The organism is Saccharopolyspora sp. NPDC045839 (assembly GCF_056431645.1).
The window spans coordinates 1-42,291 of sequence record NZ_JBWKKH010000056.1 but is presented as its reverse complement, the minus strand read 5'-3'; the positions used below and the strand labels follow the sequence as shown (position 1 = coordinate 42,291).

The following is a 42,291-nucleotide window of genomic DNA, read 5'->3' as shown; positions in this document are numbered from 1 at the left end:
CCACAGGCCCGCGCAACGCCACAACGTCGGCAAGAGCACCAAAAGAGCACTCAGTCTCACCGCAAGCCGAAAACCGACAGGTTAAACAACAAGCTCAGGCAAGCACCTGCTTGTCCAGCCAGGCGTACCAAGCATCGAGGCCTTCCCCCGTCGAGACCGACAGGGGCTGCACCCGGGCGCCGGGATTGGCGGTGGACGCGGCGTCGGTGAAGCGGTCCACGTCGAAATCGACGTGGGGCAGCAGGTCTATCTTGTTGAGCAGCACCAGGTCCGCCGAGCGGAACATGTGCGGGTACTTCAGGGGCTTGTCCGCCCCCTCGGTCACCGAGGCGAGGACCACCCTGGCGCGCTCACCGAGGTCGAACAGCGCCGGGCACACCAGGTTCCCGACGTTCTCGACGAACACCACCGAACGGTCCGGCGGTTGCAGGGCGCGCAGGGCGTCGGACAGCATGGCCGCGTCCAGGTGGCATCCCGTGCCGGTGTTGATCTGCACCACCGGGCATCCGCTCTCCCGCAATCGTGCCGCGTCCAGGCCCGTTTCCTGATCGCCTTCGACGACCGATAGCGGGGCGCCGTCGAATTCCCGCACGGTGCGGGCCAGCAGGCTGGTCTTGCCGGAACCGGGCGAGCTCATCAGGTTGATCAAGGCGATCCCCCTGGACTGCGCGCGGTCCCGGTTCTCGGCGGCGAGCCCGTCGTTCTTGGCCAACACCTGCTGCTCCAGGACCACCGTCCGCGGCGATTCCTCGTCACAGCCGCACGTGCCGCACATCTACCCCACCTCCACGGCCTTGATCCGAAGTTCTTGTCCGGCGAGGATCGCGATGTCGACGCCGCCGCACGGGCAGCGCGCGAACAGCTCGTCCATCGCGATCTCCTGTCCGCACGAGCGGCATTCACCGCGCCCGGCCGGTTCTGCGATGTCCAGGTCGGCCGCCGACAGCCGGGTGCCGTCCGCGACGAGCTCGAAGCAGAACCGGATCGCATCCGGCACCACGCCGGAAAGCCGCCCGATCTCCAGGTGCACGCGCTCGATGACCGGCTCGTCCACCGCCTCCAGGACGGCGTCCACGATGCTCTGGGTGATGCCTAGCTCGTGCAAGGCTCAGCAGATCCGCGGTAGTGGATCGCCGACCAGCAGATCGACGATCCGGGTGCCGCCGAAGGTCGTGTTCAACAGCACCAGCCCGGGTGGATCGTCAGCGATGCGCCCGATCAAGGCGGCCTGCTCCCCCAGCGGATGCGCGCGCATCGCCTCCAGCGCCGTCTCGGCCTGCCCGCCCGGGACGACCGCGACGATGCGTCCCTCGCAGGCCACGTAGAGCGGGTCGATGCCCAGCAGTTCCGAGGCGCCCCGGACCTCGGTGCGCACCGGTATCGCCGCCTCGTCGACGACGACGGCCACCTGAGCGGCCTGGGCGATCTCGTTGAGGATCGTCGCGACGCCGCCGCGCGTGGCGTCACGCAGCGCTCGGACCTCCGGCACCGCGGCGAGCAGGTCCGCGACGAGCCCGTGCACCGGCGCGGTGTCGGAGACCACGTCGGAGTCGATGTCCAGCTCGCCCCGGGCGAGCATCACCGTCACGCCGTGATCACCGATCGGTCCCGAGACCAGCACGGCATCGCCGGGACGCGCGGTGCGGACACCGAGCCGGTGATCGGTGTGCAGAACGCCGACCCCCGAAGTGTTGATGTAGCAGCCGTCGGCCTTGCCCTTCTCCACGACCTTGGTGTCGCCGGTGACCACCTCGACGCCGGCCGCCCGCGCCGCGGTCGCCATCGACTCGACGATGCGGAGCAGGTCGGCGACCGGAAACCCCTCCTCGATCAGGAAGCCCGCCGAGAGGTACCGCGGCGTCGCACCGGAGACCGCGAGGTCGTTGACCGTGCCGTTGACCGCCAGGTCGCCGATGTTGCCACCGGGGAAGAACAGCGGTGACACCACGAACGAGTCGGTGGTGAACGCCAGCCGCCCCCCGTCGACCGCGAGTTCCGCGCCGTCTTCCAGCTGCTCCAGCACTTCGTTGCGGAACGCCTCCAGGAACACGGCCTCGACGAGCGTCTGAGTCGCCTTCCCGCCGGATCCGTGCGCGAGCGTGATCCGCTCCTCCTTCACCTTCGGCTTGCGGCGGCGGGCCTTCTCGATCCGGTCGAGCACCTGCTGCTCGCCGTCGCCCCGGCTCCCAGTGCTCACGTCCGGCTCGCCTCCTTGACCCGGTCCCGGCTGAACCGCCCGAAGTTGTAGTACGCGGCGCACGCGCCCTCCGGCGAGACCATGCAGGTGCCGATCGGTGTTTCCGGCGTGCAAGCGGTGCCGAACACCTTGCACTCCCACGGCTTGAGGACGCCCTTGAGCACCTCGCCGCACTGGCATGCCTTGGGGTCGGCCACCCGCACGCCCGGCAGCTCGAAGCGCCGTTCGGCGTCGAACCGCGCATAGGCGTCGCGGAGCCGCAGCGCCGAGTGCGAGATGAAGCCGAGGCCGCGCCACTCGAAGTACGGGCGCAGCTCCATCGTCTTGGCGATCGCTTCCAGGGCGGTCGTGTTGCCGTCCCACGGCACCACGCGCTTGTACTGGTTCTCCACCTCGCAACGGCCCTCGGCCAGTTGCTTGAGCAGCAGGTAGATCGACTGCATGATGTCCAGCGGCTCGAAGCCGGAGACCACCAGCGGCTTGCCGTAGTCCCGGGCGATGAACTCGTACGGCCGGCAGCCGATCACCGTCGACACGTGCCCCGGGCCGAGGAATCCGTCCAGCCGCAGGTCCGGGGAGTCCAGGATCGCCTTGATCGCCGGGATGATCGTCACGTGGTTGCCGAAGACGGAGAAGTTCTCCAGCCCTTCCTGCTCGGCCCGCAGCAGGGTCATCGCCGTCGACGGGGCGGTTGTCTCGAACCCGATGGCCATGAACACCACGTGCCGGTCGGGGTCCTGCCGGGCGAGCTTCAACGAATCCAGCGGCGAGTACACCATCCGGATGTTGGTGTCCTCGGCGTTGGAGTCGAAGAAGTTCCCGTTGCCGCCGGGCACGCGCATCATGTCGCCGAAGGAGGTCATGAGCACCCCGGGCCGGCGCGCGATGTGGATGGCGTCGTCGACCCGGCCCATCGGGATCACGCACACCGGACACCCGGGTCCGTGCACCAGCTGCACGTTCTCCGGCAGGTAGTCCTCGATGCCGTGCTTGTAGATGGTGTGGGTGTGCCCGCCGCAGACCTCCATGAACTTGTACTGCCGTCCCGGCTCGCACAGCGCGGCGATCTCGGCGGCCAGCGCTCTCGCCTTGTCCGCGTCCCGGTACTCGTCGACGAATCGCATCGGTCCCCCCACTCACTCGATGCGCGAATCCTGCAGCGCGTCGATCTCGTCGGTGTAGGTCTGCCCCAGGCCCTCCAAGAACTCCAGCACCGCGCGGGCCTCCGCCTCGTCTATTGTGGACAGCGCGAAGCCGACGTGGATCAGGATCCACTGCCCCGGTTCCGGTGGTTCCCCGAGGAGCCCGATGTTGATGTTGCGGCGGACTCCGCTCACCTCGACCTTGGCGAGGTCCGGCCGGTCCGGGAGGATCGCCAGGACCTCACCGGGGATCGCCAGGCACATCGGCTGCTCCTCCCGCTTCGTCCAACGCCAGCACGGTCATCTCCCAAAGCGCGTGGTAGAGCGTGGTCTGCGCCTCCTGGATGCGGTGCACCGAGGCGGACGGCACCACGAAGAGGTGGTCGATGTGCTCGGATTCGGCCATCCGGCCGCCCTTGTCGCCCGCGATGCCCACGGTGAGCAGCCCGCGCCGCGCGGCTTCCTCGAAGGCCCGCAGCAGGTTCTCGGAGTTCCCGCTGGTGGACAGGCCTACCGCGATGTCCTGGCGGCGGCCGAAGGCACCGATCTGGCGGGCGAACACCACGTCGAACCCGATGTCGTTGGACAGCGCCGTGACCACCGCGATGTCGCTGGTCAACCCGATCGCCGGGAGGGCGCGCCCCGCTCCGCCCGGGCTCAGGAACAGGCTGGCGAGGTCTTGGGCGTCGGTGGAGCTGCCGCCGTTGCCGAAGGTGAGCAACCGGCCGCCGCGCGCGAAGCGGTCCGCCATCGCCGTTGCGCACGCGATGATCTCGCCGCGGTACCGGTCCAGGACCTCGCCGCGCAGATGCACGATCTCCCGCGCCTTGTCCTGTGTGGACACCCGGACTTCGTCGAGCACCGCATCGACATCGCCCGCCGCCCTCGACAAGAACGGGTACAGCGAGTCCACGGCATCAGTACCGGTATCCACGAGCGGTCACCCCTTCACGATCCCGATCGACTCACCCGCGTGGACCAGCACCGTGTCCCCGGGACGAGCCGGCACCAGCGCGACGCTGACGACTTCCTCACCCGCTTCGGTGGCCACGGCCGCGAGCCCGTCGTCCAGCAGCCGCAGGACCTCGACCGCGACGACCTCGTCCGAGCAGGTCACGCACGAATCCCCGCGGCAGGTCTCCGCGGGTTCCCCGGCCGTCATGCGATCGCCTCCCGCCGCAACGCGCCCGGGTGTTCGAAGAACACGTGAACCAGTTCCCAGAGGATGTGGTAGGTCGTCACGTGCACTTCCTTGACCACCCGCGGGTCCTGCGCGGCGGCGATCAGCACGTGGTCGAGCCCGGCGCGGGCGATGCGTCCGCCGTCGCCACCCAGCAGGCCGACGGTCAGCAGGCCTTGCCCGCGCGCTTCGGCCAGGCCGCGCAGCACGTTCCCGCAGCCGCCGTCGGTGGAGATGCCCAGCGCGATGTCGCCGGGGTCGGCGAGGTGGCGGATCTGGTGGGCGAAGATCTCATCCAGGCCCGCTCCGGTGGCGACGCCGGTCACCGTTGCCACGTCCGCGGTCAACGAGATCGCCGGCAGCGCCCGCTTGCCCACGATCACGGGGTGCACGAACTCGACGGCCACGTGCTGGGCGTCCGTGCTCGGCCCGCCGTTCCCGAACACGATGAGCTTGCCGCCCTCGTGGAACCGGGTGGCCATCGCATGGCACGCGCGTGCGACCTGCTCGGCGTCCCCCACCAACGCCTGCAGCGGTGCCACCCGTCGTTCGAAGATCTCGTCGACGGCTCGCCCGGCGGCCTCCTCGGACCACGGCATCAGGTCACATCCTCACTCGCGATCATGCGGCGCCCCCCGTAACGACTTGCGCGGCGGAGCGAGTTCAACTCCCGCGCCGCGCCTGAGACGCTAAAGGCGGTGCTCCGCCGGGACAACTCGATCTGCTTTGCCCTCAACGACGTTCGAGTCGCTTTCACATGTCGTGCGGGCCGCCCGCGGCCGAACCACGAGACCCGCTCCCGCGGCGGGCATCGCCGGACCGCGTGACACGCGGCTCCCATCCTTCTCCCGCGCCTGACCCCCGGATCGGGCGACCGGCCAGCACATCGTCCACAACGGACAGGACCACACCGGCGATGCGCGCTCCACCGTCCGGTTCACCGCGTTCCGCGTCGCCGCAGCCGACCACGATGACCTGCCCGCACCGGTGAGCCGGGGGCAACGGCAGATCCGCGGGCCCGGTGGTGCGGACTTCCCCGATCGGCCCGGCGCGCAGCACGACAGCGGCATCGAACTCCTCGAGCGCCCGCGCCAGGTCCTGTCCTCGAACACCGAAATCAGCGACGCGCACCCCGGGCGGGAAGTCGCACCCACGCAGGTGCTCGACAACCCTGCGCACCGCGCGTTCGCCCGGCTTGCCGGCGTCGTCGCCGAGGCCTGCGACGAGGACCCGGTGCTCACCCGCGTCGGAAACCGGTTCGAGCTCGTCCGGGTCGAAGAAGAACCGGTGGCCCAGTTGACTCATGCGACCGAGGTCCGCCGCGGTGTCGCCGACCAACGACACGAGCACGTAGACCCGGCCGTCCGCCCCGCGTTCGACGCCGTCCACTTCGGCGAGCCTCCCCGCCAGCGCGATGTCCACGATGTCGGCGCGCCGGGAAGGCCGCAGCCGGACCCGCATCCCGACGGCCGGAAGTGGTCCGGCGCCGGAGGTCACGGCGTCCCCCGCGCGGTGTCCAGATCGGCGACGAGCTCGCGAACGACGGCCGCGGCCGCATCGACCGACTCCGCCACCGGCTCGGTGAGCCCCCACCGGTAGGAGCAGTCCGCGGGTTCGCAGCCGACTACCAGGGCCCTGCGCAGCGGCACGCCGAAACCCGCGCAGCAGCCGAGCACCGAGTCCGGGTTCATGCCGTGGCCGTCCACGCCGGCGGCAGGTTCGATCGTCGCCAGGTCGGGTTCGAGCACCGAGACGGTTCCCGGCACCTCCCCACGCGCCACCGCGTCGACCAGGACGAGCACGTCGTAGCCGTTCATCAGCTCGCACGCCAGGTGCATGCCCCGGATGCCGAAGTCCGCGACCGTCGCGCTCGCCGGCGGATCTTCCGCCAACCGGGCGGCGACCGCGACACCGAACCCGTCGTCACCCAGGAAGACATTTCCCACGCCTGCGACCAGGATCCGCGACCCCGCCAGTCCGGGAGAACGTCCTTCGCGCAGCACGGCATCCGGCACCACACGCGCCTTCCCCATGGCCATGAATCATCCCGTCCGTCGAGGACATCGCATCGGAGTGTCCGCGAACCACCTTCGGTCTCGGGTTCCTTCTACCGGACCGATTGCCGCTAAGCCGCGCTCTTCCGACGCGCATCTCCACGGACGCTGATGGCCATCCGCCACATCCTGATTTCTCGCACCAAACCGGGCAGTTCTCTCAGCAACAGGGCCGTCAATCCGGCGCCGATCAAGACTGCCTGCAATATGAGGACTTTCCTCGCCATTCGAGCCTCCCTCCCGATCAACCCGGCGAGACGTTCGGCATGATCTCGAGAATCGCGTTGTGGTGCTTCGACTGGATCCCGGTCGAACGGCGGGCGTCGGCCGTGCCATCGGCGTGGTGCCCCGCCTGCCGCCGGGACGGGCCCCGGTTCCCCTGATGCAGCCCCGGGACGTGACTGGGCGTATCCACCTTCACGTCCTGCTTGCCTACCTTGATCTCACCCATCGCAACTCCTCCGGTCTTCGGCCAGCGCCGCGAAGAACCGCTCGATCGCCGGCCACACGGTCGAACCGCCGGACAGCCCGCTCCACTCCTGGCGCACCACGGCGACCAGCCGGAAGCAGTCCTCGATGGGAACGATCCAGTGCTCCCGCTGCCCGCGTGCGGTGTTCACCAGCAGCGCCTCGACCTCCCGGGCCATCGTCCCGAGCCGAGCGTGCCGGTCCACGACCTCCAGCCAGACTTGCGGATCGACCTCCCACTCCGTGGCTCCCACCGGGCTGGGGTAATGGGCGACCACCGTGCCGTCCGACTGAATCGTGAAGAAGGCCAAGCCGACCGGGACGCCCAGGTCCGCCGTGGGAACGGGCCCCAGTCGCTGCCGCCGCTGCGGCACGAGCCGGTAGTGATCGCCGCCGGCGGCATCCCGGTCGAACAGCACTGAACATGCCCGGCAGGCGCACATGAGCTCACGCCGCCCCAGGTCCAGCACGTGGCGGTGCTCGTCGGGCACCGGAGCACCGCAGACATCGCAAGGCTGCCCTTCCGCACGCCGGCGGGCTTGCCGAGCCAAGCGCTCCAATGCCGCGGACCTCACGTCTGCCTCCGCGCGCTGCCCCGGGCACGGCTCAGCACGGCATCCACCGGGATCATCGATGGCGAGGCCGGCTGCGCCACGTCGACCTCGGCCACCTCGGGCACCAGGGCCAACACCGTTTCGGTGATCGCTTGCGCCACGTCGGCGGGCGTCGACGAACAACTCCCGTGCACTCCGGTCAGCCGCACCCGTGCGACGTTCCCCGCCACCTCGGTCAGCTCCACCTGTCCGCCGCGCGACTCAACGTGCGGGCGGACATCGTCGATGGCCTGCCGCACGCGCTCGGCCACCGGATCCGGATGGATCTCGTGCAGGACCATCAGGTGCTTCAGCAACTCGTCCCTGGCGAGCGTTCGGGCGAGCGGCCCGCCGAGGTCCACGACCCTGCCCAACGCCTCGCCGTAGACCTCGATCAGGATCTGCACCGATTCCATCGCCGCGTCGGCGGTCGGCCCCGGCGCCTGCTCGACGGTCGCGAGCAGGTCATCGACCCGGGCGAGCCGCTCCTGGACCGCCGCGTCGTCGAGCCTGCTCCGGTCAGGCATGTGCTCCTCCGAAGGTGGGCGAATGCACTTTCCGGAGCTCTCGGCCGCCTCCCAGGTACATGTGCACGCCGCACGGCAAGCACGGGTCGAAGCTGCGCACCGTGCGCATGATGTCGATGCCCTTGAAGTCGTCGGCTCCGTTCTCCTCGAAGATCGGTGTTCCGCCCACCGCGTCCTCGTACGGGCCGGGCACGCCGAAGCTGTCCCGCGGACTGGCGTTCCACGGGGTCGGCGGGTACGGGTGGTAGTTCGCGATCTTCTTGTCCTTGATCACCAGGTGGTGCGAGAGCACTCCGCGGACCGCCTCGTGGAACCCGCATCCGATGGCCTCGTCGGGCACCTCGAAATCCGTGAAGATCCGGCTGTCGCCGGCTCGCACCTGCTCCAATGCCTGCTCGGTGAAGTGCAGCGCCATGGCCGCGGCATAGGCCACGAAGTACACCCGGGCCCGGTCCCGCTCGATCGCGTTCGACAGCGGCTTTCCCGCCTTGTCGTGCGGAATGCTCCATTCGAGCGTCGTCTCGGGCAGCTTGTCGCTGCGCGGGAGGGAGATCTGCACGCTCGACCCGGTCGCCCGGACGTAGGGCGTGTCGACGAGACCGTTCAGCGCGGTGGACCACAGCCGCGCCAGCGGCCCGCCGCCGGTGTCCAGCGCCAGGTGGTTCTGCCCGTCGAACCACCGCGGGCTCATCACCCAGCTGTAGTTCCCGTCGAAGTCGCGCTTCTGCGGAACGGGCACGGTCGTCTGGTTCCACGGGTGGCGCATGTCCACCGGGTTCCCTAGGGGATCGCGGGTCACGAACGGTTCCTCGTTCGCCCAGTCCTCGTAGAACGAGCTCCCGAGCAGGATGCGGATGCCCAGGTTGATGTCGACGAGGTCGTTCGTGACGAGTTCCCCGTCCACGATGACGCCGGGCGTCACGAACATCGCCTTGCCCCACTCGCTCATCGTCTCGTACCGGTAGTCGCAGACGTCGGTGTTCTGCCACGCCCCCCAGCACCCGAGCAGCACCCGGCGCCTGCCGACCTCCTCGTACCCCGGCAGCGCCTCGTAGAAGAAGTCGAAGACGTCGTCGTTGAGCGCGACGGACTTCTTCACGAAGTCCAGGACCCGCACCAACCGGGACAGGTAGTCGGTGAAGGTCGTCGGCTCGGGCATCGTCCCCACCCCGCCCGGGTACATCGTGGACGGGTGCACGTGCCTGCCTTCCATCAGGCAGAACATCTCCCGGGTCACCCGGCTGATCTGCAGGGCCTCCTTGTAGATCTCGCCCTCGAAGGGGTTGAACCCCCGCATGATGTCGGCGATCGTGCGGTAGCCGTGCACATCCCGGTGCCTGGCCTCGGCGGACTCCGCGCGCCGCAGCAGCGCCGGGTTGGTCTCCTTGACGATCGCCTCGCAGAAGTCCACGAAGACCATGTTGTCCTGGAAGATCGTGTGGTCGAACATATACTCGGCCGCTTCGCCGAGGTTGACGATCGTCTCCGCCAGCGGCGGCGGTTTGATCCCGTAGGCCATCTGCTGGGCGTAGTTGGAGCACGCCGTGTGGTTGTCCCCGCAGATGCCGCAGATCCGGCTGGTGATGAACCCCGCGTCGCGCGGGTCCTTGCCCTTCATGAACACCGAGTAGCCGCGGAACAACGATGACGTGCTGTGGCATTCGGCGACCTCGCCGTTGGCGAAGTCGATCTTGGTGTACACGCCGAGGTTGCCGATGATCCGGGTGATCGGATCCCAGTTCATCTCGACGAGCTTGCCCTGCTTCGGTTCAGCGCTGGTTCCGCGATCGGCCATGGTCCGGTTCTCCTGCTCTCGTCGTCAGCCACTGCCTACGGACGCCAACGGGGGTCGTACCCACTCGTCAGCACCGGCTGCTTGTGATGCCACTTCGGTTCCTTGTTCGCGACCCTGTTGGTGATGCCGCGCATCCGCCGGATGAACGATCCGTAGGGCTTGGCGAGGATGCTGGACAGGCTCGCCCCCGTCGGTTCGTCCATGAACGGCATGAACATGTCCGGGAATCCCGGCATGGTGCAGCCGATGCAGATGCCGCCCACGTTCGGACAACCGCCGACCCCGGAAATCCAGCCGCGCTTGGGCACGTTGCAGTTGACCACCGGACCCCAGCAGCCGACCTTCACCTGGCACTTCGGCGAGTTGTAGTCCTTGGCGAAGTCGGCTTGCTCGTAGTAGCCCGCCCGATCGCAGCCCTCGTGCACCGTCTTGCCGAACAGCCACTGCGGCCGCAGCTTCTCGTCCAGCGGCGGCGCCGGCGCGGCTCCCGCGGCGTGGTACAGCAACCACGTCAAGGTCTCCATGAAGTTCTCCGGTTGCACCGGGCACCCCGGGATGTTGATGATCGGGAGGCCGCCGCGGGACTTGAACTCCCAGCCCAGGTAGTCGGCGAGCCCCATGCACCCGGTGGGATTGCCTGCCATCGCGTGGATCCCGCCGTAGGTCGCGCAGGTGCCGGCCGCGACCACTGCCCACGCCTTCGGCGCGAGGCGGTCGAGCCACCAGTTCAGCGGCAGCGGCTCACCGGTCTCCGGATCGTTACCGAACGACGTCCAGTACCCGTCGCCTTCGATGATGTTCTGGTTCGGGATGGAGCCCTCGATCACCAGGACGAACGGCTTCAGCTCCCCGCGCGCCGCGGCGCGGAACGGCTGGAGGAAGTCCTCCCCACCGGGCGTGGGCGAGAGGACCTTGTTGTGCAGATTGACCTTCGGCAGCCCCGGAATGAGGCCGAGCACCACGTCCTCGATCGCGGGTTGTCCCGACGCCGTCACCGACACGGTGTCGCCGTCGCAGCTCATCCCCTCGGAGATCCACAGGATGTCGATCTCCTCGAACCCACTTCGTCGCGCGGCGCGGCTCATCTCCTGCTTCCGCGTCTCCAGCTCGTCGTCGGCAGTCATGTCGCGGGCCTCCCCTGCAACCGATCCCGTATCCGGTCGTACCCGAGCAGTTCCTTCTGGCGGAGTTCGTCCAGCAACGTGCCGGCCCGCTCGTCCCCTTCGCACAACCTGTCGAGCGAGTCGTGGTCCCCGCACAGCTGCTCGACCATGCGGTGGTCGTGTGCGATCAGGCCCTGCTGCTGCATCAGGCGCCGTCCCCTCGTTCCCCGGTGGCGTCGTGCAGCGAGCGCATCGTGCCGTGCAGCCGCGCCAGGACCTCCGGCGGCATGCCGTCCACACGGTCGAGGATCTCGGCGGCACGAGGATCGGTGGCGCGCGCTTCGCGCTTCTCCGCATCGGTCAGCGCGAGTGTCAGCAGGGACAACATCTCGTCGATCTCGGTCGCGTCGTGCAGATCACCCGGGCTTTCCGGGGCGACCTCGGGGTGATCGGGCAGCAGGATGGGCGAGGACAGCACCAGGTCGGCGTCATCGCCGATGAGGACCGGGAACGCGTGGATGTTGCGACTGGCGGCCACTGCTGCCGAGAGCTCGCCGGACGGTTCCATCATGGAGCAGAACTCCAGTCCGCGTCCGCTGATCAGCAAGTGGGTGGCCACCAACGAACGCCGCAGCGCCGCCGGACGGGACGCATCGGCATCCACATCGCGATCGCGATTCTCGACTCGCACGCGCAGGCGGTAGGCCCCGTCTCCTACCCTCTCGGCGACGGCTGACAGCGACGCGGTGAGGCCCTCCGAGCGCCGCACAATCCGCTCGCTGTCGCCGAGCGGCTCGGCCTCCATGGCATCGGGAAGTTCGATTTCGCGGGTAAGTCCACCATCGAGGAGCTCTGGCAGCTTCGCGTGCAGATCGAACTGCTGGGGCGCGGCTTCCTCCGTCGACAGGTGCCGCGTGCCGTCGACGTCCAACGAATCCACCGGGACGAATTCGCCGTCGACAGCGCGTTCGGCGGTTCGCGCCACGACCCGCAGGAAGCGGAGCCGGATGCCGGCCTCGGCCTCTTCGAGCTCGCCTCGAACCTGGAACAGGCATTCCGTCTGCTGCTGCCACGATTCCACCGAACCCGCCACCACCGGCGGCACCGGGCCATCCGCCTCTACCCACCGGCGCGGCGCGAGGATGCCGAACTGCCATCGCACGCGGTTCTTCCCCGACGAACGCCGATACGGGTAGAGCAGGTAGCCCTCGTAGAGCACCGCGTCGGCAACCGCTTGAGCCCGCGCGAACCCCGTGCCGGGTTCAACGGGCCCGGGTCGGCTGTCCTTCGGTACGAAGCGCATCGGTTTCTGCCCCCAGCTTGGCTGCTGCCGTGCAGAAGCAGGATCGTGCGCTTCCCGCTGATCAACGGTTGCCCCACGGCAGTCCTGATATTGATCCGGTTGTCACCGTCGTCCCCACAGACCCGATGACCGGACCGGAGCCGCAACGACGCGGAGGTGCTGCGCGATCCGTCCAAGCTACGGCGGCGGCCGCAACGCCCACAAGTCGATCTGCCCGCACTCGAACAGGCCTCGCAACCGCGACGACGACGGCGCGGCCGGAGATGTTCCGCGCGGCCGGAGTTCGGGTACCCACGCGCGGAGCCCGGTGTTCACCGGCGCGACGCGCCGACCGTCGGCCCGAGAAGCGCCCATGTCCGAGAGATCCACTGAGGACGGGGAAGATCTGCCTTCTTCCACAGCGCTCTCCGCATCTCATTGCGCACGAGCACGCGGCATCGGCTGATATGCGCGGAGACCGACACGGAATGCTTGCCTGCAAGACGCGTGCGGCGATTCGGGCAGGTCTACAGACCTGGATGCGGGACCGACCCGGCCCGAAAAGCCAGGCCAGTCCCGCTCAACACCAACGCGAAACCAGCCGTCCGAACGGATGGCGGCCGCTTCTGCCTACCCCGCAACGAGCGCGAAACCCATCCGCCACCGCAGTCCACGTCCGGTCTCACTCTCCAGGACTAGGAACACCGTTGAGCGGCAGCGGGCACAACAGCGAAGCGCGGCGCGGTGTTTCTCCGCGCCGCGCTTCGTTGTCGGGTCAGGTCAGCTACTGAAGTCCCACTTGTGGCCCCAGTAGCTGTCGGCCGTGATCTCCTCCGCCGAGTAGGCGGATTCATCGACCAGCATGCCAGCGCAACCGACTTCGAGGTCCCAGCCGCCCGGGGTCCGGACGTAGAACGACACCATCTTGTCGTTCGTGTGACGCCCCAGCGTGGACGACACGTGGTAGCCGCCCTCCATGACCCGGTCCAGTGCCCGGCCGACCTCGTCGAGGGTCTCGCACTCGACCATGATGTGGACCAGGGCCGGGGACTTGAGATCCGGCGACGGCAGCAGCGCGAGGCTGTGGTGCCGCGCGTTCACACCCATGAACCGGAGCCGGACCGGGCCGTACTCCGGGGGTGCCGGCAGCCGGAACGCCCCTCGCGGCAGGAAACCGAGCGTCTCGGCGTAGAAGCGGTACGCCTCGTCCAGGTCGCTCACCGGCACCACGACGTGCCCCAGCCCCAGCGCCCCGGTGACGAAGCGGTTGCCGAACCGCGTCGCGACCGGGCTGTGGTCCAGCGCCGGGCCGTGGAAGATCTCCAGCGGGGTGCCGCCCGGTGCTTCGAAGGTGATTCCCGCCTCCACCCGGCGGGTATCGGCCTCCTCCAGGGTCAGCGGTTTCGGGGCGAGCCCGGCCGCCTCGACCGCGGCCTGGACCCGCTGGAGGCCCAGGTGGTCGCGGACCTCCCAGCCCACGGCCTCCACCCGGTCCACGTCGCCGGGCAGGACGACGATCCGGCCGATCCGCTCGTCCACGCGCAGGTACAGCGCGTCCTCTTCCGGCCCGCTGCCCTCGGCGAAACCGATGGTCTCGAAGGCGAACTTCCGCCAGGCGTCCATATCCGTGGCGCGGATCCGGACGTAGCCCAGTGAGCTGATGTCGGTCATGCCCTTCCTCTCTCCGTGCAATAGGCGCCGGACGTGGTCGGCGCGGCCAGGTTCAGATCAGCGCCCGCAGCGGCCCGTCCGGTTCGATGCCCAACGACGTCAAGGCGTTCGAGTGGTAGATCGAACCGGGGATGTGGATGGCGTGCTGCAGGCCGACGTGCGCGTCGCGCCAGAAGCGCTGCATCGCGTTGTTGCGGCGCACCGCATTCCCGCCGGACCGGGCGAAGATCTCGTCGACCGCGGACACCGCGCGCCACGCGCAGCGCACCTGGTTCCGGCGCACCACCGACCGGTCCTCGAAGCTGATCGGCCGGCCCGCGTCGGCCATGTCGTAGAGCCGGCTGACGCCGTCGAGCAGCTGCGTGCGCGATCCGGCGATCTCCGCGGCCGCTTCCGAGATCGCGTACATGGTGTGCGGGTCGTCGCGGACCCGGGTCCCGGCCGCCATGACCCGGTCCCGCTGGTAGTCGAGGTGGCAGGCGAGCGCGCCTTCCGCGATGCCGATGACCGCCGCCGTGATGCCCAGCGGGAACATCGTCCAGAACGGCAGCCGGTACACCGTGTCGGTCCGGCCGGCGCGCTCGGCGGCCAGCTCGCCCTGGGCGACCTCATCGGCGTCGATGGTCCGGTACGCCGGGATGAACGCGCCGTCGACGACGACGTCCTTGCTCCCCGTGCCGCACAACCCGATGACGTCCCAGGAGTCCTCGATGATCGTGTAGTCCTTCCTCGGCAGGACCACGTGCATCGTCTTCACCGGCTGGGCCGGCTTGCCGTCGGCGTCGCCGAGCAGTGCACCGAGGAAGATCCAGTCGCAGTGGTCGGTTCCGGAGGAGAACTGCCACCGGCCCCGGAGGACGTAGCCGCCGTCGGTCGGGGTGGCCACGCCGCTGGGCATGTACGGGGAGGCGATCCAGGTGTCCTGGTTCTCTCCCCAGACCTCCTCCTGGAGCCGCCGGTCCATGAACGCCATCTCCCACGGGTGGACGCCGCCAACCCCGCACACCCATCCCGTCGATCCGCACGCCTTCGCCACCGCCATCACGGCTTCCGCGAAATCGCGCGGGTGGGCTGCGTGCCCGCCGAAGTCGGTCGGCTGCAGCAGCCGCATGACCCCGGCTTCGCGCACCAGCTTGACGCTCTCATCCGCCAGCTTGCCGAGGCGCTCGGTCTCTTCCGCGGTCGCTGCGAGCCGGGCAGCGACCTCCTCCACTCTGCGAACCACATCGTGCGCCATGCAGGCACCTCCGGAAATGGACAAGACGGCCGCACCCGCCACCGATGTGCCAGGGCGTGCTAGACGCTAGGTTCGGCTTCCGGGCCGCTCCCACCGCTGCTCCCGCTGACCGAGACCGACCTGTGCGCCCGGACTTCCGCGGCTGTGATGCGGGTCCGCGGCCGCACAGCTTCCCAAGCAAACGCTTGGCCAGATATGCTCTCGGCGCCGAGATGGAGCTGGCCGGTGCCGCGGGCACGGCGGGAGGGCAGGACAAGGTGGCCGAGGAATCCGGGGGCATGGCCCCGTTCACCGTCGACGGGCTCGACGAACTCCGCGCGTCCGTCGGCACGACCCTGGGCCCCACCGCGTGGCTCCCGATCGACCAGGCGCGGATCGACGGCTTCGCCGACGTCACCGGCGATCACCAGTGGATCCACGTCGACCCGGTGCGGGCGCGCGAGTCCGCGTTCGGGTCGACGATCGCGCACGGCTACCTCACGCTGTCGCTGTGCAACTACTTCCTGCCCCAGCTGCTGTCGGTGCGCGGCGTCAGCATGGGGGTCAACTACGGCGCCGACCGCGTCCGCTTCCCGGCGCCGGTGCCTGCCGGATCCCGCATCCGCGGCCGCGGCGAGGTCCTCGCCTGCGTCGACGTGCCCGGCGGGGTCCAGGCGACGATCCGGATCACCGCGGAGGTCGAGGGCCAGGCCAAGCCGGCGTGCGTCGTCGAGACGCTCAACCGCTGGCTCGCCTGACCCGGAAACCCGGTCGTGAGTGCAAAACCCGGCTCTAACACGATTTTGCACTCACGACGGACAGTCCGCGCGTGCCGTCACGAGGCGGACCACACGTCCTCGGGGCTCCAGAACGCCCGCATGCTCGTGATCCGCCCGGCCTCGTCGAAGGTCATGACGTCGATCGGCTCGATCTCGACCGCCCCGTCCGGCGTCTCGGTGCGCACGCGGAAGTGGAACGCGGCGTTGTCGCCGGCCACCCGCACCGCGATCAGCTCGCTCTCCCGGCGCAGGTTCTCGATGGCCGAGTAGAACTCGGCGATCGCTCCCCGGCCGCGCAACGGCTCACTGCCCACCGGATCTTCGAGCGTGGCGTCCTCCGCGTACAGCGCCGCGATCTCCGCCGCTCCCCCGGTCCCGATGGCCTTCACATAGCGCGCGACGACGTCGCGGATGACGGATGGCTCCGGCATGTCCGATGTCCTCTCCTCGTGGTCGGCCCGCGCGGCTGCGGGCCGGTGGCGGTGATCCGGATCGGCCGACTCCTCGCACCGGCTGCGAGGAGTCGGCCTTCCCGGGATCACGGCTGCGGAACGCGGATCCGTCCATCGCGCACCGCTGTTTCGATGCTGTCGCGCAACTTCAGGCAGGTCAGCACCGTTGCGCGGTCGGCGGTCGGGCTCTGCGCGAGCTCGACGCACTGCTCGGTGTCGGACGTCCACTGCACGAGCGTGTGGGCCAGGCTGTTCTTCTTGACCAGCACGCACGTCCCGCAGCTGTGGCAGGACACGGGCTGGAGCGGAATCTCCTCGTCGGTCATGGATCGCGCCGATCAGGCGGTGGGGGCGCTGTCGTCGACGATGATCCGGCCGTTGGCCAGGTTGTCATCGACCTCGGCCTGCCAGAACTGGATCGCCCGCTCGGTGTCGATCTCGAACTCGAACCGCTGGGTCATCTCCGGCTGGACGTCCTCGACATCGACGTAGAACTGCTCGTACCAGCGCCGGAGCTGGTAGACCGGCCCGTCCTCCTCGCACAGCAGCGGGTTGTCGATCTTCGCCTTGTTCTGCCAGATCTCGACGTCCTGCAGGAAGCCCTTCTCCACTCCCACGGCGAACGCCTGGGCCATCTGCTCGGCCTCCTCGTCGGACATGCCGTCCGGCTTCTTGACCATCGCGCCCCACTGCAGCACGAAACTCGTGGGCGACACCGGGTAGTGGCAGTTGATCAGCACGGTCTCGATCGTCTGGTCCCCCACGTCGCTCCACAGGTAGTCGATCATGTAGGAGGGTCCGTAGTAGGAGGCGCTCGAACGGAGGCTGCTGTCGTCGGAGTAGTTCGTGCCGATCTTCACGTCCGGCCGGGCCTTGCTGTGCATCGTCTGGGTGGCGACGTGGCCCTCGAACACGTTCTTGAAGTACGTCGGGAACGAGTAGTGGATGTAGAAGAAGTGCGCCATGTCCACGACGTTGTCGACGATCTCCCGGCAGTTCGATCCGTCGATCCGCAGCGAGTTCCACGTCCACGACGTCCACTCGTCCGAATCCGTGCCGGGGATCTCCGGGATCGTCACGTCCGGCGGAGGCTGCTGCCCCTGCGGGTCGTTCCACACGAACAGCTGCCCGTTGCGCTCCAGCACGGTCCACGCCTTCGTGCGGGCCCGCGGCGGCACCCGTCGCGCGTACGGGATGCTCGCGCAGCGCCCGCTGCCCGACCAGCGCCAGTCGTGGAACGGGCAGGCGACCTCGTCGCCCTTCACCTCGCCCTGGCTCAGGTCGCCGCCCATGTGCGGGCAGTACGAGTTGAGCACGTTCAACTTCCCGCTGCTGTCGGCGAACACGACCAGCTTGGTGCCGAACGCCTCGATCGCGTGCGGTTTTCCGTCCCGGTAGTGGTCGGCAAGGCCGAGGCAGTGCCAGCCGCGTGCGTAGCGAACCGGCGGCGCCGCCGCCTCGATCACCCGCACCTCGTTCTCGCCCGCCGCCTGCAGTGACGTCATGAGGACTCCTTTGCCTCCGTCTTGCCAAAGCTCATCAATGGTGGGAAGTCCGGGCGGGGCGAAAACAGTCGACCTCCCGCTCACCGAGACCGATCTCGGCCGGCGCGGGCCCGCCCGCGGGTTCCGGTGGTCGCCATGGACCGCAACCGAAGATGAACCGGCACTCGGCCGGTCATCGCAGCGTCAGCTCTCGTCCGACGGGCCACCCCGCTGATAACGTAGCAAGCGCTTGGTCGTTACAGCGCGCGCCGGGCGGCTGGGCCACCGTGCCGCCGATGACGGAACCGTTCAGGAGGAAACCCATGAGACTGTCCGGGAAAGTCGCTTTCATCACCGGCGCCGCGCAGAGCCAGGGCCGCAGCCATGCCGTGCGGCTGGCCGAGGAGGGCGCGGACATCATCGCCGTGGACCTCTGCCGGCAACTCGACATCGTCAAGTACCCGATGGGCACCGAGGAAGGGCTGACCGAGACCGTCCGCCTGGTCGAGAAGCTCGGCCGGCGCATCCACTCGGCAGTCGCGGACGTGCGGGATGAGGGCGAACTCGCGGCCGTCGTCGACGCGGGCGTTGCCGAGCTGGGCCGCCTCGACATCGTGGCGGCGAACGCGTCGATCTGCACCACGCAGCCGTCCGAGGACCTGACCCCCGAGATCTGGCAGACCACGCTGGACATCAACCTCACCGGGGTGTGGAACACCTGCGCGGCCGCCATCCCGCACCTGCTCGCCTCGGGCGGCGGCAGCATCGTGATCACCGGCTCCACCGCGTCCCTCAAGGGACTTCCCTTCTTCCTGCCCTACGTGGCGGCGAAGCACGCGGTGGTCGGCATCGCGCGATCGCTCGCGCTGGAGTTCGCCGACCGGGGCATCAGGGTGAACACGATCCACCCCACCGGCGTCGACACGCCGCAGGGGCACTCGCCCGTCCTGCCGACGCTCCTGGAGAAGCGGCCGGATCTGGGGCCGCTGTTCATGAACACCCTTCCGGTGGAGCGCGTTCAGTCGATCGACATCAGCAACGCGCTGGTGTACCTGGCCTCCGACGAAGCCCGGTACGTGACCGGCGCGAACTTCCCGGTGGACGCGGGCAACACGATCCGCTGAGCGATCGGGCCGCCTTGCGGCTCGTTCCCGAATCGCGCGCGGGACGTGCCCGCCGGCGACCCAGAACGCCGTTTTCGCGCGAAACCGGCGTTCCGCGTGAGGGCGGGGCGCCGGTTTCGCGCGAAAACGCCACCGGCGTCAGGCACCGGGCGCTTCCGGATGAGACGGGGCGGGGCCAGTCTGAAACGACCTGTCGAGACGCGGTGAGGACGCCGGGATCGACGCGATCCCGGCGTCCTCACCGGCTCCCGGGAACTGGACGGTCCGCTGCACGATGCTGCGAACGCCGCGGCGATCGCGGCCCGAACAGCGTGCTGGCCGCCCGTTGTCCCAGCCTGATCAGCAGGGACTACGGGCGGCCATCGGCTCAGCCCTTTCGGCGTCAGTCGGCGAGTGAGCCGAGGCGGTCGCTCGCCGTGACGCCGCCGTCGACGAACATCGTGCTGCCGGTGACGAAGCTGGCTTCGTCGCTGAGCAGGAAGCGGACGACGGACGCGACCTCTTCCGGTTGCCCGACGCGCCCGAGCATCGCATCGCCGCGCATCCGGGCCGTGCGCCGGGTGTCGGCGAGGCTGCGCTCCAGCATCGGCGTTTCGATGTACCCGGGGCAGACCGCGTTGACCCGGACCCCGGCCGGGCCGAACTGCGCGGCCAGTGACCGGGTCAGCCCGAGGACTCCCGCTTTGGAAGCGCTGTAGGACGGGATGTTCGCCTGCCCGAGGGTCGCGTTGATGGACGAGATCGCGACGATGGCCGAGCCCGGCTGCGCCTCGAGGTCCTCGGCGAGCGCCGCGGCCGCGTAGGCGTACGCCGTGAGGTTGACGTCGAGGACGCGCTGCCACGCCTCGCGCGACAACTTCGTCACCGGCGTCGAGTCGACAACACCTGCGGCGTGGACGAAACCGCCGATCCTGCCGACGACCCGTCGGGCTTCGCCGAGGACGTCGTCGTACCGGGCCACGTCGGCGACATCGATCCCGGCCACGGCGACCGGCGTCTCGTGGTCGTGCTCGATCTGCTTCGCGACGGCGGTCGCGCCCTGCTCGTCGCGATCCCACAGCACCACCGGTCGACCGGCGGCCGCCAGGGTGCGGGCGCAGGCCGCGCCGATCCCGGATGCCGCGCCGGTGACCAGCACCGGCGTCTTCGGAGATGTCCTGGCACTCATCGCGTTTCCTCCATGGTCGCACCGGAATCCGATCGGCCCGCGACGGCCGGGCCGTCGTCGGTGAGGTCGCGGCCCCTGGTCTCGGCGATGAGCCAGATCGACACGATCGTGATCGCCGCCGACAGGGCCGCGATGGCGGTCAGCGGCAGGCTCGAACCCCCGGTGGCGGCGACGAGGCTGGTGGCGATCAGCGGGGTGAAGCCGGCGCCGAGCAGGCTGGCGAGCTGGTAGCCGAGCGAGACACCCGTGTACCGGACGCGGGTGCCGAACATCTCCGAGAGCATCGGTGCCAGCGGCGAGTACATCAGGTTCTGCAGCACCTGGGCGATCATCAGCCCGACCGTCATGACCACCACGGACCCGCTGTCGACCATGACGTAGAGCGGCAACGCGAAGAGCACCGTGCCGACCGCGCCCACCATGACCACGCGGCGCCGCCCGAACCGGTCGGACAAGGCGGAGAACAAGGGGATGCAGACGATCGAGACGGACACCGTGAACAGCAGCGCCCGCATGACATCGGACATCTGGTACCCGAGCCCCGTGGCGTAGGCGATGATGTGCGAGCTGGTCAGGGCCGTGAGCGCGAAGGGCCCGATACCGGCCGCGCACGCCAGGACGAGCGCGCGCGGCTGCCGCAGCAGCTGCAGCGCGGGCACCTTGGGCTGCGCCTGGGATTCCGCGGCGGCAGCGGCCTCGCGGAACACCGGGCTTTCGACGACGCTCAGCCGGACGTACAGCCCGATCATCAGCAGCACCGCGCTCAGCAGGAAGGGCACCCGCCAGCCCCAGGAGAGGAAGGCCTCGCTCGGCAGGAGGGTCACCACCGTGACCGCGGCGGTGGAGAGCAGGAAGCCGAACGGCGAGCCCAGCTGCATGATCCCGACCCACGCCCCTCGGCGCCGGGAGTCGGCGTGCTCGATGACCATCAGCGCCGCCCCGCCGTACTCCCCGCCGACCGCCACGCCCTGCACGATGCGCAGCAGGACGAGCAACACCGGGGCGGCGAAGCCGATCTTGTCGTAGGTGGGCAGGACGCCGATGAGGAAGCTGGCGCCGCCCATCAGCATCATGGTCACCACGAGCATCGACTTGCGCCCGAGCCGGTCGCCGAAATGCCCGAACAGGAGCCCGCCCAGGGGGCGTGCCACGTAGCCGGCCGCCAGCGTCCCGAAGGCGGCGACGGTCGAGACGCCCGGGGTGAGCGCCGGGAAGTAGAGCTTCCCGAACACCAAGGCCGCCATCGTGCTGTAGAGCAGGAAGTCGTAGTACTCGATGACGGTGCCCAGCAGGCTGGAAAGCGCCACCTTGCGCAATTGTGCTGACCCGACGGAAGACGGGCCGGCACCCGTCGGGGTTGGTTCCTGCGAGTTCATCGGGGGCCTCCAGCCGATACCCGACCAATGGGGAATTTCCTATGTGGACCGTTCACCGGTCGCACCGCGCGGCGATCGAGGAGGAACGCCGCGTGTCGTACGGCAGAGCGCCCGCTACAGCCGGCCGCGGAGGTACCCGAAGAACCCGGGCGTCTTGGTGACGCGGAGGCGGGTGAGCTTGCGGTAGCTGATCCGCCACCGGCCCTCCACCTTCCGGTATTCCTCGTGGTAGTGGCCGTAGCCGTGCATGTGCTCGGTGACATCACCGTGCTGCCACCAGAGCTCGTCCTCCATCGCCCAGATCCCGCGCGCGGTGGTCGGGGAGGTGAGCTCGATCTCTGGCATGTGCCCGTGGTGCACCGTGGTGACCTTCGTGTCGCCGTCGAGGAGCCCGGAGATCGCCTTGGTCAGCGCCTCGGCGCCGACCACCTTGTTCCCCTGGCCGTCCGCCTGCGGCCGGTTCTCGTCCGGAACGTCGGCGTAGGACTCGCTGACCACGTCGTCGGTGTGGCACTCCGCGTAGCGGTCCCACTGCTTGGTGTCCATCACGCGAAGGCGCCTGGCGAACAGGGACTGGATCTCCGAGATCGCCAGCAGCTCCTCGGCCGCCGACGGCGTCGCATCCACGGGAACGCTCGACATGCCTTTCCTCCTGCGTCGTCATTGACGGTGACCGGCAGTCGCGGTGGCGACGACCTCCGCCCGAAGTGCACCGGGCGGCGCGCGGACCCGGCGGGCGTTCAGCGTTCAGCCCGCTTCGTTTTTCCGCGAATTGCCCAAGCGCTTGCTTGATGGCGGGAAGGTTAACCACGCGCCGGGGAGGCGTCAAGGCGCAGGCCGCGTTTCCGTCGAGCGAGGTCGCGGCGGGCGCCGCGAGGAGGGGCCGGAACCGGTTCTCCGGAAACCGGCCCGCAGCTCGCGGCGATCATCGAATTCGAAACCTTCGAGCGGGGTTCTCCCCGGCGCTCCATGCGTCGGGGCGGCCCCGTTCGCGCAACGCGGCGGTCAGCACGACCCGCCGGGCGCCGTGGTCATCGGGCGAACATGTCCAGCGCGGCGAGGTGGCTGAACACCATGCACGATCCGATCGGATTGCCCCCACCCGGATACGCGGTCCCGCTGACCGCCGCCATCGAATTGCCCGCGGCGTAGAGGCCCGGAATCGTGCTTCCCGACGTGTCGAGCACCCGGGCCCGCGCGTCGGTGCGCAGGCCGCCCTTGGTGCCGAGATCGGAGATCCCGAACGCCGCGGCGTGGAACGGCCCCTTCTCGATGGGGACCAGCGGCGAGCCGTCCCCGGCGAACGCCCGGTCGTACGGCTCGGCACCGCGGTGGAAGTCGTCATCGGTTCCGGCGGCCGCGAACGCGTTGAACCGCGCCACCGTCCGCACCAGGTTCCCGGCCGGGACACCGATCTGCTCGGCGAGCTCGCCCAGGGTGTCGGCGCTGAACCACAGGCCGGCGTCGACGTAGTCCTCGGTCTCCCCCATCGGGACGCTGGTCGAGCGCACCGGCGGCCGCGCACCCTCGCGGTCGTCGTAGATCATCCAGAACGGCAGCGTCACGCTGCCGTCGCCGATGCGGTCGATGACGACGCGGCCGATCCGGTCGTACGGCCAGGACTCGTTGACGAAGCGCTCCGCGTTGTCGTCGACGAAGATCCCGCCGGTGAACCACAGCGAGAACGTCGACGTCCTATCGGGGTGGGTGATGCCGGGCGACCACCACGCCTCCGACATCAGGTCGGTGTCCGCGCCGGCGTCGATGCCGGCCTGGATCGCCTGGCCCAGGTTGCCCGACGGCCCCATGGCATCGCGCGCCGCCCCCGGAACCTGGTGCTCGGTCCGCATCTGCTGGTTCCGCTCGAACCCGCCGGAGGCGATCAGCACGCCCCTGCGGGCGCGGATCCGGTGCCGCCGGCCACCCTCGTCGACCACGGCACCGACCACGACGTCGCCCTCGCGCACCAGCTCGTCGCACACGGCGCCGCGGCGCATCCGAACGCCGTCCTGCTTGGACAGCGCGAGGAGCAGCCTGCCGATCAACGCCTGCCCACCGATGAGCAGGTCGGCCAGTGGATTGCCCGCCCGGTCGACGTCCAGCGGCGGCCGGAGGGAGTTCCGCAACGCGCCGAGCCGCTCGGACTCCAGCGGCGTCGGCATGATGTGCCGGCCGGTCGCGCTCGCCTTCGGGGCGGACCCGAAGTAGTCCGGCCACGGGTAGACCAGGAACTCGAAGTCGTCGTCGGCTTCCAGGTAGTCGACCAGCCGTCCGCCGTTGTCCAGGAACGCGTCCTGCAGCTCCCGGGGCGTGCGATCCCCCACCACGGCGCGGAAGTAGGTCTTGGCGTCCGCCAGGGTGTCCTGGTCACCGGCCCGCCGGAGCACCGCGTTGCCCGGGAACCACAGGCCGCCGCCGGAATACGCCGTGGTGCCGCCGAACTTGTCGGTCGCCTCGGCCACGATCACCGAGAGCCCCTCCCGGGCCGCGGTGTAGGCCCCGGTCAGCGCTCCGCCGCCGGAACCGATCACCAGCACGTCGCACTCGTCGTCCCAGCGGTTCGAAGTCTCGTCCGTCGCCATGGGGTCACGATGCTCCCGGGCGGCTCCGCCGTGCCGATTCGATCCCACTGACCAAGACGGACATTTCCCGCTCGCGAAGCTGAGCAAGCGCTCGGGTGGGAGCGTCCGGGGCCCGCTGCGGGCCCGGTGCGGTGCGGATTCCCGATGAGCGGGAGGCCTGCGGGCGTTCGGCGGGCAAGGCTGGAAGCCTGGTGCTTTCGGGTGGCGCGGGCGCCGGCGATCCCGCCCAATTCGGGCCATTCCGCCAGTGAGCGTTGTCCATCCTGGTCGGCCCGCAGCCGCGGGTCGCGAAGCCGCACGTCGATGGGGGTGTCGCAGGCGCCGCAGGCATTGGCCGTACCCCGAGTCCAGGCGGGCGCTGCAACTCCCGCAGGGGCCGCTACCCGCACCGCCACGCAAAACGAGGTTGGAAGACCTCATTGAGAGGGAAGCCGATGGGACGACTCGATGGCAAGGTGGCCATCATCACCGGCGCCGCGCAGGGCTTGGGCGCCGCCACCGCGCGGCTGTTCGCCGCCGAAGGTGCGGCCGTGGTGCTCGGTGACGTGCTCGTCGACGCGGGGAAGCAGGTCGCGGACGAGATCGGTTCGCGCGCGATGTTCCAGCAGATCGATGTCCGGGACGAGGCGGACTGGCGCGCGTTGATCGCCGCGTCCGCCGACCGGTTCGGCGGCATCGACATCCTCGTCAACAACGCGGGAATCCTGCATTGGGCGGAGATCGAAGAACTTTCGGTCGCGGACGCCCAGCAGGTGCTCGACATCAACGTGCTCGGCGTCCTGCTCGGCGTCAAGGCCGTGGTGCCGACGATGAAGGCGGCGGGGCGCGGCGTGATCGTCAACACCTCGTCGGTGGACGGGCTCCGCGGCGTCAGCGGCCTGGCCGCGTACTCGGCCAGCAAGTGGGCGGTGCGCGGGTTGTCCCGCTCGCTGGCGTACGAGCTGGGGCCGTCCGGAATCCGCGTGTGCACCATCCATCCCGGCGGGATGAACACCGCGATGGGAAATCCAAATCCCGCCGGTGAGTCCGGCGAGGCGCTGCAGCAGCACTACGTCGACGTGCCGTCGCAGCGCATCGGCGAGCCGGACGAGATCGCCCAGGTGACGCTGTTCGCGGCCAGCGACGCGGCGAGCTACCTGTCCGGGGCGGAGATCGCGGTCGATGACGGCTGGTCGGCCGGAACGTACTACCCGACGCTGCCCGGCGCGCCGGACGGATCGCGAGCGGGACGGCGAGCGGGACCCCGTTTCGCGCAGCGGTGCATCCTCGCTAGCCGGTGAGCAGTGAACGGCCTGTTCACCTCGATAGGCGAAGTGAACGGTCCGTTCGCTCCATCCGCCCAGCATCGGCGGGCACCGCTGGAAGTGGAGTGAACGGACCGTTCGTCCCGATAGACGAGGCGAACAGGCCGTTCACTCCACCGCTTTCGGAGGAGTCCGCCGCTCTCCCGGGCGGCGGATGCTTCGCCGAGCACGGAAGAACCCCGCCGCGCGAAGTCGGCATCGTCGTCAGCTCGAGGAAGCAGGTGCAACCGGAGCTTCCTTGCCGGCGGCGTGGCGCGCGACCACGGTGCCGTAGACGAGCCCCTGACCGATGGTCGCCCCGGCTCCCGGATACGTGGTGCCGAACGCGTTCGCCGCGGTGTTGCCGATCGCGTAGAGCCCGTCGATCGGGGAACGGTCCGACCGCAGCACCCGCCCGTGTCCGTCCGCTCGCAGCCCGCCGCAGGTGCCGAGGTCGCCGAGGACGATCCGCACCGCGTACAGCTGTCCCTGCAGGGGGCGCAGATTCGGGTTCGGCGCGACGGTCGGATCGCCGTAGTAGCGGTCGTAGGCGCTGGCGCCGCGGCCGAAGTCCTCGTCCACGCCGGCGGCCGCGAGTTCGTTGAACCGGCGCAGGGATGCGACGAGGCCCTCGACCGGCAGCCCGGTCCGGCGGGCCAGATCGGCGGGGTCGTCCGCCCGGTGCGCGATGCCGGCGGCGTACCAGCTCTCCGGCAGCGGCATCCGCGGGAACAGCCCGGCCGCGTACACGTAGCTGTTGCGGTAGCGCTGGTCGAACACCATCCACATCGATCCGACGGCGTCGCCGGCCCGCTCCCGCGCCAGGACCTGCTGGCCGAAGCTCATGTAGTCGGTCGCCTCGTTGACGAACCGGCGGCCGTGCCGGTCGACGATGAGCGACCCCGGCAGCGACCGCTCGGCGAGCAGGACCAGGGGCGCCGCCCCGGGCAACGGCGCGACGGCGGGGAACCACCACGCCTGGTCCATCAGGTCGATGTCGGCCCCCGCCTCCCGCCCGATCCGGATGGCATCTCCGGTGTTCCCCTCGTTCCCCAGGCTCCAGCCGGGTTCGAGCGCCGCCGACTGGAACTCGTGGCGCAGCGCGATGTTATGGTCGAAACCGCCGGCCGCGAGCACGACACCGCGCCGTGCCCGCACCGTCACCTCGCGCCCGTCCTGCTCCAGCACCACGCCGGTCACCCGGTCGCCCTCCGTGGTCAACCGCTGCACCGAGGTCCGGGTCCACACCGGAATCCCGGCCCGCAGGACGCCCGCGTACAAGCCGGCCGCGAGCGCCTGACCGCCCGCGACGTACTCCCGGCCGAGCAGCTTTCCGCCGATGCCCTGGGAAACCCGCCGCACCACGCGCGGAACCGCGCGTCGCGGAACCCGGGTCATGAGGTTCATCCACTTGTAGTCGAAACCGGTGATCGGCATCGGCACCGGGGACTTCAGGCCCGTGGGGCGCAGCCTGGCCCGCTCGGCGCCCAGGACCGCGAGGTCGAACGGCTTGCACTCGCAGCTGCGGCCGGCCGCGGTGCCACCGGGCAGTTCCGGGTGGTAGTCGGAGTAGCCCTTGCTCCACATGAAGCGCATCGGCGTGGTCCGCTGCAGCATCCGGACGGTCTCCTCGCCGTGGCGCAGGAAGCTCTCCCACCGCTGGTCCGGCGAGCTGCCGTCGACGACGGAGCGCAGGTAGCGCTCGGCGCGCTCGGGCGAGTCGACCGCCCCCTCCGCCGCCAGCAGGGAGCTCGCCGGGATCCAGAACGCACCGCCGGAAAGGGCCGTCGACCCGCCGACGTAGTCCGTCTTCTCGACGATGAGCACGTCGAGCCCCAGTTCTCGCGCCGCGAGCGCCGCGGCCATCCCGGTGCCGGAGCCGGCCACGACGAGGTCGACGATCGTGTCGTGGGCGGCCGCGGGAGCGGGCGGTGTGCTCGTGGGCATCGGAGTCTCCTCGTCCTGGTGCGGTACTGCGATGTCGCAGCCCACCACCGCTGCGCACCGGCGGTGAAGAGCTGCTCCCGCTCAACGGGATGCGCTCGATCCGCCGATCAATCGCGCCGGCCGAACCGGCTCCGGTGGGGCTCAGGGGCGCGACGGTGCGTGAGCCGGTCGGCACGCGCCGCCATGGCCGCGTGCACGGTCTCGGGGTGGGTGACGATGTAGAACTCGCCTTGCGCCGCCTGCTCCATGATCGTCGCCGCCGCTTCGTCGGCGCTGATGGCCTGCTCGAGCATGGCCATCATGGCCTGCCGGTGTTCCTCCGCGGCCGCGACGTCACCGGATTCGACGCCGCGCGCGGCGCTGAAGATGTTGGACGCCACCGGCCCCGGCAGCACGGCCGCGACGGAGACATCGGCGCCGACCTGGGCGATCTCCTGGTGCAGGCACTCGACCATGCCCAGCACGGCGTGCTTGCTCATGACGTACGGGGCCTGCAGGGGCAACGTCGTGACGGCACCGACCGACGCGATCGTGAGCACGTGGCTGCGCCACTCGTCTTCGATCATGGCGGGCAGGAATGCCCGGATCCCGTGGAAGACCCCGCTGATGTTGATGTCCACGACGCGCCGCCAGCTCTCCGGCGGGACGTCCCACAGGTAGCCGACCTGCTCGACCCCGGCGTTGTTGATCAGCAGCCGGACCGGGCCGAACTCGTCGCGCACCTGGCGGGCCAGCCGCAGCATCGCGTCGGGATCCCGGACGTCGACGACGTGCGCGACCACGCGGCCGCCACTGCCGTGCTCCTCGTCGGCGATCCCGCGCACGGCCGGCTCGTCGACGTCCGCCGCGATCACCGTCATGCCGAGGTTCCCGGCGAGGTGCCGGGCCAATCCGGCACCGAGCCCGGAACCGGCACCGGTCACCACGGCGAGACCCCCGCCGAACACCTCCTGCTGAGTGGGCACGGAACTCCCTCCAACGGCATCGTTCGGGTCGTCGCGCCCGCCGGGCGCGCCCCGGAAGTACACGGCACCACTGGATGTGGTCGCCGCTGGAACAGCACCGGCCGCGATTTCGTCCACGATGGACGCGGGCCGCCGCGGCAGCGATCACGGTCGGAGCCAGGACGCCCGGTTCCTCCGCGGAAATCGCCACCGCCCCTTCGCGACGGTAGACAACCGGGCGGTTCCACACCAGTATGTGGTCCTGTTGAGCGGGACATCCCAATCAAGCGCTTGGTGGAATCCCTGAGCTCCGCCCGCCGCGGCCGAGGAGTTCGAGGCGATCCCGGGCGGTCGCCACGGCCACAACGCCGAGCGGCGCCGACGGGGTCGCGGCCGATGTCCGGCGATCCGCGCGTCCCCAGGCCCACCGCCGCCCATCACGACAACCGGAGGTTTCCATGGTCACACGTGTCACCTACGCGCGGAGCGTGCACGACGAGGCGGAGATCAACGCCGTGCTGGAGGTGCTGCACGGTGGCCCGCTCGCGCTGAAGATCGGCAAGAACGTCGCCGAGATGGAGCGCCGGGTCGCCGAGCTGTACGGCAAGCGGCTCGGGCTGATGTGCAACTCGGGCTCCTCGGCGATCTACCTCGCCGTCGAGCTCCTCGGCCTGCCCGCCGGAGCGGAGGTGATCACCTCGCCGCTCACCTTCTCCACCGACGTCTCGCCCCTCGTGCGCGCCGGCCTCGTGCCGGTCTTCGTCGACGTCGAACCGGACACCTACAACGTCGACGTGAGCAAGATCGAGGAGATGATCAGCGAGAAGACCAGGGCGCTGCTGATCCCGAACCTCGCGGGCAACGCCCCGGACTGGGATGCCATCCGCGACATCGCCGACCGGCACGACCTCAAGGTGATCGAGGATTCCTGCGACGCCATCGGCACCACGCTGCGCGGCACGCCCACCGGCCTGCGCAGCGACATCACGGTCACCAGCTTCGCCATGGCGCACATCATCACCTGCGCGGGCAACGGCGGGATGGTCACGCTCGACGACGAACGGCTGCGCGACCGGGGGCTCATGCTGCGGCGCTGGGGCCGTCGTTCCGAGCCGCACCTGTTCGGTTCGGCGGGCAGCGGGCGGGTGTTCCGCGAAGACCTCGACGGCGTCGCCTACGACAACGACTTCATCTTCGACGTCCTGCCGTGGAACTTCGAGCCCTCCGAACTGGGCGCGGCCTTCGGCCTGCAGCAGCTGGCGAAGCTGGACCGCAACTTCGCCCGCCGCGCCGAGATCTTCGAGGCCTTCAGCGCCGCCTTCGGCAGCTACCCGACCCTGTTCTCCCTCCCCCGCCAGCTGGCGGACTTCCACACCGCGTGGCTGTGCTACCCGGTGCTCGTCAAGCCCGACGCCGGGTTCACCCGCAGCGACCTGCAGGAGTCCCTGGAGGCCGCGGGCATCGACACCCGAACGGTCTGGAGCGGCAACGTCACCCGGCATCCGATGATGCGGGGAGTCGAGTTCCGGCAGCCGCGCGACGGGCTGCCGGTCGCCGACGAGGTCTTCGAACGGGGCATGTCCCTGGGCATGAGCCACGGCACGACCCAGGAGGAGCTGGACCACGTCGTCGCCAGCATCCACGCATTCGCATCGCGACACGCTCCGGCCGAGACCCGAGCCGCGGGCTGACAGCGGGCGGCCATCCAGCCCGGACAACGGGAGCATTCGGGCGGGATGGCCGCCGCAGTCATCGTTCAGGCACTTTTCGCCGGCCCGAGTCGCTGCTAGCTTGTTTTAGAATCAATTCCATTTTGCCGGTCGCGGGAGGTGTGGCATGACCTCAACGTTGAGGATGAATGCCGAGTCGGCAGTCGAGGAGCCGGTACCGCCGTCCATGGTGGAGCGGATGACGCTGATCCTGGACCTGTTCGAACACCCGCACACCCGTCGGAACCTGGAGGAGGTGACCCGGCGGACCCGTCTGCCCCGCTCGACGGCCCACCGCATCCTCGACCAGCTGGTCCGGTTGCGCTGGCTCGACCACACGACGTCCGGATACCGGCTCGGCAAACGAGCGCTCGGGCTCGGTGGCCGCGAGATCGGGCAGAACGCCCTGCGCAGCGCGGCGGCACCGGTGCTCCACGACCTGGCGATCCGCACCAAGCTGGTCGTGCACCTGGCGGTCCTCTCCGGCACCGAGGTGTACTACCTCGACAAGGTGGGCGGGCGGTCCGCGGTCGACGTGCCCTCGCGCGTCGGCGGCCGGGCCCCGGCGCACTGCACGGCGCTGGGCAAGGCGATGCTCGCCTGGCTGCCCCCGGAACGGATCGACACCGAATACGCCGACGCGGTCCGCCGGACCCCGCGCAGCATCGGCGATCTGGGCATCCTGCACCAGGAGCTGGATCGCATCCGGCGCCGTCGCGGGCTGGCCTTCGAACGCGGCGAGTGCTTCGCCCACGTCAGCTGCGTCGGCATCGCGCTGCGCGGCCAGGAGGGTCCCGCGGCGGCGATCTCCGTGGTGGGCGACGTGCAAACGCCCATGGAACGGGTCGCGCCCCTCCTCGTGCAGGCGGCGCACGCCGTGTCGAACGAGTTCTTCGCCGTCCCCGCCCTGCCGCGGCCCGACCTGGCGGCTCCCCAGCAGACGTGGTCGAGCGAGGCGATGACCCGCTTCCTCACCGTCGGAGACGGCGGCGACTGGCTCTAGCGACGTCCGGCGCGCGGACCACGCGCCTCTATCCTGAAACCGGAGCATCCGGACGTGCGGCCAGAACAGGGGGAACAGTGGCCAGAATCGCCGATGTGCGGCCTCCCGCATCGCCGGTGTCGAAGGGCCAGGTCGCGCGCCGCGATCGCATCCTCGACGCCGCCGCGGAACTCGGCGCCACGGCGGACTTCGACCGCGTGCAGATGCACGAGGTCGCCAAGGACGCCGGTGTCGCGATCGGGACGGTCTACCGCTACTTCCCGTCCAAGACGCACTTGTTCACCGCGGTGTTCGAGGCGCAGCTCGGCAAGTTCGTCGAACAACTCTGGCCGATCGGTGGCGAAGACGTCGTCACCGACATCGGCGAGGTCCTGGTGGCGCTGAGCCGCGAGCTGCTCCGCCGGCCCCTGCTGTGCGCGGCGATGGTCCAGAGCACCGCCGCCAGCTACACCACGGACCCGAGCGGGTACCCGGACAACGACTCGGCGCTCTCCCACGCCATCCTCCGCACCCTCGGGAAGTCCTACCCCAGCGAGGAAGACCGCAGCACCGTCCGCCTGCTCGTGTTCAGCTGGTGGGGGGTGCTCATCTCCAGCCTCAGCCGCAAGACGACGATCAAGCAGGCGGAGGCCGACATGCGGCTGGCGGCCCGGCTGCTCCTCGCGCGCTACCTGGCGTAGCCGACGCTTGGACGTTTCCCCGGGACAAGGGAAATCCGGCGGATCACCGACGGCCACCAAGAGTCCGCCTGCACAAGCGGAAGCACAACAAGCCCCTACGAGCGCCGCCATGTCCGCCTGGCCTCACGCGCCTTGAGCGTGGTTTGCGGAATGGCTCCGCACGGCTCGTCCCGAAGGCGCCCGGCGCCTGACACCGGCGGCGATTTCGCGCGAAATCGCCATCCTGCCCTCACCTGAAGCGCCGATTTCGCGCGAAATCAGCGCCCGCCGTTCCAGACGGCCACGCCTCGAAACGGCGTCTCATTTCGCGGAGAACGTCGTGGTGACCTCGCCGAGCGGGTCGATGACGGCGCGGAACCGCATGCCCGGTGCGACCGGGACCAGCGGGCCCAGCGCTCCCGAGAGCACGATCTGCCCGGCGCGCAGCGGATCGCCGAAGGACAACGCCGTCCGGGCCAGCCAGGCGAGCGCGGCGAGCGGATCACCGAGGCACGCGGCCCCGTCGCCCTCCGAGACCAGCTCGTCGTCGGCGTACATCCGCATGGCCGCCTCCCGCGGCTCGAACTCGTCGAGCGCGAGCCGGTGGTCGGCCAGCACGAACAGCCCGCTGGAGGCGTTGTCCGCGATCGTGTCGGTGATCGCGATGTCCCATCCGGCGATCCGGCTGTCGACGATCTCCAGCGCCGGCACGGCGTAGTCGACCGCGGCGCGGACCTGCGCCTCGTCGAGCTCGCCGCCGGCCAGGTCCGCCTTCAGCACGAAGGCGATCTCCGCCTCGACCCTCGGCTGCAGCAGCCGGTGGAACGGGATCACGGCCCGGCCCGAGACGTCCATGTCGGCGAAGAGCACTCCGAAGTCGGGCTGTTCGACGCCCATCTGCCGCTGGACGGCGGGCGAGGTCAGCCCGATCTTCCTGCCCACCGCCACCGCTCCCCTGGCTTCACGCCGCCGCGCGAGCTCCTGCTGCACGGCGTAGGCGAGCGCGATGTCCGTGTCGCCGAGAACGTCCCGCACGGGCTCGGCGGGGATTCCCGTCCGCTCGGCCCTGCTGAGGCGGTCGACCGCATCGGCGATCGAAAGATCGTTGGAATTCCCGGAATTGGCCATCGATGCAAGCACACCGCTACGTTTGCGCGATTCGCCGCGCAGGCCCAGCACCGGTCCCGCTGTCCGGGATCCCGTTCACAGACGTGCGGCCAGCTGCCGCCGCAGCGCCGGGCCGGACCCGGCGAGCAGTTGATTCGCCTTGCCCCGCTTGAAGTACAGGTGCAGATCGTGCTCGAAGGTGAACCCGACGCCGCCGTGCAGTTGCAGGCAATCCGCGGCCACCCGCATCAGGGTGTCCGCGCCGACCACCTTCGCCACCGCGGCGACGGTCGCCAGATCGTCGCCCAGCTCGTCGGTCGCCTCGCCGGTGGCGGCGAACCGCACCGCGTACTGCGCGGTGGCGACGGCGCCGTGGACCGCGACCGCGAGATCGGCGCACCGGTGCTTGAGCGCCTGGAACGAGCCGATCGCCCGCCCGAACTGCTCCCGCACCTTGAGGTATCCGACGGTCTCGTCGAGGCACGCCTGCGCCGCGGCGGCGGACTCGGCGGCCAGCGCTATCCGGGCGAGGGCGACCAGCCGGCGTGCGAGGGCCCCGTCATCACCCTCGGGCGACAGGCGATCCGCGCGAGCACCGGCGAGTTCGACGTCCGCGAGCCGGCGCGTGTGGTCCAGCGCCCGGCGCGGCGTGCGGGTCACTCCTGGCTGCTCCGGGGACACGAGATGGACAGCGGCGTCGTCCCCTTCGCCGCTGATCACCAGCAACACGTCCGCCGTCGCCCCGTGCGGGACCGCACCGACCACGCCCGACAGCCCTCCGCCGTCGGCCACGACCGGGCCCCGACCGGGGGTCTCGGTGAGGCCGGCCACGGCGACCGAGACCGGCTCCTCGGCGAGCCTCTCGAGCAAGGCCTCGCCGGGTTCACCGAGCGATCCCGCGTTGGCCGACTCGCCCAGCAGCGTCCCGGCGATCAGCGTGTCCGGCACAGGTGATGGCGCGATGGCGCGCCCGAATTCCTCGATCACCACAGCGGCCTCGGCGAACCCGAGCCCCAGCCCGCCGAACCGCTCCGGCACCGGGAGCCCACCGAGCCCCAGGTCCGCTACGCCTCGTCTGAAGAGCGCCTGGTCGTAGCCGTGGTCGCCGTCCATCGCCGCCCGCCGGTCCGACTCGGCGCGGAGGAAGTCGGCGACCGCCTTGCGCATCTCGTCGCGCAGGTCTTCGTTCTCGCTCACCGGGTACTCCGTTTCATCCGCGAGGCAACCCGAGAACGCGCTCGGCGATGATGTTGCGCTGGATCTCGTTCGAGCCGCCGTAGATCGTGTCCGACCGGCTGAACAGGAATGACGTCTGCTCGGGCGAGAGGTCGTAGGGCTCGTCGACGGTGAGCGCCGCCGACCCGACGACATCGACGGCCAGCTCCCCGAGGTCCCGGTGCCACGTGGCCCACTGCAGCTTGGACAGCGACGCCTCGAACCCGGACACCGAACTGCCGGCCGACCGCAGCGTCGACACCGCGGTGTAGCGCATCACCCGCAGGTCGATCCACGATTGCACGATGCGCTGGCGCAGCTCCGGGTCGGCCAGCGCGCCGCCAGCCCTGGCGAGTTCGACGACGTGGTCGAGCTCGCGCTGGAAACCGATCTGCTGGCCGAGCGTGGCGACGCCGCGCTCGAAGCCGAGCGTGCCCATCGCGACCCGCCAGCCGTCGCCCTCGTCGCCGACCCGGTTGGCCACCGGCGTCCGGGCGTCGTCGAAGAACACCTCGTTGAACTCGCTGGTGCCGGTGATCTGCCGGATCGGCCGGACCTCGACGCCGGGCTGGTCCATCGGGACCAGCAGGTAGGACAGGCCCGCGTGGCGGCTCGACCCCGGGTCGGTGCGCGCGAGCACGAAGCACCAGTCGGCGACGTGCGCGAGCGAGGTCCACACCTTCTGCCCGTTCAGGACGTACTCGTCCCCCTCGCGCACCGCGCGCGTGCGGACGCCCGCGAGGTCGGATCCCGCACCCGGCTCGGAGTAGCCCTGGCACCAGAGCGCCTCCCCCGACAGGATTCCGGGCAGGAAGCGCCGCTTCTGCTCGTCGGAGCCGAACGCGAGGATCGTCGGGCCGACGAGCTGCTCGCTCATGTGCAGCAAACGCCCCGGCCCGCCCGCCCTCGCGTACTCCTCGTGGAAGATCACCTGCTGCGCCAGGGAAGCACCGCGGCCGCCGTGCTCGACGGGCCAGCCGAGGCCGATCCAGCCGCCCGAACCGAGCCGGCGTTCCCACGCCAGCCTGCGGTCGAGCGCCTCGTCCTCCCGGCCCGAACCGCCGAGGCCGACGACGTCGGCGAACTCGCCGGTCAGCTCTTCGGCCAGCCAGCCGCGCACCTCGGCGCGGAATTCCTCATCACCGGTGGTCATCGTCAGGCCCCGTACACGGGTGTCGGCGGTTCGGCCTTCGCCACCAGGTCGGCGACGACGGCCGTCAGCTCCCGCGGCTCCCACCTGCCGTCCTTCACCGCGGGCGGGCCGTGCCGCCACCCGTCGGCGAGGGAGACCTCGCCGCCTTCGATCTCGAAGACCCGACCGGTCGTGGTGGCCTCGTCGCTGCCCAGCCACACCACGAGGCTGGAAACGTTCGCCGGATCCATCGCGTCGAAGCCGTCGGCGGGCTTGGCCATCTTCTTCGCGAAGACCGCCTCCGTCATCGGGGTCCGCGCCGACGGGGCGATGGCGTTGACGACCACGCCGTAGCGGGCGAACTCGACCGCTGCGACCTGGGTCAGCGCGGCGATGCCCGCCTTGCTCGCGCCGTAGTTCCCCTGGCCGACGCTGCCCATCAGCCCGGCCCCGGACGACGTGTTGACCACCCGGGCGGCGATCCGGTTGCCCGCCTTGGCCTGGTCCCGCCACCACGCGACCGCGTGGCGCAGCGGGGCGAAATGCCCCTTGAGGTTGACGGTCATGACCTGGTCCCACTCGGACTCGCTCATGTTGACCAGCATCCGGTCCCGGTTGATGCCCGCGTTGTTGACGAGGGTGTCGAGCCTGCCGAACGTGCTCACGGCGAGATCGATCACGCTCTCGGCGGCCGCCCAGTCGGCGATGTCGGCCACGACCGCGACCGCCTCGCCTCCCGCGGCCCGCACCTCCGCGGCGACGTCTTCGACGGACGGGGACATGTCGTTGAGGACGACCTTGGCGCCGTGGCGCGCGAATTCGAGGGCGTGCGCCCGGCCGAGGCCCTGCCCGGCACCGGTGATGATGGCGACCCGTCCCGCGCAGATGCCGGCCGTCGGCCCGTCGTGCTCCGTCATGCGCCCAGATAACCACACGATCCCGATAACAAGCAAGCGCTTGGTTCAACCCCCGGACCGGCGAGTCCGGACCGCCGGCACCCCCACCGGGGTGGTCCGCAATTTCAATGGAAATCGAACCTCCGATTTCCATTGAAATTGCGGAAGGTGCCCACAGGCACCCGAGGTTGTCCACATCCATCGGCGTGTCGGGGGCGCGACACGCCGATGGTCCGCAATTTCCATTGAAATTGCGGAGAACAGGTCATCGGCCGCCGGACCGGCGAGCGCGGACGGCCCGGCGACGTGTGCCGCCGGGAGCGCACTAGCCCGGAACCCCCTGGACCAGGCGATCACCCGCGGGACGACGACGGCACCTGTGCCGATGTGCAGAACGAGTTCCCGAACAGGCGCTAGAGGCGTTCGATGATCGTGACGTTGGCTTGGCCGCCGCCCTCGCACATCGTCTGCAACGCGAACCGCCCGCCGCGGCGCTCCAGCTCGTGCAGCATGGTCGTCATCAACCGGGCGCCCGTCGCCCCGATCGGATGGCCGAGCGCGATCCCGCCGCCGTTGACGTTCGTCCTGGCCAGGTCCGCGCCGGTCTCCTTCGCCCACGCCAGCACGACGGACGCGAACGCCTCGTTGACCTCGAACAGGTCGAAGTCGTCGATCGCCATCCCGGTCCGCTCCAGCGCGTGCCTGGTCGCCGGGATGGGGCCGGTCAGCATCCAGACCGGGTCGGCGCCGCGCACCGAGATGTGGTGGATGCGCGCACGCGGGGTCAGGCCGTGCTCTTCGACCGCGCGCGGCGAGGCGATCAGGACCGCGGCCGAGGCGTCGCTGATCTGCGACGCGACGGCCGCCGTGATCCGCTCACCGCCCGCGACGGGCTGCAGGCCCGCCATCTTCTCCAGACTGGTGTCGCGCCGGGGCCCCTCGTCGGTGTCGAAGTCGTCGACCGGTGCGATCTCCGCGGCGAACCGGCCCCCGTCGATCGCGGCGATGGCCCGCTGGTGGCTCTCGTAGGCGTAGGCCTCCATGTCGGCCCGCGAGATGTTCCAGTGCTCGGCGATCATTTCGGCCGAGCGGAACTGCGACACCTCCTGGTCGCCGTAGCGCTTGAGCCAGCCGGGCGACTCGGCGAAGGGCGTGCTGAAGCCGTACTGCCGGCCGACGATCATCGCGGCCGAGATCGGGATGGCGGACATGTTCTGCACCCCACCCGCCACGATGAGGTCGGCGGTGCCGGAGAGCACGCCCTGCGCCGCGAAGTGGACGGCCTGCTGGCTCGACCCGCACTGCCGGTCGACGGTCACGCCCGGCACGTGGTCGGGCAGGCCGGCCACCAGCCACGCGGTCCGCGCGACGTCCCCGGCCTGGGAACCGATCGTGTCGCAGCAGCCGAAGATGACGTCGTCGACCGCGCCGGGATCCACCCCGGTGCGATCCACCAGCGTGCGGATGGCGTGCGCGCCGAGGTCCGCCGAGTGCATCCCGGCGAGAGCGCCCCCGCGCCGCCCGACGGGAGTGCGGACGGCGTCGACGATGTAGGCCTCGGTCACGGAGTTCTCCTCGGATCGAAGTGTCTTGGCGCCGGTTCTCGAACCCGGCCCCGGTCATGGCGGTCGTTCCAGAAGAGCTCGGGCCAGGCTCACCCGAAGGTGCCCAGGTGGCGTTTTCGCGCGAAACCGGCGCCCCGCCCTCACGCGGAATGCCGGTTTCGCGCGAAAACGACGCCCAGCGCTCCAGGCGGTCGGGCCTCGCACGAGCTCGCGTCCCCTGCCGACACGGCCCTTGGTCCTCGAAGCGGCGCTCACCCGCGCAACACCCGCCACCAATGGCCGAAAGGCGTTCGGCGGCGCTCAGGCGTGCTGGCTGCTGGCGGACAGGACCTCGCCGGTGAGGTACGACGCGTAGTCGCTGGCGAGGAAGACCATCACGTTGGCGATCTCCCACGGTTCGGCCGCGCGGCCGAACGCCTCCCGGCCCTTGAGCTCGGCGAGCAGCTCGTCGCTGGTGACCTTCGCCAGGAACGGGTGCATGGCCAGGCTGGGCGAGACCGCGTTGACCCGGATGCCGTGCGGAGCCAGGTCCATCGCGGCGCATCGGGTCAGCGCCATCACGCCGGCCTTCGCCGCCGCGTAGTGGGCCTGCCCCTCCTGCGCGCGCCAGCCGACCACCGAGGCGTTGTTGACGATGACGCCCTTCTTGCCCGCTTCGACCATGCGCTTGCCGGCCGCCCGGACGCAGCGGAACGTACCGGTCAGCGTCACGTCGAGGACCTTGTGCCACTGCTCGTCGGTCATCTCCAGCACGGATGCAGTGCCGCCGAGACCGGCATTGTTGATCACCACGTCCGCGCCGCCGAACGCCTCGGTCGCGTCGAACAACGCGTCGATCTGCGCCTCGTCGGTCACGTCGCACACGACCGCGGCGACCCGGTCGCCACCGAACTCGCCGGCCAGCGCCTTCTCCGCCTCGGCGAGGCGCCGCTCGTGCGTGTCGCCGATGACGACGGCCTTGGCGCCCTCTTCGAGGCACCGGCGGGCGGCGGCGGCCCCGATCCCGGCCCCCGCGGCGGCGGTGACCACGACGGTCCTGCCTTCGAGCAGGCGGTGGGCCGGCGGGCATTCCGGCGTGGGCTGTTCCTTCTTCGACGACGTCACTGCGGCTCCCGAACCGATCGCTGTGAGCGGATGACCGCGGGTCCTGGCCAAGGACCGGCGATCTCCCGTAGGGTAGCAAACCAAGCACTTGTTTGGGAAAGGACGTGAAGGAGCATGCCCAGTACCAGCGACGACTCGGTGGTCACCTACGAACGCCGAGGCGCGGTCGCGCTCGTGACCCTGAACCGGCCCGAGTACCGCAACGCGCAGAACTCGAAGATGACCTACGCGCTCGATGCCGCCTTCAGCCGCGCCGTGGACGACGACGAGGTCAAGGTGATCGTGCTCGCTGGCAACGGCAAGCACTTCTGCGCCGGGCACGACATCGGCTCGCCGGAGCGCGACGCCGACCAGAGCTTCGACCGCAAGGCCGTGATCTGGTGGGACCACACCGGCCGGGAGGGCGTGGACCGCCGCTTCGCGCGCGAGTCGGAGGTCTACCTCGGTATGTGCCGCCGGTGGCGGGAGATCCCGAAGCCGATGATCGCGATGGTGCACGGCGCGTGCGTGGCCGGCGGGCTGATGCTCGCTTGGTCGTGCGACTTCATCGTCGCCTCCGACGACGCGTTCTTCGCCGACCCGGTGGTGAAGATGGGCATCCCGGGCGTCGAGTACTTCGCCCACCCGTGGGTCATGAACCCGCGCGCCGCCAAGGAGTTCCTCTACACCGGCGACCGCATGCCCGCGCAGCGCGCGCACGAGCTGGGCATGGTCAACCACGTCGTGGAACGAGCCGAGCTGGAATCCTTCACCCTCGACCTCGCCGGCCGCATCGGCGCGATGCCGGGCTTCGGTCTCGCCCTGACCAAGAAGGCGATCAACCAGGCGGAGGACCTGCAGGGCATGCGGGCCGGCATGGACTCGGTGTTCGGCCTGCACCACGCCGCGCACGCGCACAACGCGGAGGTCGGCGGCGACTCCCTGGCCGGGATGGACGCGCGCAAGATGCGCGACGCGGCCGAGCGGAAAGACAAGGACGCATGAACATCGACTTCACCGCGCAGGAACTGGCCTTCCGCGACGAAGCCCGGGCCTGGCTGCACGACCACGTCCCGGCGAAGCCGCTGCCGCCGCTGGATTCCGCCGAGGGGTTCGCGGCTCGCCGGGAGTGGGAGGCCACCCTCGCCGAGGCCCGCTGGTCGGTCGTCTCGTGGCCGGCGGAGTACCGCGGCCGGGATGCCTCGATGATCGAGTGGGTCCTGTTCGAAGAGGAGTACTACCGCAGCGGCGCGCCGGTGCGCGTCGCGCAGAACGGGATCTCGTTGCTCGCCCCGATCATCTTCGGGCACGGCACCCGGGAACAGCGGGACCGGTACCTGCCGTCGATGGCGGACGGCAGCGAGATCTGGGCCCAGGCGTGGTCGGAGCCCGAGGCCGGCAGCGACCTCGCGTCGATCCGCAGCACGGCCACGCGCGACGACGCACGCGGCGGCTGGGTGCTCAACGGGCAGAAGACGTGGAGCTCGCGGGCGCCCTTCGCCGACCGCGGGTTCGGCCTGTTCCGCTCGGACCCGGACGCCGAAAGGCACCGCGGGCTGACCTACTTCCTGTTCCCGTTGAACGCCGATGGCATCACCATCCGGCCGATCCCCCAGCTGGACGGGCACCCCGGCTTCGCGGAGATCTTCTTCGACGACGTGTTCGTGCCCGACGCCGACGTGCTCGGCGCGCCGGGCGACGGCTGGCGGGTGGCCATGAGCACCGCGGGCAACGAGCGCGGCCTGTCGTTGCGCTCGCCGGGCCGGTTCTGCGCGGCGGCGGACCGGTTGGTGGCGCTGTGGCGCGAGCGCGGCGCGGACCAGCCGCACCTGCGAGACCGCGTGGTCGACTCGTGGATCGCGGCGCAGGCCTACCGGCTCTACACGTGGGGCACGGTCACGCGGCTTTCCGGCGGCGGCGACATCGGCGCGCACGGCAGCGTGAACAAGCTGTTCTGGTCCCAACTCGACGTCGCGCTGCACGAGACCGCGCTGGATCTCCTCGGCCCGGAGTCCGAGCTGCGCGGCCCGGACGCGGCGGCCGACGGCGCGTGGCTGGACGGCTACCTGTTCTCGCTGTCGGGGCCCATCTACGCGGGGACGAACGAGATCCAGCGCAACATCGTGGCCGAGCGCTTGCTCGGCCTGCCGAAGGAGGGCCGCGCCCGATGAGGTTCGCATTGAACGACGAACAGCTCGCCTTCTCCCGGTCGCTGGACGACTTCCTCGGCACCGCGGGAGTGCCGGCCGCGGCCCGCGCGTGGGGCGAGGGCGATGCGGCGTCCGGGCGGAAGATCTGGCAGCGCCTGGCCGACCTCGGCGTGCACGCCCTGTGCGTGCCGGAGGATGCCGGCGGGCTCGGGGCGGCGCCGATCGACGTGGTCGTCGCGTTCGAGCAGATCGGCCGCCACCTCGTGCCCGGGCCGTACATCGAGTCCGTCGTCGTGGCGCCCGCGCTGCTGCAGGCGACCGACCCGGAATCGCTCGCCGAGCTGGCCGCCGGAAGCCGGGTGGTCACGCTCGCCGCGCCGCCCGGCACGCCCTTCGCGCTCGACGCCGATGTCGCCGACCGCGTCCTGCTGGTCGACGGCGACGAGCTGCACCTCGCGGAGGCGGGATCGCTGCGGCGTTCCGTGGACAGCACCCGCAGGCTCTTCGAGGTGACCGCGAAGGACCGGCTCGCCGCGCTGCCGACCGGTGCGGTCGCCGCCGCGCTCGACGCTGCCGCGCTCGCCTGCTCTGCCCAGCTGCTGGGCGCCGGCGAGCGCCTGCTCGAGGAAGCCGTGGAGTACGCCAAGAACCGGCGTCAGTTCGGCCGGGCGATCGGCGAGTTCCAGGCCCTCAAGCACGCGCTCGCCGATGTCCGCGTGGCGCTCGACTTCGCCCGGCCGCTGCTGCACGGCGCGGCGGTGTCGGCGGGATCGGCCGATGCCGCGCGGGACGTGTCGGCGGCCAAGATCGCCGCCTCCGACGCGGCCTACCTCGCTGCCCGCACGGCGCTGCAGGTGCACGGCGCGATCGGCTACACGCTGGAGCACGATCTCGGTCTGTGGATCACGAAGGTGCGCGCCCTTGTCGCGACCTGGGGCACCACGGCGACCCATCGCGCCCGCGTCCTCGCCGCGATCACCGCAGCCTGAAACGAAAATCGGTGCTCGCCGCGACAACAGCGGCGAGCACCGATTCACATACCGGGCACGAAAACCCGTTCAACAACGACGAAAACGTCCGGCAAGACGCGCACGGCGCAGCCGAGTCGCCCCGTCCCACACAGACCTCGAAGGCCGGAACAACAGGCAGACGGCCCACCCTGCCCGGCCCTGTCCACCCTGCCCGGCCCTGCCGACCTTCCAGACCCGCAAGTTCCATTGAAATCGAAGGTTCGATTTCAATGGAACTTGCGCCCTTCGGCGTGTCGGGCCACGACACACCGATGCCTGTGGACAACTCCCGCAATTTCAGGCTCTTGTGACGTTTCCGTGGGTGGTGTGAGTGGCTGGTTTGGCCATGGAGTTGGGGGCACGCCGTTGCTGCGTCTAGGTTTCTGGCTTGTCGA

General features: G+C 70.1%; 44 protein-coding genes. 10 read left to right on the top strand and 34 right to left on the bottom strand.

From position 1 onward, the window contains the following. Positions 1–94: 94 nt before the first annotated feature. The 17 genes from hypB to AC07EQ_RS41440 form a co-directional block, all read right to left on the bottom strand. Complete coding sequence (gene hypB / locus AC07EQ_RS41520; protein WP_478393277.1) at positions 95–775, bottom strand: hydrogenase nickel incorporation protein HypB; 681 nt, start codon at positions 773–775, stop codon at positions 95–97. Then, positions 776–1,105 (bottom strand): hydrogenase maturation nickel metallochaperone HypA/HybF, encoded by a 330-nt coding sequence (locus tag AC07EQ_RS41515; RefSeq protein ID WP_478393276.1) that lies wholly within the window; start codon positions 1,103–1,105, stop codon positions 776–778. It abuts the gene before it with no gap. A 3-nt stretch (positions 1,106–1,108) separates the two neighbouring features. Beyond that, entirely contained in the window at positions 1,109–2,197 is a 1,089-nt protein-coding gene (gene hypE, locus AC07EQ_RS41510) for a hydrogenase expression/formation protein HypE (protein ID WP_478393275.1), read from the bottom strand. Continuing rightward, complete coding sequence (hypD, locus tag AC07EQ_RS41505; RefSeq protein WP_478393274.1) at positions 2,194–3,321, bottom strand: hydrogenase formation protein HypD; 1,128 nt, start codon at positions 3,319–3,321, stop codon at positions 2,194–2,196. Before hypD ends, hypE begins: the two co-directional genes overlap by 4 nt. A 12-nt stretch (positions 3,322–3,333) precedes the next feature. Further along, positions 3,334–3,603 (bottom strand): HypC/HybG/HupF family hydrogenase formation chaperone, encoded by a 270-nt coding sequence (locus AC07EQ_RS41500; protein ID WP_358573892.1) that lies wholly within the window; start codon positions 3,601–3,603, stop codon positions 3,334–3,336. Continuing rightward, positions 3,581–4,273: a D-sedoheptulose-7-phosphate isomerase gene (locus tag AC07EQ_RS41495; protein ID WP_478393273.1), complete on the bottom strand. Its 693-nt coding sequence runs from the start codon at positions 4,271–4,273 to the stop codon at positions 3,581–3,583. The genes AC07EQ_RS41500 and AC07EQ_RS41495 overlap by 23 nt, the downstream gene beginning before the upstream one ends. Positions 4,274–4,279: 6 nt before the next feature. Then, a complete protein-coding gene (locus tag AC07EQ_RS41490) occupies positions 4,280–4,501 on the bottom strand; it encodes a hydrogenase assembly protein HupF (RefSeq protein WP_132487838.1) in 222 nt (73 codons plus the stop codon). After that, positions 4,498–5,118: a D-sedoheptulose-7-phosphate isomerase gene (locus AC07EQ_RS41485; RefSeq protein ID WP_478393272.1), complete on the bottom strand. Its 621-nt coding sequence runs from the start codon at positions 5,116–5,118 to the stop codon at positions 4,498–4,500. Before AC07EQ_RS41485 ends, AC07EQ_RS41490 begins: the two co-directional genes overlap by 4 nt. 154 nt (positions 5,119–5,272) lie before the next feature. Then, positions 5,273–6,016, bottom strand: a complete 744-nt coding sequence (locus tag AC07EQ_RS41480) for a hypothetical protein (protein ID WP_478393271.1) — start codon at positions 6,014–6,016, stop codon at positions 5,273–5,275. After that, entirely contained in the window at positions 6,013–6,552 is a 540-nt protein-coding gene (locus AC07EQ_RS41475; RefSeq protein ID WP_478393270.1) for a hydrogenase maturation protease, read from the bottom strand. The genes AC07EQ_RS41480 and AC07EQ_RS41475 overlap by 4 nt, the downstream gene beginning before the upstream one ends. A gap of 265 nt (positions 6,553–6,817) precedes the next feature. Then, positions 6,818–7,024, bottom strand: a complete 207-nt coding sequence (locus tag AC07EQ_RS41470) for a hypothetical protein (RefSeq protein ID WP_478393269.1) — start codon at positions 7,022–7,024, stop codon at positions 6,818–6,820. Beyond that, on the bottom strand, positions 7,017–7,616 hold the full coding sequence (locus AC07EQ_RS41465) for a DUF5947 family protein (RefSeq protein WP_478393268.1): 600 nt from the start codon (positions 7,614–7,616) through the stop codon (positions 7,017–7,019). The genes AC07EQ_RS41470 and AC07EQ_RS41465 overlap by 8 nt, the downstream gene beginning before the upstream one ends. After that, the gene (locus AC07EQ_RS41460) at positions 7,613–8,161 is read right to left on the bottom strand and encodes a NifU family protein (protein ID WP_478393267.1); all 549 of its coding nucleotides are present in this window, start codon (positions 8,159–8,161) and stop codon (positions 7,613–7,615) included. The genes AC07EQ_RS41465 and AC07EQ_RS41460 overlap by 4 nt, the downstream gene beginning before the upstream one ends. Then, complete coding sequence (locus AC07EQ_RS41455; RefSeq protein ID WP_478393266.1) at positions 8,154–9,956, bottom strand: nickel-dependent hydrogenase large subunit; 1,803 nt, start codon at positions 9,954–9,956, stop codon at positions 8,154–8,156. Before AC07EQ_RS41455 ends, AC07EQ_RS41460 begins: the two co-directional genes overlap by 8 nt. A gap of 35 nt (positions 9,957–9,991) precedes the next feature. Then, entirely contained in the window at positions 9,992–11,041 is a 1,050-nt protein-coding gene (locus AC07EQ_RS41450; RefSeq protein WP_478393279.1) for an NADH-quinone oxidoreductase subunit B family protein, read from the bottom strand. Positions 11,042–11,076: 35 nt separating this feature from the next. Further along, complete coding sequence (locus AC07EQ_RS41445) at positions 11,077–11,265, bottom strand: hypothetical protein (protein WP_478393265.1); 189 nt, start codon at positions 11,263–11,265, stop codon at positions 11,077–11,079. Beyond that, on the bottom strand, positions 11,265–11,537 hold the full coding sequence (locus AC07EQ_RS41440) for a hypothetical protein (RefSeq protein ID WP_478393264.1): 273 nt from the start codon (positions 11,535–11,537) through the stop codon (positions 11,265–11,267). Before AC07EQ_RS41440 ends, AC07EQ_RS41445 begins: the two co-directional genes overlap by 1 nt. Positions 11,538–11,924: 387 nt before the next feature. Between AC07EQ_RS41440 and AC07EQ_RS41435 the strand changes: the two genes are divergently transcribed. Beyond that, positions 11,925–12,491, top strand: coding sequence for a hypothetical protein (locus AC07EQ_RS41435; RefSeq protein WP_478393263.1), 567 nt, complete (start codon positions 11,925–11,927; stop codon positions 12,489–12,491). 630 nt (positions 12,492–13,121) lie between these two features. Here AC07EQ_RS41435 and AC07EQ_RS41430 read toward each other — a convergent pair. Both AC07EQ_RS41430 and AC07EQ_RS41425 read right to left on the bottom strand, forming a co-directional pair. After that, positions 13,122–14,012, bottom strand: a complete 891-nt coding sequence (locus AC07EQ_RS41430; protein WP_132487858.1) for a VOC family protein — start codon at positions 14,010–14,012, stop codon at positions 13,122–13,124. A gap of 52 nt (positions 14,013–14,064) precedes the next feature. Further along, entirely contained in the window at positions 14,065–15,249 is a 1,185-nt protein-coding gene (locus tag AC07EQ_RS41425; RefSeq protein ID WP_478393262.1) for an acyl-CoA dehydrogenase family protein, read from the bottom strand. Positions 15,250–15,527: 278 nt separating this feature from the next. Here AC07EQ_RS41425 and AC07EQ_RS41420 point away from each other — a divergent pair, with 278 nt between their 5' ends. After that, positions 15,528–15,986 (top strand): MaoC family dehydratase, encoded by a 459-nt coding sequence (locus tag AC07EQ_RS41420; RefSeq protein WP_478393278.1) that lies wholly within the window; start codon positions 15,528–15,530, stop codon positions 15,984–15,986. Positions 15,987–16,063: 77 nt separating this feature from the next. Here the strand turns inward: AC07EQ_RS41420 and AC07EQ_RS41415 are convergent, their stop codons facing one another. From AC07EQ_RS41415 to AC07EQ_RS41405, 3 genes are all read right to left on the bottom strand, one after another. Next, positions 16,064–16,438 (bottom strand): SgcJ/EcaC family oxidoreductase, encoded by a 375-nt coding sequence (locus AC07EQ_RS41415; protein ID WP_478393261.1) that lies wholly within the window; start codon positions 16,436–16,438, stop codon positions 16,064–16,066. 107 nt (positions 16,439–16,545) lie between these two features. After that, positions 16,546–16,785 (bottom strand): hypothetical protein, encoded by a 240-nt coding sequence (locus AC07EQ_RS41410; protein WP_478393260.1) that lies wholly within the window; start codon positions 16,783–16,785, stop codon positions 16,546–16,548. A 12-nt stretch (positions 16,786–16,797) separates the two neighbouring features. Then, a complete protein-coding gene (locus AC07EQ_RS41405) occupies positions 16,798–17,964 on the bottom strand; it encodes a 3-ketosteroid-9-alpha-monooxygenase, oxygenase component (RefSeq protein ID WP_478393259.1) in 1,167 nt (388 codons plus the stop codon). A 302-nt stretch (positions 17,965–18,266) separates the two neighbouring features. Here AC07EQ_RS41405 and AC07EQ_RS41400 point away from each other — a divergent pair, with 302 nt between their 5' ends. Continuing rightward, entirely contained in the window at positions 18,267–19,067 is an 801-nt protein-coding gene (locus AC07EQ_RS41400; protein WP_478393258.1) for a mycofactocin-coupled SDR family oxidoreductase, read from the top strand. 382 nt (positions 19,068–19,449) lie between these two features. On the opposite strand, the gene AC07EQ_RS41395 is transcribed toward AC07EQ_RS41400, so the two are convergent. The 4 genes from AC07EQ_RS41395 to AC07EQ_RS41380 all read right to left on the bottom strand — a co-directional run bounded on the left by AC07EQ_RS41395 (position 19,450) and on the right by AC07EQ_RS41380 (position 24,193). Beyond that, positions 19,450–20,235, bottom strand: a complete 786-nt coding sequence (locus AC07EQ_RS41395; protein ID WP_478393257.1) for an SDR family NAD(P)-dependent oxidoreductase — start codon at positions 20,233–20,235, stop codon at positions 19,450–19,452. Further along, positions 20,232–21,542, bottom strand: a complete 1,311-nt coding sequence (locus AC07EQ_RS41390) for an MFS transporter (protein ID WP_478393256.1) — start codon at positions 21,540–21,542, stop codon at positions 20,232–20,234. The genes AC07EQ_RS41395 and AC07EQ_RS41390 overlap by 4 nt, the downstream gene beginning before the upstream one ends. Before the next feature lie 183 nt (positions 21,543–21,725). Further along, positions 21,726–22,253: a nuclear transport factor 2 family protein gene (locus AC07EQ_RS41385; protein WP_478393255.1), complete on the bottom strand. Its 528-nt coding sequence runs from the start codon at positions 22,251–22,253 to the stop codon at positions 21,726–21,728. Between the two features lie 389 nt (positions 22,254–22,642). Further along, positions 22,643–24,193 (bottom strand): FAD-binding protein, encoded by a 1,551-nt coding sequence (locus AC07EQ_RS41380; protein ID WP_478393254.1) that lies wholly within the window; start codon positions 24,191–24,193, stop codon positions 22,643–22,645. A gap of 434 nt (positions 24,194–24,627) precedes the next feature. On the opposite strand from AC07EQ_RS41380, the gene AC07EQ_RS41375 reads away from it, so the two are divergent. Further along, positions 24,628–25,473, top strand: a complete 846-nt coding sequence (locus AC07EQ_RS41375; RefSeq protein ID WP_478393253.1) for a glucose 1-dehydrogenase — start codon at positions 24,628–24,630, stop codon at positions 25,471–25,473. A gap of 228 nt (positions 25,474–25,701) precedes the next feature. Here the strand turns inward: AC07EQ_RS41375 and AC07EQ_RS41370 are convergent, their stop codons facing one another. Both AC07EQ_RS41370 and AC07EQ_RS41365 read right to left on the bottom strand, forming a co-directional pair. Beyond that, on the bottom strand, positions 25,702–27,423 hold the full coding sequence (locus tag AC07EQ_RS41370; RefSeq protein WP_478393252.1) for a 3-ketosteroid-delta-1-dehydrogenase: 1,722 nt from the start codon (positions 27,421–27,423) through the stop codon (positions 25,702–25,704). A 107-nt stretch (positions 27,424–27,530) separates the two neighbouring features. Further along, complete coding sequence (locus tag AC07EQ_RS41365; protein ID WP_478393251.1) at positions 27,531–28,388, bottom strand: SDR family NAD(P)-dependent oxidoreductase; 858 nt, start codon at positions 28,386–28,388, stop codon at positions 27,531–27,533. Between the two features lie 437 nt (positions 28,389–28,825). On the opposite strand from AC07EQ_RS41365, the gene AC07EQ_RS41360 reads away from it, so the two are divergent. The 3 genes from AC07EQ_RS41360 (at position 28,826) to AC07EQ_RS41350 (ending at position 31,759) form a co-directional block, all read left to right on the top strand. Further along, the gene (locus AC07EQ_RS41360) at positions 28,826–30,058 is read left to right on the top strand and encodes a DegT/DnrJ/EryC1/StrS family aminotransferase (RefSeq protein ID WP_478393250.1); all 1,233 of its coding nucleotides are present in this window, start codon (positions 28,826–28,828) and stop codon (positions 30,056–30,058) included. A gap of 145 nt (positions 30,059–30,203) precedes the next feature. Continuing rightward, complete coding sequence (locus tag AC07EQ_RS41355) at positions 30,204–31,079, top strand: IclR family transcriptional regulator (RefSeq protein WP_478393249.1); 876 nt, start codon at positions 30,204–30,206, stop codon at positions 31,077–31,079. Between the two features lie 77 nt (positions 31,080–31,156). Further along, on the top strand, positions 31,157–31,759 hold the full coding sequence (locus tag AC07EQ_RS41350; RefSeq protein ID WP_478393248.1) for a TetR/AcrR family transcriptional regulator: 603 nt from the start codon (positions 31,157–31,159) through the stop codon (positions 31,757–31,759). A gap of 300 nt (positions 31,760–32,059) precedes the next feature. On the opposite strand, the gene AC07EQ_RS41345 is transcribed toward AC07EQ_RS41350, so the two are convergent. The 6 genes from AC07EQ_RS41345 to AC07EQ_RS41320 form a co-directional block, all read right to left on the bottom strand. After that, positions 32,060–32,866 (bottom strand): 2-keto-4-pentenoate hydratase, encoded by an 807-nt coding sequence (locus AC07EQ_RS41345; RefSeq protein WP_478393247.1) that lies wholly within the window; start codon positions 32,864–32,866, stop codon positions 32,060–32,062. A gap of 75 nt (positions 32,867–32,941) precedes the next feature. Beyond that, positions 32,942–34,042, bottom strand: coding sequence for an acyl-CoA dehydrogenase family protein (locus AC07EQ_RS41340; RefSeq protein WP_478393246.1), 1,101 nt, complete (start codon positions 34,040–34,042; stop codon positions 32,942–32,944). A 13-nt stretch (positions 34,043–34,055) separates the two neighbouring features. Next, positions 34,056–35,213 (bottom strand): acyl-CoA dehydrogenase family protein, encoded by a 1,158-nt coding sequence (locus AC07EQ_RS41335; protein WP_478393245.1) that lies wholly within the window; start codon positions 35,211–35,213, stop codon positions 34,056–34,058. Positions 35,214–35,215: 2 nt separating this feature from the next. Further along, on the bottom strand, positions 35,216–36,109 hold the full coding sequence (locus AC07EQ_RS41330) for an SDR family oxidoreductase (protein ID WP_478393244.1): 894 nt from the start codon (positions 36,107–36,109) through the stop codon (positions 35,216–35,218). 392 nt (positions 36,110–36,501) lie between these two features. After that, on the bottom strand, positions 36,502–37,653 hold the full coding sequence (locus AC07EQ_RS41325; RefSeq protein ID WP_478393243.1) for an acetyl-CoA C-acetyltransferase: 1,152 nt from the start codon (positions 37,651–37,653) through the stop codon (positions 36,502–36,504). A gap of 300 nt (positions 37,654–37,953) precedes the next feature. After that, entirely contained in the window at positions 37,954–38,757 is an 804-nt protein-coding gene (locus tag AC07EQ_RS41320) for an SDR family oxidoreductase (RefSeq protein ID WP_478393242.1), read from the bottom strand. Positions 38,758–38,871: 114 nt separating this feature from the next. Between AC07EQ_RS41320 and AC07EQ_RS41315 the strand changes: the two genes are divergently transcribed. From AC07EQ_RS41315 to AC07EQ_RS41305, 3 genes are read left to right on the top strand one after another with little or no spacing between them, the layout of a single operon-like run. Beyond that, entirely contained in the window at positions 38,872–39,741 is an 870-nt protein-coding gene (locus AC07EQ_RS41315) for an enoyl-CoA hydratase (RefSeq protein WP_478393241.1), read from the top strand. Continuing rightward, positions 39,738–40,907 carry an acyl-CoA dehydrogenase family protein gene (locus AC07EQ_RS41310; RefSeq protein WP_478393240.1) on the top strand — a complete coding sequence of 390 codons (1,170 nt, stop codon included), beginning with the start codon at positions 39,738–39,740 and terminating at the stop codon, positions 40,905–40,907. Before AC07EQ_RS41315 ends, AC07EQ_RS41310 begins: the two co-directional genes overlap by 4 nt. Continuing rightward, positions 40,904–41,875, top strand: coding sequence for an acyl-CoA dehydrogenase family protein (locus AC07EQ_RS41305; RefSeq protein WP_478393239.1), 972 nt, complete (start codon positions 40,904–40,906; stop codon positions 41,873–41,875). The genes AC07EQ_RS41310 and AC07EQ_RS41305 overlap by 4 nt, the downstream gene beginning before the upstream one ends. Positions 41,876–42,291: the final 416 nt, after the last annotated feature.

Excerpts from the sequence above, each read along its gene's own strand:
- hypB (WP_478393277.1), bottom strand. The coding sequence starts at position 775 with ATGTGCGGCACGTGCGGCTGTGACGAGGAATCGCCGCGGACGGTGGTC.
- hypD (WP_478393274.1), bottom strand. The coding sequence starts at position 3,321 with ATGCGATTCGTCGACGAGTACCGGGACGCGGACAAGGCGAGAGCGCTG.
- AC07EQ_RS41500 (WP_358573892.1), bottom strand. The coding sequence starts at position 3,603 with ATGTGCCTGGCGATCCCCGGTGAGGTCCTGGCGATCCTCCCGGACCGG.
- AC07EQ_RS41490 (WP_132487838.1), bottom strand. The coding sequence starts at position 4,501 with ATGACGGCCGGGGAACCCGCGGAGACCTGCCGCGGGGATTCGTGCGTG.
- AC07EQ_RS41485 (WP_478393272.1), bottom strand. The coding sequence starts at position 5,118 with ATGCCGTGGTCCGAGGAGGCCGCCGGGCGAGCCGTCGACGAGATCTTC.
- AC07EQ_RS41475 (WP_478393270.1), bottom strand. The coding sequence starts at position 6,552 with ATGGGGAAGGCGCGTGTGGTGCCGGATGCCGTGCTGCGCGAAGGACGT.
- AC07EQ_RS41470 (WP_478393269.1), bottom strand. The coding sequence starts at position 7,024 with ATGGGTGAGATCAAGGTAGGCAAGCAGGACGTGAAGGTGGATACGCCC.
- AC07EQ_RS41460 (WP_478393267.1), bottom strand. The coding sequence starts at position 8,161 with ATGCCTGACCGGAGCAGGCTCGACGACGCGGCGGTCCAGGAGCGGCTC.
- AC07EQ_RS41455 (WP_478393266.1), bottom strand. The coding sequence starts at position 9,956 with ATGGCCGATCGCGGAACCAGCGCTGAACCGAAGCAGGGCAAGCTCGTC.
- AC07EQ_RS41450 (WP_478393279.1), bottom strand. The coding sequence starts at position 11,041 with ATGAGCCGCGCCGCGCGACGAAGTGGGTTCGAGGAGATCGACATCCTG.
- AC07EQ_RS41445 (WP_478393265.1), bottom strand. The coding sequence starts at position 11,265 with ATGCAGCAGCAGGGCCTGATCGCACACGACCACCGCATGGTCGAGCAG.
- AC07EQ_RS41430 (WP_132487858.1), bottom strand. The coding sequence starts at position 14,012 with ATGACCGACATCAGCTCACTGGGCTACGTCCGGATCCGCGCCACGGAT.
- AC07EQ_RS41425 (WP_478393262.1), bottom strand. The coding sequence starts at position 15,249 with ATGGCGCACGATGTGGTTCGCAGAGTGGAGGAGGTCGCTGCCCGGCTC.
- AC07EQ_RS41420 (WP_478393278.1), top strand. The coding sequence starts at position 15,528 with ATGGCCCCGTTCACCGTCGACGGGCTCGACGAACTCCGCGCGTCCGTC.
- AC07EQ_RS41415 (WP_478393261.1), bottom strand. The coding sequence starts at position 16,438 with ATGCCGGAGCCATCCGTCATCCGCGACGTCGTCGCGCGCTATGTGAAG.
- AC07EQ_RS41410 (WP_478393260.1), bottom strand. The coding sequence starts at position 16,785 with ATGACCGACGAGGAGATTCCGCTCCAGCCCGTGTCCTGCCACAGCTGC.
- AC07EQ_RS41405 (WP_478393259.1), bottom strand. The coding sequence starts at position 17,964 with ATGACGTCACTGCAGGCGGCGGGCGAGAACGAGGTGCGGGTGATCGAG.
- AC07EQ_RS41400 (WP_478393258.1), top strand. The coding sequence starts at position 18,267 with ATGAGACTGTCCGGGAAAGTCGCTTTCATCACCGGCGCCGCGCAGAGC.
- AC07EQ_RS41395 (WP_478393257.1), bottom strand. The coding sequence starts at position 20,235 with ATGAGTGCCAGGACATCTCCGAAGACGCCGGTGCTGGTCACCGGCGCG.
- AC07EQ_RS41385 (WP_478393255.1), bottom strand. The coding sequence starts at position 22,253 with ATGTCGAGCGTTCCCGTGGATGCGACGCCGTCGGCGGCCGAGGAGCTG.
- AC07EQ_RS41380 (WP_478393254.1), bottom strand. The coding sequence starts at position 24,193 with ATGGCGACGGACGAGACTTCGAACCGCTGGGACGACGAGTGCGACGTG.
- AC07EQ_RS41375 (WP_478393253.1), top strand. The coding sequence starts at position 24,628 with ATGGGACGACTCGATGGCAAGGTGGCCATCATCACCGGCGCCGCGCAG.
- AC07EQ_RS41370 (WP_478393252.1), bottom strand. The coding sequence starts at position 27,423 with ATGCCCACGAGCACACCGCCCGCTCCCGCGGCCGCCCACGACACGATC.
- AC07EQ_RS41360 (WP_478393250.1), top strand. The coding sequence starts at position 28,826 with ATGGTCACACGTGTCACCTACGCGCGGAGCGTGCACGACGAGGCGGAG.
- AC07EQ_RS41355 (WP_478393249.1), top strand. The coding sequence starts at position 30,204 with ATGACCTCAACGTTGAGGATGAATGCCGAGTCGGCAGTCGAGGAGCCG.
- AC07EQ_RS41345 (WP_478393247.1), bottom strand. The coding sequence starts at position 32,866 with ATGGCCAATTCCGGGAATTCCAACGATCTTTCGATCGCCGATGCGGTC.
- AC07EQ_RS41335 (WP_478393245.1), bottom strand. The coding sequence starts at position 35,213 with ATGACCACCGGTGATGAGGAATTCCGCGCCGAGGTGCGCGGCTGGCTG.
- AC07EQ_RS41330 (WP_478393244.1), bottom strand. The coding sequence starts at position 36,109 with ATGACGGAGCACGACGGGCCGACGGCCGGCATCTGCGCGGGACGGGTC.
- AC07EQ_RS41315 (WP_478393241.1), top strand. The coding sequence starts at position 38,872 with ATGCCCAGTACCAGCGACGACTCGGTGGTCACCTACGAACGCCGAGGC.
- AC07EQ_RS41310 (WP_478393240.1), top strand. The coding sequence starts at position 39,738 with ATGAACATCGACTTCACCGCGCAGGAACTGGCCTTCCGCGACGAAGCC.
- AC07EQ_RS41305 (WP_478393239.1), top strand. The coding sequence starts at position 40,904 with ATGAGGTTCGCATTGAACGACGAACAGCTCGCCTTCTCCCGGTCGCTG.